Origin of the sequence: Pseudarthrobacter sp. NPDC058119, from assembly GCF_042884655.1 — a bacterium.
Taxonomy (GTDB): Bacteria; Actinomycetota; Actinomycetes; order Actinomycetales; family Micrococcaceae; genus Arthrobacter.
The window spans coordinates 230687-286845 of sequence record NZ_JBHVTN010000007.1 but is presented as its reverse complement, the minus strand read 5'-3'; the positions used below and the strand labels follow the sequence as shown (position 1 = coordinate 286845).

General features: G+C 66.2%; 57 protein-coding genes and 1 tRNA gene (2 of these 58 running past the window's edge). 30 read left to right on the top strand and 28 right to left on the bottom strand.

Features of this window, described 5'->3' with window-relative positions:
* Window positions 1-534, bottom strand: the 5' portion of a protein-coding gene (locus tag ACFVTD_RS16290; RefSeq protein WP_387564870.1) for an undecaprenyl-diphosphate phosphatase. 300 nt of this gene lie to the left of the window's left edge; only the first 534 of its 834 coding nucleotides appear in the window; it begins with the start codon at window positions 532-534; the stop codon falls past the left edge of the window.
* Between the two features lie 51 nt (window positions 535-585).
* Between ACFVTD_RS16290 and ACFVTD_RS16285 the strand changes: the two genes are divergently transcribed.
* Window positions 586-1521: an aldo/keto reductase gene (locus ACFVTD_RS16285; protein ID WP_387564868.1), complete on the top strand. Its 936-nt coding sequence runs from the start codon at window positions 586-588 to the stop codon at window positions 1519-1521.
* 35 nt (window positions 1522-1556) lie between these two features.
* Here ACFVTD_RS16285 and ACFVTD_RS16280 read toward each other — a convergent pair whose 3' ends face one another.
* On the bottom strand, window positions 1557-1823 hold the full coding sequence (locus ACFVTD_RS16280) for a hypothetical protein (RefSeq protein WP_141160435.1): 267 nt from the start codon (window positions 1821-1823) through the stop codon (window positions 1557-1559).
* 40 nt (window positions 1824-1863) lie between these two features.
* Between ACFVTD_RS16280 and ACFVTD_RS16275 the strand changes: the two genes are divergently transcribed.
* Complete coding sequence (locus tag ACFVTD_RS16275) at window positions 1864-2097, top strand: DUF5703 family protein (protein ID WP_018771130.1); 234 nt, start codon at window positions 1864-1866, stop codon at window positions 2095-2097.
* A gap of 50 nt (window positions 2098-2147) precedes the next feature.
* Here ACFVTD_RS16275 and ACFVTD_RS16270 read toward each other — a convergent pair whose 3' ends face one another.
* A complete protein-coding gene (locus ACFVTD_RS16270; RefSeq protein WP_387564865.1) occupies window positions 2148-3308 on the bottom strand; it encodes an acyl-CoA dehydrogenase family protein in 1161 nt (386 codons plus the stop codon).
* 12 nt (window positions 3309-3320) lie between these two features.
* A complete protein-coding gene (locus ACFVTD_RS16265) occupies window positions 3321-4625 on the bottom strand; it encodes a M20/M25/M40 family metallo-hydrolase (protein ID WP_387564863.1) in 1305 nt (434 codons plus the stop codon).
* A 170-nt stretch (window positions 4626-4795) separates the two neighbouring features.
* Here ACFVTD_RS16265 and ACFVTD_RS16260 point away from each other — a divergent pair.
* The 4 genes from ACFVTD_RS16260 (at window position 4796) to ACFVTD_RS16245 (ending at window position 9121) form a co-directional block, all read left to right on the top strand.
* Window positions 4796-4878, top strand: a tRNA-Leu gene (locus ACFVTD_RS16260).
* A 292-nt stretch (window positions 4879-5170) separates the two neighbouring features.
* Window positions 5171-5731 carry a hypothetical protein gene (locus tag ACFVTD_RS16255; RefSeq protein ID WP_387564861.1) on the top strand — a complete coding sequence of 187 codons (561 nt, stop codon included), beginning with the start codon at window positions 5171-5173 and terminating at the stop codon, window positions 5729-5731.
* A 2-nt stretch (window positions 5732-5733) separates the two neighbouring features.
* On the top strand, window positions 5734-6201 hold the full coding sequence (locus ACFVTD_RS16250) for a hypothetical protein (RefSeq protein ID WP_387564860.1): 468 nt from the start codon (window positions 5734-5736) through the stop codon (window positions 6199-6201).
* Window positions 6202-6778: 577 nt separating this feature from the next.
* On the top strand, window positions 6779-9121 hold the full coding sequence (locus tag ACFVTD_RS16245) for a hypothetical protein (RefSeq protein ID WP_387564858.1): 2343 nt from the start codon (window positions 6779-6781) through the stop codon (window positions 9119-9121).
* A gap of 635 nt (window positions 9122-9756) precedes the next feature.
* On the opposite strand, the gene ACFVTD_RS16240 is transcribed toward ACFVTD_RS16245, so the two are convergent.
* Window positions 9757-10218, bottom strand: coding sequence for a GatB/YqeY domain-containing protein (locus ACFVTD_RS16240; protein ID WP_387564856.1), 462 nt, complete (start codon window positions 10216-10218; stop codon window positions 9757-9759).
* Between the two features lie 177 nt (window positions 10219-10395).
* On the opposite strand from ACFVTD_RS16240, the gene ACFVTD_RS16235 reads away from it, so the two are divergent.
* The 3 genes from ACFVTD_RS16235 to ACFVTD_RS16225 all read left to right on the top strand — a co-directional run bounded on the left by ACFVTD_RS16235 (window position 10396) and on the right by ACFVTD_RS16225 (window position 13405).
* Window positions 10396-11991, top strand: a complete 1596-nt coding sequence (locus tag ACFVTD_RS16235; RefSeq protein WP_387564854.1) for a phospholipase D family protein — start codon at window positions 10396-10398, stop codon at window positions 11989-11991.
* A 101-nt stretch (window positions 11992-12092) separates the two neighbouring features.
* Window positions 12093-12266: a CsbD family protein gene (locus tag ACFVTD_RS16230; protein WP_141160443.1), complete on the top strand. Its 174-nt coding sequence runs from the start codon at window positions 12093-12095 to the stop codon at window positions 12264-12266.
* Between the two features lie 113 nt (window positions 12267-12379).
* Entirely contained in the window at window positions 12380-13405 is a 1026-nt protein-coding gene (locus ACFVTD_RS16225; protein WP_387564852.1) for an NADPH:quinone reductase, read from the top strand.
* A gap of 4 nt (window positions 13406-13409) precedes the next feature.
* Here ACFVTD_RS16225 and ACFVTD_RS16220 read toward each other — a convergent pair whose 3' ends face one another.
* The 4 genes from ACFVTD_RS16220 to ACFVTD_RS16205 form a co-directional block, all read right to left on the bottom strand.
* Window positions 13410-13601, bottom strand: a complete 192-nt coding sequence (locus tag ACFVTD_RS16220) for a three-helix bundle dimerization domain-containing protein (RefSeq protein WP_387564850.1) — start codon at window positions 13599-13601, stop codon at window positions 13410-13412.
* A 166-nt stretch (window positions 13602-13767) separates the two neighbouring features.
* On the bottom strand, window positions 13768-13998 hold the full coding sequence (locus tag ACFVTD_RS16215) for a hypothetical protein (protein ID WP_387564848.1): 231 nt from the start codon (window positions 13996-13998) through the stop codon (window positions 13768-13770).
* 76 nt (window positions 13999-14074) lie between these two features.
* Window positions 14075-15046, bottom strand: a complete 972-nt coding sequence (locus ACFVTD_RS16210) for a glycosyltransferase family 9 protein (protein ID WP_387564846.1) — start codon at window positions 15044-15046, stop codon at window positions 14075-14077.
* Complete coding sequence (locus tag ACFVTD_RS16205) at window positions 15043-16182, bottom strand: glycosyltransferase family 9 protein (protein ID WP_387564844.1); 1140 nt, start codon at window positions 16180-16182, stop codon at window positions 15043-15045. Before ACFVTD_RS16205 ends, ACFVTD_RS16210 begins: the two co-directional genes overlap by 4 nt.
* A gap of 206 nt (window positions 16183-16388) precedes the next feature.
* Between ACFVTD_RS16205 and ACFVTD_RS16200 the strand changes: the two genes are divergently transcribed.
* The 5 genes from ACFVTD_RS16200 (at window position 16389) to ACFVTD_RS16180 (ending at window position 21012) form a co-directional block, all read left to right on the top strand.
* Complete coding sequence (locus tag ACFVTD_RS16200) at window positions 16389-16691, top strand: DUF4193 domain-containing protein (protein WP_018761323.1); 303 nt, start codon at window positions 16389-16391, stop codon at window positions 16689-16691.
* Window positions 16692-16860: 169 nt separating this feature from the next.
* On the top strand, window positions 16861-17601 hold the full coding sequence (locus tag ACFVTD_RS16195; protein WP_387564842.1) for a M50 family metallopeptidase: 741 nt from the start codon (window positions 16861-16863) through the stop codon (window positions 17599-17601).
* Between the two features lie 28 nt (window positions 17602-17629).
* Entirely contained in the window at window positions 17630-18712 is a 1083-nt protein-coding gene (locus tag ACFVTD_RS16190) for a glutathione S-transferase family protein (protein ID WP_387564840.1), read from the top strand.
* Window positions 18713-18756: 44 nt separating this feature from the next.
* Window positions 18757-19866, top strand: a complete 1110-nt coding sequence (locus ACFVTD_RS16185; protein WP_387564838.1) for a serine hydrolase domain-containing protein — start codon at window positions 18757-18759, stop codon at window positions 19864-19866.
* Window positions 19867-19959: 93 nt separating this feature from the next.
* Window positions 19960-21012: an aromatic acid exporter family protein gene (locus ACFVTD_RS16180; protein WP_387564836.1), complete on the top strand. Its 1053-nt coding sequence runs from the start codon at window positions 19960-19962 to the stop codon at window positions 21010-21012.
* 33 nt (window positions 21013-21045) lie between these two features.
* Here ACFVTD_RS16180 and ACFVTD_RS16175 read toward each other — a convergent pair whose 3' ends face one another.
* Genes ACFVTD_RS16175 through ACFVTD_RS16165 form a run of 3 tightly spaced genes read right to left on the bottom strand, consistent with a single transcriptional unit; the run spans window position 21046 to window position 24656 of the window.
* The gene (locus ACFVTD_RS16175) at window positions 21046-21957 is read right to left on the bottom strand and encodes a MaoC family dehydratase (protein ID WP_387564834.1); all 912 of its coding nucleotides are present in this window, start codon (window positions 21955-21957) and stop codon (window positions 21046-21048) included.
* Window positions 21954-23294, bottom strand: coding sequence for a 3-oxoacyl-ACP reductase (locus ACFVTD_RS16170; RefSeq protein ID WP_387564832.1), 1341 nt, complete (start codon window positions 23292-23294; stop codon window positions 21954-21956). Before ACFVTD_RS16170 ends, ACFVTD_RS16175 begins: the two co-directional genes overlap by 4 nt.
* Before the next feature lie 9 nt (window positions 23295-23303).
* Window positions 23304-24656 (bottom strand): acetyl-CoA C-acetyltransferase, encoded by a 1353-nt coding sequence (locus ACFVTD_RS16165; RefSeq protein ID WP_387564831.1) that lies wholly within the window; start codon window positions 24654-24656, stop codon window positions 23304-23306.
* Window positions 24657-24717: 61 nt separating this feature from the next.
* On the opposite strand from ACFVTD_RS16165, the gene ACFVTD_RS16160 reads away from it, so the two are divergent.
* Complete coding sequence (locus ACFVTD_RS16160) at window positions 24718-25446, top strand: TetR/AcrR family transcriptional regulator (RefSeq protein ID WP_387564829.1); 729 nt, start codon at window positions 24718-24720, stop codon at window positions 25444-25446.
* Window position 25447: 1 nt separating this feature from the next.
* Window positions 25448-27559: an acyl-CoA dehydrogenase gene (locus ACFVTD_RS16155; RefSeq protein ID WP_387564827.1), complete on the top strand. Its 2112-nt coding sequence runs from the start codon at window positions 25448-25450 to the stop codon at window positions 27557-27559.
* Window positions 27560-27652: 93 nt separating this feature from the next.
* Here ACFVTD_RS16155 and glgA read toward each other — a convergent pair whose 3' ends face one another.
* A complete protein-coding gene (glgA, locus tag ACFVTD_RS16150) occupies window positions 27653-28858 on the bottom strand; it encodes a glycogen synthase (RefSeq protein WP_387564825.1) in 1206 nt (401 codons plus the stop codon).
* A 102-nt stretch (window positions 28859-28960) separates the two neighbouring features.
* Here glgA and glgC point away from each other — a divergent pair, with 102 nt between their 5' ends.
* The 3 genes from glgC to ACFVTD_RS16135 all read left to right on the top strand — a co-directional run bounded on the left by glgC (window position 28961) and on the right by ACFVTD_RS16135 (window position 32398).
* Window positions 28961-30370, top strand: coding sequence for a glucose-1-phosphate adenylyltransferase (gene glgC / locus ACFVTD_RS16145; RefSeq protein ID WP_387564823.1), 1410 nt, complete (start codon window positions 28961-28963; stop codon window positions 30368-30370).
* A gap of 89 nt (window positions 30371-30459) precedes the next feature.
* Complete coding sequence (locus ACFVTD_RS16140; RefSeq protein ID WP_387564821.1) at window positions 30460-31911, top strand: SDR family NAD(P)-dependent oxidoreductase; 1452 nt, start codon at window positions 30460-30462, stop codon at window positions 31909-31911.
* Window positions 31912-31930: 19 nt separating this feature from the next.
* Window positions 31931-32398 carry a pyridoxamine 5'-phosphate oxidase family protein gene (locus ACFVTD_RS16135; protein WP_387564819.1) on the top strand — a complete coding sequence of 156 codons (468 nt, stop codon included), beginning with the start codon at window positions 31931-31933 and terminating at the stop codon, window positions 32396-32398.
* A gap of 46 nt (window positions 32399-32444) precedes the next feature.
* Here ACFVTD_RS16135 and ACFVTD_RS16130 read toward each other — a convergent pair whose 3' ends face one another.
* From ACFVTD_RS16130 to ACFVTD_RS16120, 3 genes are read right to left on the bottom strand one after another with little or no spacing between them, the layout of a single operon-like run.
* On the bottom strand, window positions 32445-33296 hold the full coding sequence (locus ACFVTD_RS16130) for a transglutaminase N-terminal domain-containing protein (protein ID WP_387564817.1): 852 nt from the start codon (window positions 33294-33296) through the stop codon (window positions 32445-32447).
* Entirely contained in the window at window positions 33293-34219 is a 927-nt protein-coding gene (locus tag ACFVTD_RS16125) for an alpha-E domain-containing protein (RefSeq protein ID WP_141160461.1), read from the bottom strand. The genes ACFVTD_RS16130 and ACFVTD_RS16125 overlap by 4 nt, the downstream gene beginning before the upstream one ends.
* Window positions 34220-34279: 60 nt before the next feature.
* Window positions 34280-35836, bottom strand: coding sequence for a circularly permuted type 2 ATP-grasp protein (locus ACFVTD_RS16120; RefSeq protein ID WP_307356585.1), 1557 nt, complete (start codon window positions 35834-35836; stop codon window positions 34280-34282).
* Between the two features lie 113 nt (window positions 35837-35949).
* Here ACFVTD_RS16120 and ACFVTD_RS16115 point away from each other — a divergent pair, with 113 nt between their 5' ends.
* Both ACFVTD_RS16115 and pepN read left to right on the top strand, forming a co-directional pair.
* Window positions 35950-37008 carry a YeiH family protein gene (locus ACFVTD_RS16115; RefSeq protein ID WP_387564814.1) on the top strand — a complete coding sequence of 353 codons (1059 nt, stop codon included), beginning with the start codon at window positions 35950-35952 and terminating at the stop codon, window positions 37006-37008.
* A gap of 33 nt (window positions 37009-37041) precedes the next feature.
* Window positions 37042-39675, top strand: coding sequence for an aminopeptidase N (gene pepN / locus ACFVTD_RS16110; RefSeq protein ID WP_387564812.1), 2634 nt, complete (start codon window positions 37042-37044; stop codon window positions 39673-39675).
* 78 nt (window positions 39676-39753) lie between these two features.
* Here the strand turns inward: pepN and ACFVTD_RS16105 are convergent, their stop codons facing one another.
* The 5 genes from ACFVTD_RS16105 to ACFVTD_RS16085 form a co-directional block, all read right to left on the bottom strand.
* Window positions 39754-40851, bottom strand: a complete 1098-nt coding sequence (locus tag ACFVTD_RS16105) for a biotin/lipoate A/B protein ligase family protein (protein WP_387564810.1) — start codon at window positions 40849-40851, stop codon at window positions 39754-39756.
* A 97-nt stretch (window positions 40852-40948) separates the two neighbouring features.
* The gene (locus tag ACFVTD_RS16100) at window positions 40949-41206 is read right to left on the bottom strand and encodes a type B 50S ribosomal protein L31 (protein ID WP_018761303.1); all 258 of its coding nucleotides are present in this window, start codon (window positions 41204-41206) and stop codon (window positions 40949-40951) included.
* A gap of 176 nt (window positions 41207-41382) precedes the next feature.
* On the bottom strand, window positions 41383-42192 hold the full coding sequence (locus ACFVTD_RS16095) for a TrmH family RNA methyltransferase (RefSeq protein ID WP_387564808.1): 810 nt from the start codon (window positions 42190-42192) through the stop codon (window positions 41383-41385).
* A gap of 7 nt (window positions 42193-42199) precedes the next feature.
* A complete protein-coding gene (locus ACFVTD_RS16090; protein WP_387564806.1) occupies window positions 42200-42985 on the bottom strand; it encodes a sulfite exporter TauE/SafE family protein in 786 nt (261 codons plus the stop codon).
* A 20-nt stretch (window positions 42986-43005) separates the two neighbouring features.
* Window positions 43006-43791 (bottom strand): ABC transporter ATP-binding protein, encoded by a 786-nt coding sequence (locus ACFVTD_RS16085; protein ID WP_141181567.1) that lies wholly within the window; start codon window positions 43789-43791, stop codon window positions 43006-43008.
* A gap of 125 nt (window positions 43792-43916) precedes the next feature.
* On the opposite strand from ACFVTD_RS16085, the gene serB reads away from it, so the two are divergent.
* Entirely contained in the window at window positions 43917-44810 is an 894-nt protein-coding gene (gene serB / locus ACFVTD_RS16080) for a phosphoserine phosphatase SerB (protein WP_387564804.1), read from the top strand.
* Window positions 44811-44882: 72 nt separating this feature from the next.
* On the opposite strand, the gene ACFVTD_RS16075 is transcribed toward serB, so the two are convergent.
* Together ACFVTD_RS16075 and ACFVTD_RS16070 are read right to left on the bottom strand one after the other, a co-directional pair.
* Window positions 44883-45635 carry an SDR family oxidoreductase gene (locus ACFVTD_RS16075; protein ID WP_387564802.1) on the bottom strand — a complete coding sequence of 251 codons (753 nt, stop codon included), beginning with the start codon at window positions 45633-45635 and terminating at the stop codon, window positions 44883-44885.
* A gap of 139 nt (window positions 45636-45774) precedes the next feature.
* Window positions 45775-46500, bottom strand: a complete 726-nt coding sequence (locus ACFVTD_RS16070) for a beta-ketoacyl-ACP reductase (RefSeq protein WP_387564800.1) — start codon at window positions 46498-46500, stop codon at window positions 45775-45777.
* Window positions 46501-46653: 153 nt separating this feature from the next.
* Here ACFVTD_RS16070 and ACFVTD_RS16065 point away from each other — a divergent pair, with 153 nt between their 5' ends.
* From ACFVTD_RS16065 to ACFVTD_RS16050, 4 genes are read left to right on the top strand one after another with little or no spacing between them, the layout of a single operon-like run.
* The gene (locus ACFVTD_RS16065) at window positions 46654-47085 is read left to right on the top strand and encodes a DUF3099 domain-containing protein (protein WP_387564798.1); all 432 of its coding nucleotides are present in this window, start codon (window positions 46654-46656) and stop codon (window positions 47083-47085) included.
* Entirely contained in the window at window positions 47082-47345 is a 264-nt protein-coding gene (locus ACFVTD_RS16060; RefSeq protein ID WP_387564796.1) for a hypothetical protein, read from the top strand. The genes ACFVTD_RS16065 and ACFVTD_RS16060 overlap by 4 nt, the downstream gene beginning before the upstream one ends.
* On the top strand, window positions 47346-48224 hold the full coding sequence (locus tag ACFVTD_RS16055) for an SURF1 family protein (protein ID WP_387564794.1): 879 nt from the start codon (window positions 47346-47348) through the stop codon (window positions 48222-48224).
* Between the two features lie 3 nt (window positions 48225-48227).
* Window positions 48228-48704: a YbaK/EbsC family protein gene (locus ACFVTD_RS16050; protein ID WP_387564792.1), complete on the top strand. Its 477-nt coding sequence runs from the start codon at window positions 48228-48230 to the stop codon at window positions 48702-48704.
* Here ACFVTD_RS16050 and ACFVTD_RS16045 read toward each other — a convergent pair.
* Complete coding sequence (locus ACFVTD_RS16045; protein ID WP_387564790.1) at window positions 48701-50299, bottom strand: ABC-F family ATP-binding cassette domain-containing protein; 1599 nt, start codon at window positions 50297-50299, stop codon at window positions 48701-48703. The genes ACFVTD_RS16050 and ACFVTD_RS16045 overlap by 4 nt on opposite strands.
* 210 nt (window positions 50300-50509) lie before the next feature.
* On the opposite strand from ACFVTD_RS16045, the gene ACFVTD_RS16040 reads away from it, so the two are divergent.
* Window positions 50510-51574, top strand: coding sequence for a spore photoproduct lyase family protein (locus ACFVTD_RS16040; RefSeq protein WP_387564788.1), 1065 nt, complete (start codon window positions 50510-50512; stop codon window positions 51572-51574).
* A 24-nt stretch (window positions 51575-51598) separates the two neighbouring features.
* Here the strand turns inward: ACFVTD_RS16040 and ACFVTD_RS16035 are convergent, their stop codons facing one another.
* From ACFVTD_RS16035 to ACFVTD_RS16025, 3 genes are all read right to left on the bottom strand, one after another.
* Window positions 51599-52606: a DUF808 domain-containing protein gene (locus tag ACFVTD_RS16035; RefSeq protein WP_387564786.1), complete on the bottom strand. Its 1008-nt coding sequence runs from the start codon at window positions 52604-52606 to the stop codon at window positions 51599-51601.
* Window positions 52607-52702: 96 nt separating this feature from the next.
* Entirely contained in the window at window positions 52703-53140 is a 438-nt protein-coding gene (locus tag ACFVTD_RS16030; RefSeq protein WP_387564784.1) for a VOC family protein, read from the bottom strand.
* 48 nt (window positions 53141-53188) lie between these two features.
* Window positions 53189-53752, bottom strand: a complete 564-nt coding sequence (locus ACFVTD_RS16025) for a dihydrofolate reductase family protein (RefSeq protein WP_387564782.1) — start codon at window positions 53750-53752, stop codon at window positions 53189-53191.
* A 187-nt stretch (window positions 53753-53939) separates the two neighbouring features.
* Between ACFVTD_RS16025 and ACFVTD_RS16020 the strand changes: the two genes are divergently transcribed.
* From ACFVTD_RS16020 to ACFVTD_RS16010, 3 genes are read left to right on the top strand one after another with little or no spacing between them, the layout of a single operon-like run.
* Entirely contained in the window at window positions 53940-54581 is a 642-nt protein-coding gene (locus tag ACFVTD_RS16020; protein WP_387564780.1) for a biotin transporter BioY, read from the top strand.
* Window positions 54582-54591: 10 nt separating this feature from the next.
* Window positions 54592-55323 (top strand): energy-coupling factor ABC transporter ATP-binding protein, encoded by a 732-nt coding sequence (locus ACFVTD_RS16015; RefSeq protein ID WP_387564778.1) that lies wholly within the window; start codon window positions 54592-54594, stop codon window positions 55321-55323.
* Window positions 55320-55943, top strand: a complete 624-nt coding sequence (locus ACFVTD_RS16010) for an energy-coupling factor transporter transmembrane component T family protein (RefSeq protein ID WP_387564776.1) — start codon at window positions 55320-55322, stop codon at window positions 55941-55943. The genes ACFVTD_RS16015 and ACFVTD_RS16010 overlap by 4 nt, the downstream gene beginning before the upstream one ends.
* Before the next feature lie 22 nt (window positions 55944-55965).
* On the opposite strand, the gene ACFVTD_RS16005 is transcribed toward ACFVTD_RS16010, so the two are convergent.
* On the bottom strand, window positions 55966-56159 hold the 3' end of the coding sequence (locus ACFVTD_RS16005; RefSeq protein WP_387564774.1) for a thiolase family protein. 1027 nt of this gene lie beyond the right edge of the window; the window shows 194 of its 1221 coding nt (coding positions 1028-1221); its start codon lies off the right edge, out of view — the gene reads right to left on this strand; its stop codon occupies window positions 55966-55968.

Below are 56159 nucleotides of genomic sequence, written 5' to 3'. Positions count from 1 at the left end.
CAGGCCAGCGGTGATGGTACCGCCGGACCGGGAGACACCGGGAATCAGGGCCAGGGCCTGCGCGAGTCCGTAGAGGATGCCGTGCTTGTAGGTCAGGTGGGCCAGGTCCCGCTTCTGGGCGCCGATCGCGTCCGCCACGGCCAGGATGAGGCCGAAGACGATCAGCATGGTGGCCACGATCCACATGCTGCGGAGCACGGATTCGATCTGGTCCTGGAAGAGCAGCCCCAGCACGATGATGGGCAGGCTGCCGAGGATCACCAGCCAGCCCACGCGTGCGTCGGGGTCATTCCGGGGCACCTTGCCGGTAAGCGAGCTGGCCCAGGCCTTGACGATGCGGACAATGTCCCGCCAGAAGAAGATCAGGACGGCGGTCTCCGTGCCGAGCTGGGTGATGGCCGTAAAGGCTGCCCCCGGGTCCTGGGCGTTGGGGAGGAATTCCCCCACGATCCGCAGGTGCGCGCTTGATGAAATCGGTAGAAATTCGGTCAGTCCCTGCACTAGGCCCAGCAGGGCCGCTTCAAACCAGTTCACGCTAAGACCCTACGGCATGGCGGCGGTGCTCCTGCCCGTAAGCTTGCTGCTATGCAGCAGCGTTACGTCGGCAACAGTGGATTGCGAGTTTCAGCCCTCTCCCTTGGCACCCGGTCCTGGGGTGGCGACACTGATGAACAGGACGCCTCGGAGTTGCTGCGCACCTTCCTTGAGGCGGGCGGCCGGCACGTGGATACAGCGGCGTCATATGCGGGCGGTGGATCGGAGGCGATCCTTGGATCGCTGCTGGGCGATGTGGTGTCCCGCACGGAGATTTCCATCTCCACCAAGGCGGGGATGACGACGCCGGATGGCCGGCGCGCGGTGGACACCTCACGCAATGCGATGCTCACCGGACTGGACGCCAGCCTGGCGAGGCTGGGCACGGACTATGTGGACCTGTGGTTTGCCGAAGCGTGGGATGGCAACGTTCCCCTCGACGAAACCCTCGCGGCCTTGGAATTCGCCGTCCGGACCGGGCGGGCCAGGTATGCCGGAATCTCGAACTACAGGGGCTGGCAGGCCGCGAAGGCCGCGGCGACCAGCAGTGTGCCACTGGTGGCGGTCCAGGCGGAGTACTCGTTCCTTGAGCGGACAGCGGAGGCGGAGCTGATACCGGCGGCCGACGATGCCGGGCTGGGCCTGATGGCCTGGGCTCCCCTGGGCCGGGGGGTGCTCACGGGGAAGTACCGTGGCAGCATCCCCGCCGGTTCGCGCGGCGCCTCCGTCAGCGAAGCCGCCTATGTGGAGCCGTACCTGGAGGACAAGCCGTCGCGGATCGTGGATGCCGTGTGCATGGCTGCCAACGGGCTGGGCCGTACTCCGCAGGATGTCTCGCTGTCTTGGCTGCTGGCACAGCAGGGAGTTGCAACGGCGATCGTTGGTGCGCGCACGCCGGTGCAGCTGAAGGAAGTACTTGATGCCCAGCTGGCGCCCTTGCCGCCGCAGATTGCGCGCGCTCTCGAGGATGTTTCCGCGGTGTCTTAGGGCTTGTTCCCGGACCTTCCAGGTTCGGGGGGCTGCTATTCCTCGACTATTTCGAGGTCCTCGTCCTCGTCCACGTCGGCTTCTTCGTCCTCGTCATCCTCGTCGTCAAAGACCTGCAGGGGCGTTACTTCGTTGTAGGCCTCGTAGAGGGCGTCCTCGTAAACTTCGAAAGCATCGGCAACTGCGAAAAACGCTGCCTCAACTGAGGGATCACCGTCCCCGCGGCGGTTCGATGCTGCTATAAGGTGTTCTTCCAAAGCGGTGGTCAGGGACGAAAGCGCGACACGCGGATCGATGCTCATGACTTCACGTTAGCCGGAAAAGGACGAAAATGGAGAGCAAATGAAGGAACAATTTCTCACCAGCTCGGTCCAGCGGGAACGGGATTATTTGCGGCAGTACGAGTACCTCGTACTGACCGTCAGCCCTGATGATTCCTTGCCGGAGGCGCGGCGCCGGCTCGTTGAACACTCCGAATACGGCAAGTGGGAACTGGAACGCAGCAAGCTTTACGTGGGCGGCGGCAGGCGCTTCTGGCTGCGGCGCCGGGTGATGCAGGTCCAGCGGACCGTTTGAGGATGTGCGGTCCGAAGGACCGTTCAGCGGGCCGAAGCCCAGCGGGCCGCTCAGTCTTCGACCGGGCCCAGCCAGGCGTTGGCCACGGTGTTGTGGGCTGACTCGTCGTCGGAGGGGTGGAACATCCCGGCCAGCACGTCCCGGTAGAGCCGCTCCAGTTCGGAGCCCCGGAAATAGCTCGATCCCCCGCTGACGCGGATGGCGAGGTCCACCACGCGGCGGGCTGTTTCGGTGGCGTTCACTTTCAGTCCCACCAGTCTGGGAAACCACTGGCTTCCGTGGTCAGCCAGGGCGTCGACGTCGGCGGTGACGGTCTTCAGCTGGGGGTAGAGATTGTCCATGGCCATGGCAGCCTCTGCCACCTTCCAGCGGATGTCCGGGTCCTGCGCGTAGCTGCGGCCGCCGTTCTTGAAGGAGGTGCGCTTCTTCACGGTCTCCACGCCGACGGTAAGGGCGCGTTCACCCACTCCTGTATAGACGGCGGCAAGGAGGCTCTCGAAGCAGGCGAAGATGGCGAAGATCAGAGGGTCGGCGTTGGGGCCGACGGGCAGCTTGCGGAAGATGCGGCCGGCTGGAGCTTTGACTCCTTCCAGGACCGTGGTGGCGGACTGGCTGGCGCGCATGCCCAGGGTGTCCCAGTCGTCCAGGATCCGGTAGCCGGGAGTTTCCCGGGTGATGAACCCGTGGACCAGTTCCCCAGCACCGTCCCGCGCGTCCGGGTCCTTGCCGAAGATGCCCAGTCGGGTCCACGCCGGTGAGAGGCTGGTGAAGATCTTGGTGCCGCTGAACGTGTAGCCCCCGTCATCTTGCGGCACGGCCGTGGTCCGGGAGTCGAACAGGACCGAGTCGTTGCCGGCCTCCGAGTTGCCGAAGGCGAACACCTCCCCCTGGGCGGCTTCCTCGAGGACGAAGTCCAGCGAGTGGTCGCCCCGGGCCGCCAGGACGTGGGCGACGCCGGTCCAGACCAGGTGCATGTTGACGGCCAGCGCAGTGGCCGGAGCAGCCGTTGCCAGCCTGCGCTGGCACTGCGCCGCCGCTTCAAGCCCGAGCCCCTTGCCGCCGTCGGACACTGGTACGAAAAGTTTCAAGTAGCCGGCCGCTGCCAACTCCTGCAGGTCCTCATGGAAGAAGGCGTTGTCGCGGTCATAGCCGGCAGCGCGGCTGCGGATGCGCTCGAGAAGCTCATCCGGCAGCAGTTCCTCTGGGGTCACGGCCAGCTCCTCTCAGTAGTTGGTGAGCAGGGTATTCAGGACACGGGCGCCGAACTTGAGGGAGTCCGCCGGGACGCGCTCGTCCACACCGTGGAACATGCCGGTGAAGTCCAGCTCATCCGGAAGCATGAGGGGCGCGAAGCCGTAACCGGTGATTCCCAGGCGGCTGAGCGACTTGTTGTCGGTGCCGCCGGAGAGCGTGTAGGGCAGCACCTTGGCGCCGGGATCCTCCTTGTGGAGCGCATCGATCATCGAGTCCACCAGGTTGCCGGCGAAGGGGACCTCGAGCGAGACGTCGTTGTGGACGTAGCTGACGTCCACGCCGTTGCCGGCGAGTTCACGCACGATTTCCAGGACCTGCTGTTCCTGGCCCGGGAGCGTGCGGCAGTCCACCAGGGCTTCGGCGGACTCGGGGATGACATTGTGCTTGTAGCCGCCCTTGAGGAGCGTCGGGTTGGTGGTGTTCTGCAGCGTGGCCCCGACGAACCGTGCCACCGTGCCAAGCTGGTCAAGCAGCAGGTCAGGATTGTCGGCGTCGAACTCCACTCCGGTGAGTTCCGTCACCCCGTCAAGGAACTGGCGCGTGGTGGGCGTGAGCTCGATGGGCCACTTGTACTCGCCGATCCTGGTTACCGCAGCGGCGAGCCGGGTGACCGCGTTGTCAGTATTGATCTGCGAACCATGGCCTGCCCTCCCCTGGGCCACGAGGCGGAGCCATGAGATGCCCTTCTCCGCAGTCTGCAACAGGTAGGTGCGTTGCCCGCCGATGGTGGCGGAGAAGCCGCCCACCTCGGAGATGGCCTCGGTGGCTCCCTCGAACAATTCGGGGCGGTTATCGACCGCGTAGCGGGCGCCGTAAACGCCGCCGGCTTCCTCATCAGCGAAGAACGCGAAGATGATGTCACGCTTGGGCTTCCGGCCTTCCCTGGCGAAGCTTCGCATCACAGACAGGATCATGGCGTCCATGTCCTTCATGTCGACGGCGCCGCGTCCCCAGATGAGGCCGTCCTTGAGTTCCGCGCCGAACGGGTCAACGGACCACTGGTTGCGGAGGGCGGGAACGACGTCAAGGTGTCCGTGCACCACCAGTGCACTGGCCGAGGGGTCCTCCCCCGCCATCCTGGTGACAACGTTCGCCCGGCCGGGGGCAGACTCGAAGATCTCCGCGTCCAGCCCCACTTCCTCGATGAGCTCCGCTGCGTACTCGGCAGCCGCGCGCTCCCCGGGCCCCGACCCGTCGCCGTAATTGGAGGTGTCGATCCGGATGAGTTCCTGGCAGATCCGGACAACTTCATCCTCGGGCAGGACGTCAGGCATTGGTGGCTCCTTGGTAGGGAATGACTGGGTGGCACGGGCTGAATCGCTGCCTTCAGCCTACCTACTTGGCCCGATTCGTTGTTCCCGGAAAGTTCGTGTTAGAGTTTTTCTCGCTGCTTCGGAGAGGCGCGAAACGCTGAAAGGCGGAACCGCTTCCCGAAATACCACCTGCGCGGGTGGCGGAATGGCAGACGCGCTAGCTTGAGGTGCTAGTCCTCGAAAGGGGGTGGGGGTTCAAGTCCCCCTCCGCGCACAAAAGGGAAAGCCCCGGAACATCAGTGATGTTCCGGGGCTTTTTCGTGTTTCCAGCCATGTCGTCACCGATTCCAGCCGCGGTCCCGTTCCCGATCCTCTACACGAGCGGAGCATCGACCCGGACGGCTCCAGCGCCATGGTTTCGCCTTGGTTTTCGTTAGGGTGGGAGCTACGCGTGCTCAGCAAAATGCTTTCTCGCCGGAAGCCAGGGTGAACAGGCCCTATGGGCCGCACGCATCAGAGTTCGCAGCCCGCACTTAACGCGGGACCTCGGGACGGAAGCAGGGGGAATGATGGCCGGCACCCGGAACACCAGGGAGGGTCAGGTCCCCAAGTACTTCTACGCCACAGGTGGGCGGGGCAGGGAAACGGTCATCTACGCCTACACCCAGGAAGAGTGGGGGCTTGGCGGCTCCCTTCCCAGCGGAGGCAACTACCAGGCAAGGACATTCACCGGCCTGGCCATTGTGGCCCTGATCGCGACCGTCCCGGCCATACTCGCCCCGCCGTTCATCCTGGTCAGCGTCTACGCGATCATCATCTCCTTCCCTGACCTTGGCGAGATGGGCATGGGACTGATCTGGTTCGTCGTATCCATCGTCTGCACCGCTCTGTTCAGCGGCGGCTGGCTGCTGAGTCTCCACGCCCTCAGAGGCGAGCTCAAGGCCCGAAAGCGCCGCAAGGACAGGGGCCTGCCCAAGCCAAGGTACGGTGTCACCGACGACCAGGCCCGCCACTGGTTTGAGGACCACCCGGGGGCTCTGGACATCACCCGGGAGAACTTCCCGTTCAGCACCCGCCTGTTTCCGGGCGAATCCGACTACCTGCCCAGCCACGAGAAACGAGCCTGACAATGGTTTACGGCCGGGAACGGTTTGCGCGCGAGGACGCCGTCTACGCCGAACACAAGAGGGCGGTCGCCGCCGGTGAGCGGCGCGTGCTCCGCAAGACCAGCACGGGCGAGCTGCACAGCTACCCGGCCGATGAGATCGGGTTCACGCCCGGGGGCGGACAGGCCCAGGTCAGCACCTGGTGGGGCATGGCCATTGTCTGTTCCGTCCTGGGGATGCTGTTCCTCGGATCGTTGGTCATGCTCATCGTGACCTTACTGCGGGGGCACGGGGAATGGGGCATCCTGTTCCCACTCCTCATGGGCGCCTTCGGAGTCGTTTACACGTTCCGACTTTCCAGGGACGAGTACCGGGCCACCCAGTTGCGCAAGCTCCGAGGTTCCCCGAAGCCAAGCTCGAGCGGCAGCGTTGACATCAACCTCCTTGAGCTGGGCCAGAACCGCGGCGAGCAGCCCGGCGCGTCCCGGTAGATCATATGCCTTGCTGTCTTTACCACGCTCCTGAGCGAAGGAATGCTGGCGGCGGGGATTCCCGTCGTCGGGCATGGCGGCGAACTGCGCACCGCTCTCCTGGGCCTTGGCGTAGGGGCCGGTGGCCTGGTGATGTCTGCCTTTGCGTTCAGAACCGCCTTGAAGCGCCGGCGCTGGCTGGGCGAACGGCAAACCGCCAACGGGCAGGGGAACTAATGGAGTACCTATACGCTTTCCTGGCCTTCATCATCTTCATGGTGGTGCCAGGCACCCGTAGCTACAGGCTTTAACCCCATCCGTGGTCCACACCCGCGGCCATTCCGCGAGCGCCGCAAGCGCCAGGCGGACGGCCCAAGCCGAGCCTGAGTTCCTGCCTCATCAGCACAAGGGTGGACAGCGCGCGCCGACTCGCTCGTGCGCTTGTCCCCACGTGGTGCCGTGAGTTGCGCCACCAGCCCGGTAGCCTAGGGTCAGCCGCGCCAGATCCGGCATCGTCGCACGTCAACGCGGGTTTGGGTCCTGGCATGGACCATTTGTCACCAAGGCGCCATGCTGCGGCTTCCGGGAAGAAGGACCCGTGAAGAGGACCAAGCCACTATCACTCGTTTTGGCGGTGATCGCAGTCGCGGGCAGTGCCTTCCTTGGCACCGGCAGTGCCCAGGCTGGACCCCAGGAGAACAACCCGTGCCAGCGGCTGTCTGCGGGACAGGTGAAGTACAACAGCTTCGGTGCTAACCGGGTAACATTCGCTACCGCCACAGGCCGTGAATCCAACGTCGTCACCATCACCGGGTGCGTTCGTTTCGGCAACTCCTACGTCCAGGAATGGCAGGACTGGGGCTACGCAGGGCTAAAAGGCTTCGCTCCGCCAGGACTGACCTGGGAGGACACATTCAAGTCCCCCACCGGCTCGTACAGCGTCACCGAGGCTTTGGGCCGCTCAAACCCGGGCACAGCCCTTGCCTACCACACGGTCAACGCGAACTCCCGCTGGGGCGGTGAATACGGGCCTACCTACAACCAGTACTTCGAAGGCACCGGCGGTCCCTCTGACGAGAACCTCTTCACCTACATGAACCAGGGGTATTACGAGCAGGCGGCGGTCATCAACTACAACCGCCAGCCGGACATGAACACCGTACAGGGGGCTTCCTACGCAATCTTCCTGCACGCCGGCCGCACCACGTCCGCCGGCTGCCTGTCCACCAGCCTTGAGACGGTCAACAGATTCCTGCGCAGCAACCGCCCCGGAGACCGGATCATCATGGGCGCCGTCGATGACATCTTCACCCCGTATTCAGCGGATCCCTTTGGCGCCATCACACAGAAATACAGCCAGGGCGGAGGGCCCGCCGGCCAGCTTGGCAGCCCGGTCTCCAACGAGGTGGGTGGACTGAGGGACGGTGGCGCCTTCCAGAACTACCAGGGAGGAGCCATTATCTGGTCTCCCCTCTCCGGAGCCCATTTCTCGTGGGGAGCCACCCGCGGCAAGTGGGCCTCCCTCGGTTATGAAAACGGCCCCCTCGGCTACCCGGTCACTGACGAAGTTGGAGGCCTGCGTGGCGGTGGCGTCTACCAGGTGTACCAGGGCGGCGTCATCATGTTTTCCCTCGCCAGCGGCGCGTACCTTTCGTCTTTCGGGCCAATCCGGGACAAGTGGGCAGAAACCGGATTCGAAAACGGCGCCTTTGGATACCCCGTCAGTGACGTCATCACCGGCCTGAAGGACAGCGGCTCCTACCAGGCGTACCAGAATGGCGCGATCTTCTCCTCACCCGCTGCGGGAACTCACGCCGTCACAGCCGGCATCTACGGCAAGTGGCGCTCCCAGGGTGCCGAAGGTGGCCCCTTGGGATACCCAACAACCGATGAGTTCCGCGGGCTCCGCAACGGCGGCTCCTGGCGGGGGTTCCAGGGCGGGGCGATCATGTTTTCCCCAGCGTCCGGAGCGGCAGTCAGCGCCGGCCCGATCCGTGACAAATGGGCCTCCGCGGGTTTCGAGTGGGGCAGCCTGGGCTACCCGGTCACCGATGTGGTCACCGGGCTAAAGGAAGGAGGTGCCTTTCAGAACTACCAGGGAGGTTCCATCCTGTGGACCCCGGCAAACGGCGCCATCATCTCCGTGGGAGCCATCCGCAACGTCTGGGCCGGACAGAACTTCGAGCACGGTGTCCTCGGCTACCCCATCACGGATGAGTACGGCACGTCAGGAGGCGGCGTTGCCCAGAATTACCAGGGCGGGGTCATCTACTTTGTGCCCAACGTCGGTACCTACGCGGTATCCGGTTCCATCTTCACTAAGCATGAGTCAATGGGCCGCTCGCTCGGCGCGGCAGTCAGTTCCCAGGTGGCCATCAAGAACGGCGGCCTGTACCAGAACTTCCAGAACGGCTCCATCCTCTGGTCCCCTGCCACCGGCGCGCACGTCTCCATTGGTGCCACCCGCGGGGCATGGGCCCAGGCCGGCTACGAAAACGGGTTCCTCGGCTACCCAACGAGTGACGAACTCCCAGTCGACGGTGGCGTCAAACAGTCCTACCATGGCGGATCCATCTACTGGACCGTTGCCCTTGGAGCGTTCTCCATGCCGTCAGAGTTCAGCGCCAAATTCGATGCTGTGAATGGTCCAGCCACCTTGGGGTTTCCCGGAACCAATCGGGTGGCCGGGCTCAAGGACGGTGGCTCCTTCATTAACTTCCAGAAAGGCGCCCTGATCTCCAGCCCGGCCACCGGAATTCGCCTTTCCGTCGGCAAGACCCGCGACGCCTGGGCGGGGACAGGTTTCGAGTGGGGAAGGCTTGGTTACCCGACCACGGACAACTACATCACTGCGGACGACACCACCGTTCAGGATTTCCAGGGCGGACGGATCACCGTTACCAAAGACGGCACCGTAAGGATTACTTACGGCACCCCCTGAACCTTGTCACGGGAATTCGATCCCGGTGCTGAAAAGGCGGCTAGGGGATGATTGTCAGCGGCATTGTCCTTGCGGCGCACGAGACCCGGCTGAAACCTTCCGCACGGCGAACACGGTTATTCGTTCCGGTGTCATCACACCAATCCACGCCGAACGGGTAGGCCTCAACGGCGGCGTCTCCCGGCGCCGCGTGCGGCGGGACCTCGAATTTGAAGACGAATCCGCCGGCATCATTCATCGGGGACGTCGTACTGATGAGTTCCTGCCCGGCGGCGTCGGTGACCGAGACGTAAGTCCGGGCGTTCTGTCCGTAACGGGGATTGCAGTCAGCGTCGGCCGCATGGACGGTGACGGAGTCCCCAAGTCCTGCAGCGCGGGGGCTTACTTCATAGCTGGGAGGAAAGCAGGGCGGCTCTCCTTGCCACGACCCGGCGCAGGAGGACAAGCAACATGCGGACAATACGCAGCCGGCGGCCGCCGCGACGGCTCTCTTCCACGGCTGCGCCGCCCCAAAAGACCGAAACCCCATACGGCCAGTATGTTCATCGTCGCTGGCTGGGAACCCCGTTAATCGCCATTTGTCGCCAGATCGTTGCTCCGCTGCACAGCGGCAGCTGACCCGGTCCCAGGGGCACTTAGGCCAGGCGGGCCTTGACGATCTCGCTGACGGCTTTGCCGTCAAAACGGCCGCCGATTTTCGGCGTCACTGATTTCATGACAGCACCCATGGAGCGCATGCTGAGCGCAGCACCGTCCGCCCCCAGTTCCCTGATGACTCCGTCCACGATCGCTTCGGCCTCCGCCCGCGTCAAAGCCTTCGGAAGGTACCCCTCTATGACCTCGGCTTCGGCAATTTCCGCCCGTGCCCGGTCGTCATGACCCGCCGCTGAATAGGTGGCTGCAGTGTCCCGGCGCTTGGCAGCTTCTTTCTGCAGCAGCGCGGTGACCTGAAGATCGTCGAGTTCAACCGGGGTCTTGCCTGATTTCTCCCGGGTTTCGATCTCACCGAGGACATTGCGCACGGTCGTCAGGGCCACCCGGTTGCCCGCCTTCATGTGGACGACGACGTCGCCTTTCAACTGTTCCTTCAATGACATGGCGAGCCTCGTTCTTCTTTGCTGGGAAGCGTTCGGGACAAGCCTATGCCGCGGGTGGCCGGAGTGCTGCCCCGTCACGGTTCGTTCCACCCCCTTGGCAAGCCACGCCGGAGCCGGCCGTAGGCTAGGTTGGAAGCCGCAGCGGCCTGGGTCCCCGGGCCCCGAAAGGAGCACCGAGTGGACAGCACCGTTGGCAAGTGGTTCCTGAGCGGTGCTGAGCGGGGAAACCCCGCCTCCGGGATCCACGCGGGCGGACCCGGCTCGGCGTCCTGGTCGGAAGGCAACCTCGTGGAGCCCCTGGTGCACGGGGAAGCCTACTTTGCCCGGCTCCATGCGGAGCTGTCGGATCTAAAGGCCGGAGACCGGGTGTGGTTTACCGACTGGCGGGGCGACGGCGATGAGCAGTTGGAGTCGGGCGGCATCACGATCGGCGGGCTGCTGGCGGGACTGGCCCGGTCCGGCGTGGAAGTCAGGGGCCTCGTCTGGAGATCCCACGGCGAGCGGGTATCCGCCCCCATCAGCGGCCGCTCCAACGAACTCCTCAGCCGCCAAATCAATGACGCCGGCGGTGAGGCGCTGCTGGACCAGCGGGTCCGCGTCTTCGGGTCCCACCACCAGAAACTGGTGGTCATCCGTCGTCGTAATGACTCTTCCCGGGACGTCGCCTTCGTGGGTGGAATCGATCTCTCACACAGCCGCCGTGACAACACCGCCCACCAGGGAGACCCGCAGGCAGTGAAAATGGATTCCCGGTACGGACCGAGGCCCCCATGGCACGACGCCGCCCTCCAACTTCGTGGGCCGGTGGTTGCCGATGTCCTGGCCATCTTTGCGGAACGCTGGAACGATCCCCACCCGCTGGACCGCCGCACCCCTTACCGGATGCTGCTGCAGCGCCTGGCCCGCATGCCGCGGCACCCCAAACCGCTACCGGAAGCGGCTCCGCCCCCGCCGGCCGCCGGAACGCACGCCGTGCAACTGCTCCGCACCTACGGCGTGAAGCACCCGCCGTTCCCGTTCGCGCCCCACGGTGAGCGGAGCATCGCGCGGGCCTATGCAAAGGCCTTCGCCCAGGCGCGTTCACTCATCTACATCGAAGACCAGTATTTGTGGTCAACCGAGGTCGCCGCGGGCATCGCGGAGGCGCTGGAGCGTAACCAGGCGCTCAGGGTCATCATCGTGGTGCCGCGCTATCCCGACTCTGACGGGTTTCTGGGCGGCCCACCCCGGCGGTTGGGGCAACAGCGTGCCATCAGCATGCTTCGCCGGGCGGCGCCCGACCGCGTAGGGGTGTTCGACCTGGAGAACCCCAACGGGACTCCGATCTACGTCCACGCGAAGATCTGCATCATCGACGACACGTGGTTCACCTGCGGATCTGACAACTTCAACCGCCGGTCCTGGACCACCGACAGCGAGCTCACCTGCGCAGTGATCGACACCTCCGCTACGGCTGGCACCGCTGGCCGTAGATCCCAGCAGCTCCCGCTGAAGCTGCGGCTCCAGCTCTGGGCGGAACACCTGGGCATTGACCAGGACGACCCCCTCCTGACCACCGAGGGCGGGGAGCTTGATCTTTGGAACAGGACGGCCGGCGCCTTGGACCAGTGGCACCGGACCGGACGGTCAGGGCCGCGGCCGGCAGGCCAGGTACGCCACCACTCCCCCAAACCCGTCCGGGCCATCCACCGTATCTGGGCCGACCGGATCTACCGGCTGATCGTGGATCCGGACGGCCGCCCCCGCCCGCTTCGTGGCACTTCCAAGTTCTAGGCGGACAAGCAACAGGCAGGGGACTTGAAAAAATGTTCCTAAGCATGCTTATGATATTGCCAGCCGAATGCGAACGGCTGCCAACCAGAGGAGGAAACACCATGGGACTGGGCGACAAGATTGAGAACGCCGCCGAAAAAGCCGGCGGTAAGGGCAAGGAAGCTGCCGGAGCTGCCACGGGCGATGAAAGCCTGCGGGCCGAGGGCCAGGCGGATCAGGCAAAAGGTGACCTGAAGCAGGCCGGCGAAAAGGTCAAGGACGCCTTCAAGCACTGACAGGCAGTCAAGGAAGAAGCGCACTCAGCGAACGGGGTGCGCTTTTTTCATGCGCCCAACCCGTTCGGTAGGTTGGGGCGTTAGTGGTAACCGCAAACGGGTTGGGAGAAGACGTGAAGGCAATCATTTACGAAGAAACAGGGCCCTCGTCTGTGCTGAAGCTACAGGACAGGCCGTTGCCGGTGCCGGGGCCCGGAGAAGTCCGTGTCCGGATGGTGGTGTCCGGCGTCAACCCCACCGACTGGAAGTCGCGGTCCGGGAGCGGAAGCAAGAAGCTGGACGCCCCCAAAGTTCCAAACCAGGACGGAGCCGGTGTCATCGATGAGCTGGGTCCCGGGGTGACGGGCTTCTCCGTGGGCGGCCGTGTGTGGCTGTGGGACGTCGCCTGGGGCAGCAATGAAGGCACAGCACAGGAATATGTTGTGGTGCCCGGCCATAAAGCAGTGCCCCTTCCCGATACCGAATCCTTCGATACTGGCGCTTCGTTGGGCATTCCGGCGCTGACGGCGCACCGGGCCCTGACCTCGAACGAGGACGGCCCGGCAGGGCTCTCCACCGGTGCCCTGGCCGGACAAACCGTCCTGGTCACGGGAGGTGCCGGAGCCGTAGGCCACGCGGCCATCCAACTCGCCCGCTGGGCCGGGGCCACCGTGATCACCACCGTCAGCGGGGACCAAAAGGCAGAACTTGCCCGCCGTGCCGGCGCCGGCACCATCATCAACTACCGGACCGAGGACGTCGTTGGCGCCGTCCATCAGGTGGCACCAAACGGCGTGGACATGATTGTGGACGTCAACGCACCCGCGAACATCAAAACCGACCTGGACGTCATCAAGCCAGGCGGAACGATCGCCATATACGCGGCGAACCCCGGGGAATCAGTCACCGTTCCAATCCGCGAGAGCATGGCGAGGAACGTCCGCTACCAGTTCATCCTCACCTACACCGTCACCGACGAACAGAAACGTCTTGCCGTTGCCGCCATCTCCGAGGCTTTGGCGGCAGGCGCCCTGCGGGTGGGGGAAGAACACGGGCTGCCTCTGACACGGTTCCCGCTTGGCCAGACCCCCGCAGCCCATGACGCAGTGGAACAGGAGACAGTCGGAAAAGTGCTGATCGACGTCGCACCCGCAACCTGACGCCCTACCGTGCAAGCCTGTCCCTGGCTGCATGCTCTACCAAAACGGGGACGAAGGCGCGGACCCTGCCCGCGTCCAGGAGGCTGTGTTCCTGCTGGACCACATCTTCGATGTACTCCCTGGACAGCGCTGGAAACTTCGCGGAAAGCCTGTCCACGACGTCGCCAAGCGCCCGCAACTCTTCGCTTACTCCCATCGGGAAAGTGTCGGGGATCCGGCCAAGCCCGTCAAGACTTGACGGAGAGAGCGCCCGGGCGTGCGACATTGTCCACTGCCAGGCGCAGACGACGGCGAGCGCCGGGACCCGCGTACTGGCCGGCCCGGGCGCTCCCCGCCCTCGCAGCTCCGGAGCACCGCCGATGTCAGTGCGGATGAAGGCGCCGGGTCCGTGAGTGCCGGTTGTGTCCGAGGCCATGGGCCGCTGCGGCAACCGGGCGGTACTGAATCCGGTGCTTTTCGGCCCGGACGTCCCGGCGTTCCTGCCGCCGCGCCTTCCTTTCCGGCCGGTCGATGGCGGACAGGATGGTCAGCGTCACGGCAATCCAGAGGAGCGCCGTTCCCAACACCAAAGCGATTTCCAGCTCAGTGCTCATACACACAATTTTAGGCTCGTATGGCAGAGTCCACCCCCTGCGGACCCACAAAGTGGACGTTTAAACCCACAGTGTTTCAGAGCACGCCCAAGGCTTTGACAGCAGCCATGACATCGGAGGGCTGGACAGCAAGCAGGGCCGGGTCCGGCCGCGCCGCGAAAGTGTCCCCGCGCCGCAGTTCGGCCCGGGTGAGAACGATATGGGGTCCCGGGGGCGGCCCCCAAATCTCCGGTGGGGCCGGGCCAAAGAGCACCACGGACGGGGTGCCGTAGGCTGAGGCCAGGTGCGCGGCGCCGGTGTCGGCAGAGACCACCAGGCGCGCAGCAGCAATGGTCGCAGCGAACTCCCCCAAGCCCAGCACCCCGGCGAGGACAGCGGTACCCGGTATTCCCGCAAGGCCGCACACTTCCTCCGCCCGGTCCCTTTCGGAGCTGCCGCCGGTGAAGACCACCTGGTGCCCGGCTTCCGACAGTGCCGTGGCCACTGCCGCAAACCGGTCCGCGGGCCAAAGCCTGCTGCCGTACGCTGCCCCCACGTGCAGGACAGTGGCATCGGGGACCGGACTGGGAACCTGGGGCTTATCCAACTGCACGTCCAGCGGATCGGCGTCTATCCCATGCCATTCAAGGAGCCGTACCCAGCGTTCTCGTTCGTGCAGTTCCGGCCGCCACCGCGGCCCGTTCCGGTGCGCACTTTGATGTCCCAGGGTCCGCCGGGCCTTCAGCGCCTCAATCCGCCCCTGGCTTTCCGGGCCGCTGCCGTGGAGGTTGACGGCTACATCCACCACGCCCGGTGGCAGCGCCAAAGGCTCGTCCAGTCCGTGCGTGGGCAGCAGTTCATAGCCGCCTACCAGGCCCAGGGCCTCGGACAGCCACCCCTGCGCGGCGTACCGAAGCCGGTGCCCGGGAAAGGCCCGTCGGAGGCCTTTCAACGCCGGCACGGCCACCAGCAGGTCTCCGAGCTTCAGGGCGCGCAGGACAAGGAGCTCCGGCCTGCCGTCTGCTGGCTCCCGAACAACTGCTCCGTGTTCCGCCGTCATGCCCGTCATGCGTCCTGCTTTACGAACCTGCCGGCGGTGAGGCTCCGGACGTCCCCGTAGACCCCGTTGACGCCAATCCCGGCCACCAGTGAGTCGTCGTGGATGCACCGCGGTGCTGTCCAGCCGACCTGCGTGACATCGACGCCGCACGTCGGACAAGCCGTCACCCATGAAGCGTGGACACGGTGGAGGCTGCGCCCCAGCGCCCCGGCGTTGATCACGTTGCCCACCCAGAAAATACCGACTGTGGGCACGCCCAGTGCCTGTGCAAGGTGTCGTGGCCCGCTGTCATTTGCCACCACGACGTCGGCGTCCCCCAGCAACGCTACGAGCCCTGCCATGTCCAGGGCGCCTGCCAGGGAACGTACCGCTGTTGAAGCGGCACTGTCAGCAATCTCCGCTGCCAGGGCCTGTTCGCTGCCGTCCCCGATCAGGACGACCTGCGAACCGTCAGCCGCGCAGGCGGCAGCGAGCTCAGCGAACTTTGCGGCGGGCCAACGACGGCGGGGATCGGTAGCGCCGGGATGGATCACTACGAGCGGCTGGGCGCGGTCGCCGGGGCCGGGCGGGAGGGAGTCCCGCCCGGCGGGGGCCAGCCGGGCCTCCAGGTCCACGGGGAACGCGCCCGCGAAACCCGCCACTTCCAGGGCCCTGAGGGGTTCGTGCTGGTAGTAAAGGTAGGGAACGCTGCGCTCCAGCCTGGCAGCGTCGGCCGTCCGCGTCCCTACGGTGTGCCGGGCCCCCAGCCGCAGCAGGAAGGGATTCGAGAACCGTCCACCCCCATGGAGCTGGACGGCCAGATCGAAAGTGTGCCCCCGCATGTCGGCAAAGAACCGGTCCAGCTCGCCGGCATCTTCCTCCCCTGGGCGGACTCCTTCAGCGACGGGCAGGACAACAACCTCATCGACAGGGCTTTCCACCGCCCCGAGAACCGCCTCATGGATCGGCGTGCCGAGCAGCGTCAGGTGTGCTGCAGGGTAGGCCGCCTTCAACGCAGCCATCGCGGGAACTGCGAAGATCAGATCCCCCAGGCCGCCTCCCCGCAGGACCGCTATCCGGGACACAGCGTCGAACTTCTCCAGTACCGGGCCTACCCCCACACCGATTTGTTCGGCACCGCCACGCTCTGCAGTGAGTTGTTCCAAGAACTGCCCCTTCCGTCCCGGGGAGGAAACTGTATGGCCCGTCCCTCCCCTGCCGCCGCAGCCGAATGTCGGTTCGAGAACCCGCGGCCGCTCCGTTGAACCTGTACCCAACCGGCAACGGATCTACGCTCCCTGTTGGGGAATACCGGGTTCATGCTGTACGTTTCATACCCGACAGCCCAACTAAGAAAAGAGAAGCACCCAAAGTGGCAACCGATTACGATGAACTGCGTTCCGACGTCAAGGAATCGCAGGACAACTCACTCGAGCAGCTCCAGTCAGCGAATGCTCCGGACGCCCGCAGCGTTGTGCAGGAGTTGGACGAGGCTGACGGGCTGGACGGCGCCGGAGTTCCTGGCGGCGAATTTGTCGCTGAGGAACTCGTAGTCCAGGTCATCCCCCAGGCTGAGGACGAATTCACCTGCTACTCCTGCTTCCTGGTCCGCCACCGGTCCCAGATCGCCCGGCAAAAAGACGGCCACAGCTACTGCACGGAGTGCGAAGGTTAGCCAGAAAGTTGTACCAAGGCAGCAAATGCCCGGCACCGTCCGAAAGGCACGCCGCACCAGGCGTGCCTTTCGGCTTTAAGCAATGACGGGGTTCCTGCCCGCGTCCAGCTTGGGTGCGTAGCGTGGAGTGCAGGATGTACGACGGCGACACGGCAGCCAGGAGGCACCATTGGACAGCCCTGCCAGCTTCTGGAACACCTTCAGCACGGCATTCACCCAAACGAACGTACCCAACATCACATGGGCCGAGTTGCTGCTGTCCCTGGCGGCCGCCGTCGTGCTGTCCATCCCCCGGCGCAGCTGGCGCTATTTCGGCCTCCTGGCCACCGCCACCCACGAACTGGGCCACGCATTCGCTGCCCTTACGTCGGGGCAGCGGCTCTCCGGGATCCGACTTCGCCTTGACCACTCCGGAACCACCACCACGTACAGCAGGAGCAGGTTGGCCGCTGCCTGGTCCTGTTTTTGGGGGTATCCCGTGCCAGCGCTGGCGGGTGCCGCATTTGTCTGGTCCGGGCTCAACGGATGGGGACCGGCAGCCATGGCGGCCAGCGCATTGGTGTTGACTGCCTCGCTCCTCTTCCTTCGCAACCTGGCAGGATTCGTAATCACGGGGGCCGCGATTGCCGGGACCGGTTCCCTCACCTTCCTTGCGCCGCCCTCCGCCGTCGGCCATGCCGCCGTCATCTTCGGCCTGGCGCTCCTCGTGGCCGCCGTCCGGGACCTGGTCAAGCTCACCCACGTGCACCTCCACCGCCGCGACCGCCTCAGCAGCTCGGACGCGTATCTCCTGTACCGGGCCACCTCCGTCCCCTCCGGCATCTGGATTGCCCTGTTTACGCTCCTCGTAGCCGGTTCCTGGCTGGTGGCATGGCAGCCCATCGTGGAAATCCTCCGGCAAGGCGCCTAGGGCTTGAAGTCGCGCATAGGCTGGTGGCATGAGCCAGGAAACGGAAAGCACACCAGCAGACACCGCCGACGCGCACAGCACCCGCGGAGCCTATGTGACCGGCGGGGCGGAATTCACCCGGGACACCAACTACATTGAGGACCGCATCACCAGGAATGCCGCGCCCGGCAGCAACGGTGAGCCGGGCTGGCCGGTGGAAGCCGGGCGCTACCGCCTGATTGCCGCAAGGGCCTGTCCCTGGGCCAACCGCACCGTCATTGTCCGCAGGCTGCTGGGGCTCGAGGAGGCCATTTCCCTTGGCCAGCCTGGGCCCACCCACGATGCACGTTCCTGGACCTTCGACCTGGACCCGGGTGGAGTGGATCCGGTCCTGGGAATCGAGCGCCTGCAGGACGCCTACTTCAAGCGGTTTCCCGGCTACCCCCGCGGAATTACCGTTCCCGCCATCGTCGACGTGCGCAGTGGTGAAGTGGTGACCAACAATTTCCCCCAGATCACCCTTGATTTCTCGACCGAGTGGACCGAGTTCCACCGGACGGGCGCCCCGCAGCTCTACCCCGCGCATCTCCGCGACGAAATCGACCGGGTGAACAAGCGCGTCTTCACCGAGGTCAACAACGGCGTTTACCGGTGCGGCTTCGCCGGATCGCAGGAGGCCCACGACTCGGCGTACGAACGTTTGTGGACCGCGCTGGATTGGCTCGAGGACCGCCTCTCGCGGCAGCGCTACCTGGTGGGTGAAACCATTACCGAGGCTGACGTCAGGCTGTTCACCACACTGGCCAGGTTCGATCCCGTCTACCACGGACATTTCAAATGCAACCGGCAGAAGCTGACCGAAATGCCCAACCTCTGGGGCTATGCGCGGGACTTGTTCCAGACGCCCGGGTTCGGGGACACCATCGACTTCGTGCAGATCAAGCGGCACTACTACATCGTTCATGAAGACATCAATCCCACCGGCATCGTCCCAGCCGGCCCGGATCTTGCCGGTTGGTTGACGGACCACGGCCGGGAGGCACTGGGTGGACGACCGTTCGGCGACGGCACCCCACCGGGACCTGTGCGCCCCGGGGAGGAGGTCACCACCGGACACGGAGCCTCCCGCTGACCGCATCCGCGGAGGGAAATCGCCTTCCTCCTAAACTGGAGGGCATGCAGACTTCTCTGGGTTTCGTGGCGCCGGGGTACGAGGGTGTCCTTTCGCTGTTTGAGTCCTTCCTCGCGGAGGACTCCCGCTACAGCGCGCAGCTGGCGGCCTACCGGAACGGGGAGCCGGTGGTACGCCTGACGGGCGGTCCCGAAATGGCACCGGATACGTTGTCCGGCGCCTACTCCTGTTCCAAAGGCGTCGCCGCACTGGTCATCGCGCTCCTGGTACAGGACGGTCTCCTTGACCTGGATAAGCCCATGGCCCACTACTGGCCCGAGTTTGCGGTCCACGGAAAAGACCGGTTGCTCGTCAGGGAGGCGTTGTCGCACCAGGCGGGGCTGCTGGGGGTCGAGGGCGGTTTTGGACTGGACGAGTTCACCACGTCCGGGGCTGCCGCCCGGCTGGCCGCTGCGGCCCCCGCCTGGGAGCCCGGCCGCCAGTTCGGCTACCACGCCCTCACCATTGGCATCCTGATGGAAGAACTGTGCCGGCGGACCACGGGCGAGACGTTGCAGGGCATCTACGACCAGAGAATCCGGCAGCCGCAGGACATCGATTTCTTCCTGGGCCTTCCGGAGGACCTGGAACCGCGGTATCGGGATGTCCTCTACGACGATGACCCAAACCAGCCATGGGTGGACCCGCTCAGCCTCGACGGCCTGAACAGCAATGCCCCGGCCAGCACCATCATGGAACTGCCCAATATCCGCTCCGTGCGTGCCGCGGGCATGTCCGCCGCGGGTGGCGTGGGCTCCGCGGAGGGGCTGGCCCGCCTGTACGCAGCGGCGACCACCGGCGTCGGTGGCGCGGGTCCGTTCCTCTCCGGCGGCACCATCACGGCCATGACACGGGAACAGGTATGGGGCCTGGATCGGTCCTCCGGCCTGGACAACGCCTTCGCCGTCGTCTTCATGAAACCCCACCCCTCTCGGAATTTCGGGAGCCACCGTGCCTTCGGCCACGAGGGAGCCAACGCTGCCCTGGGCTTCGCCGATCCCTCCTACGGCCTGGGCTTCGGCTACATCCCCCGGCGCGCGGAAGAGGGCCGCACCCCGGGCCGAGCCCACAGGCTGGCCGCCGAGGCAAGGCGCTCAGCAGCACGTTTGTCCTGACGCAACCCCGGCCCTACTGTTGTCCGGATGGGCAATACTCAGGCACGACCGGATGCACGGTGGGCTCGGGGGACCCAATTTCTTAGACAATCGGTGGCGGGACTTTCTGCTGCCTTCGCGGCGCAGCGGCTGCAACTGGCGGGGAAAGCGGCCATAGCGGCGGGGCTGGCCTTCGCCATTGCCCCGCTCATGCCGGGCGCCGCCTCGCACTACGCGTACTACGCACCGCTGGGCGCGCTGGTGGCCATGTATCACAACGTCGCCGGGTCAGTGAAGCAGGGGGCGCAGGCACTGGCGGGGCTGGCGATGGGGATCGGCCTCGCCTTCGTCCTGGTAAGCATCAGCGAACCCTCACCACTGACGGTCGCCCTGTTCATGGGGGTGGGCGTCCTGCTGGGCGGCCTGCCGGGCATCGGGTCGGGCAGTGACTGGATCCCGACGGCGGCGCTCCTGGTCCTGCTGGTGGGCGGCAGGAACGCCGAAGACTTCTCCTACGGCTACCTTGTACAGATGGCGGCGGGCGTGGCGGTCGGGATCGCAGTGAATTTCCTGATCTTTCCTCCGCTGCACCTCAACGCCGCCGCGTCCAGCCTTGCCGACCTGCGGCTCGCCCTTGGCCGGCAGCTGACGGACATGGGTGCCGCCCTGAAGGAAAAATGGCCGCCTGAACACGAGGACTGGTCGCGCAGGTCGGACGAACTGGCGGAAGCGGCACGCTCAGTGCGTCATCTGGTCAAGGAGGCGGACGCCAGCCGGCGCGCCAATCCCCGGCGGAAGCTGCACCCGCGCGACATCGACCGGGACTACCAGGACCTGCGAAACCTGGAGCGGGTCACCTTCCATATCCAGGACATGACGGATGTCCTGTCAGATGTGATCTGGGAGGACGACGTGCCCTACGAGATCCCCCTGCAGGACAGTGAACCGCTGGCGGACGCCATTACCGCCACCGGGGAACTGGTGTCCGCGGACACCAACGGTGACGCCCGGGAGTGGAAGGACCGCTACGACGCTGCCGGGGCGGCGGTGGAAGCCTGCATGGCTGCCACCGCCGCGCGGCCGGCAGAACAGGGAACGGTCCCTGCCTCAGAATCGGTCCTCCTCAGCCTCCACCGGATCCTGCGGGCCGTCCGGCCGCAGGACTAGGCAGGGCAAAAATCCAGGCTGCACCGTCCGGTCCTACAGGGCCGACACCGTCCCGCTGAAGTGGCGCCGCCCCGAGCGTGGACTCCATGCGACGAAACTGGAGTGCTTCCATGCGCCGGAACCAGTCTGATCGGTCCCGATCTCCAGGGCGACCCGGGAGGGCAGGAAGACCGGGGCCTCAAATTCCACATCCCACAGGAACGAATCGCCCCGGGCGGGGCCCACATCTGCGAGCGCACGGGACGCGAGGTACATGCCGTGCGCTATCGATCGCCGCATCCCCAGGGCCTTGGCCGAGAGCACGCTGAGGTGGATGGGGTTGAAGTCCCCCGAGACCGCTGCGTACGCACGGCCGGTATCCACGCCGAGGTGCCACAGCGCCGTCGGGTCCGGTGCCGTGAAATCAGCCTTCGGCGGCACGGCTGAGGGCTTGTCGATCCCCGGCAGGAAGACGCCCTTGGCCAGGTACGTCGAAACTCCGCGCCAATGGATTTCGCCGGAGCCGGCCCGCCGCACTTCCGCCACTACGTCCACCTGTGTCCCCGCACGGTGGCCGCGGAGGTTTTCCACCCGCGCGGTCATGTCAAGGACGTCGGTGAACAACAGCGGTGATCTCTGCTCGACACTGTTGCGCAGGTGGATCATCCCCAGCAGGGGCAACGGGAAATCGTCCCGGTTCATGACACTCATGGCCAAGGGGAATGCGATGGCGTGAATGAACCCGGCGGGCAGGACGTCACTGGCCGTCTCGCCGATCAGGTGCTGGTAAGCCGTAAGGTTTTCCACCCCGACCGTGACGCCCTTGACTTCGTGGCTCTCCGCCGGGAGGACCACGGAGTCGTGCGTGCCGAGGAGCCTGCGCCTCGCGGCCTGCGCGGCGGCGTTGACGTAAAGCTTGGACAACGAGGGCATTTCGGCCAGGACCACCGGTTGCTGGACCGTCATGCCCCCACCAGGTTCTGCCCGCACACCCGCAGCACCTCCCCGTTGATTCCGCCGGCGGCGTCGCTGGCCAGGAAGGCGATGGTTTCCGCGACGTCGGACGGCAGTCCGCCCTGCTGCAGCGAGTTCAACCGGCGTGCCACCTCGCGGACGGCGAAGGGGATGCGCGCCGTCATCTCCGTTTCGATGAAGCCGGGAGCCACGGCATTGATGGTGCCGCCGCGGGATGCGAGCAGCGGGGCTGTGGCACGCACCATTCCCATGACCCCTCCCTTGGACGCGGCGTAATTGGTTTGTCCCCGGTTTCCGGCGATGCCGCTGGTGGAGGCCACTGAAACAATTCGCGGTGACTGCCGGAAGTGTTCAGAGGCGAGCAGGGTTTCATTGATGCGGAGCTGGGCGGAGATGTTGATGTTGATGACTGAGTTCCACCGGACCTGGTCCATGTTGGCCAACAGCTTGTCCCGCGTAACGCCGGCATTGTGCACCACAATGTCCAGCTGCCCGTGCCGCTGAACGGCGTGGTCAATGATCCGCTGGCCGGCGTCGGCACCGGTGATGTCCAGCTGAACCGCGGTGGCCCGCACCTCGTTGGCCACCGAGGCCAGTTGGTCCCCTGCGGCAGGGATGTCCACCACGATCAGGGTGGCGCCATCGCGGTGCAGCGTCCTGGCAATCTGGGCTCCGATGCCGCGGGCCGCACCGGTGACGACGGCCACCTTGCCTGCCAGCGGCCGCTCCGGGTCTGCGGGAAGGCTGCCGTCCTCCGACGAGACGGTCAGGAACTGTCCGTCCACGAAGGCTGACCGCCCGGAGAGGAAGAACCTCAGGGCGCCCAGGGCGCTGGAACTGGTGGCGGTGGTGCCGTCCGCGAGGACCACGCCGTTGCCGGTTGCGCCGGCCCGCAGTTCCTTGGCCAGGGACCGCAGGAAGCCATCCACCCCCTGCCGGGCTGCCGCGGCTTCGGGTGTGGACGCTTCCGACGCCGGGCGGGAGAGCGTGATGATCCGTCCGCCCGCGCGCAGGTCACGCAGGGATCCTGCCGCTGCCAGCACGGGCTTTTCAAGGTCTGCCGGGTGCTCCAGCTCGTCGAGGACCAGGATGATGGCGCCCAGCTTTTCGGCGGGAACAGCATGCCGCCGGACGTCGAGGTCCCAGGACAGCAGTTCCGCGGCGAGCTTGTCCGCCCCCGCGGTGTTGCCCAGGACCACGACGGGTCCGGTTACCAGCGGCTGCCCGGGCTGGTACCGGCGCAGGACCGCAGGTTGCGGAAGCCCGAGCTTCTTTGCCAGGTTGCGGCCCATGCCGCTGTTGACCAGTTGTGTGTAGGTGTCTGCCACGGCCGCCCCCTACAGGGATTCCAGGATGGCGACGACGCCTTGGCCGCCGGCGGCGCATACGGACACCAGGCCCCGGGCCGGCTTCCCGGTGGCAGCAGACTTGGCATGGAGCATCTTGGCCAGCGTGCCGACGATGCGGCCGCCGGTGGCGGCAAAGGGGTGGCCGGCCGCCAGGGAGGACCCGTTGACGTTGAGGCGGGAACGGTCGACGCTACCGAACGCGCCGTCGAGGCCCAGGCGGGTGCGCCCGAATTCGTCGTCCTCCCAGGCTGCGAGCGTGCTGAGGACCGTGGCGGCGAACGCTTCGTGGATCTCGAAGAAGTCGAAGTCGGCCAGTGTCAGGCCTTGCCGGGCCAGGAGGCGGGGCACGGCGAATACGGGAGCCATCAGCAACCCGTCCTTGCCATGGACGAAGTCGACGGCAGCGGCCTCGGCGTCGACCATGGCTGCCAGCTTGGGCAGGTCGCGGGCATCTGCCCATTCGTCGGACGCCAGCAGCACCGTGGACGCGCCGTCCGTCAGTGGGGTGGAATTGCCCGCCGTCATGGTGGCATCCGCTCCAAGGTTGCGTCCGAAGACCGGCTTGAGGGATCCCAGTTTCTCCAACGAGGTGTCCGCCCGCAGGTTCCCGTCACGCGTCAGCCCCCGGTAGGGCGTCATCAGGTCGTCAAAGAACCCGGAGTCGTAGGCGGCGGCCAGGTTGTGGTGGCTGTTCAGTGCCAGCTCGTCCTGCGCTTCCCGGGAGATCTTCCACTGCGCGGTGGTCAGCGCCTGGTGCTCGCCCATGGACAGGCCGGTACGCGGTTCCGCCGTGCCCGGGGCCAATGGGGCCAGGTCCTTGGGGCGGAGACGGCTGAGGATCTGGAGCCGCTGGGGAAGGGTTTTCGCCCGGTGAAGGTCCAGTACGACTTCGCGGAGTCCTTCACTGACCACCACGGGTGCGTCGGAGGCCGAATCCACGCCGCCGGCGATGGCCGAATCGATCTGCCCGAGCTTGATTTTGTTCGCCAGCCCCACCACCGTTTCCAGTCCCGTGGCACATGCCTGCTGAAGGTCGAACACGGGCGTCTCCGCCGATAGCGCCGATCCCAGCACCGCCTCCCTGGTGAGGTTGAAGTCACGGGAGTGCTTCAGGACCGCGCCAGCCGCCACTTGCCCGATGCGCTCGTCCTGTAGGCCGAACCGCGCGATCAGGCCATCGAGGGCCGCCGTCAGCATGTCCTGGTTGGACGACTTTGCGTAGGCTCCGCCGGCGCGGGCAAACGGGATCCTGTTGGCGCCAACGATCACCGCCCTGCGGGTTGCCGGAACGGCAGGCCGGGCTGATCCGACTGCGGGGATGGACTGTCCTTCTGTGGACATGGAGGGCTCCTCTGGTCACAAGTGGTTACCGATACCCAGCGTACCTGATACGCTGGGTATCGTGAACCTTCAGGACACGCACTCCCCCTTGACCATCGAATTGCCGGCGCCCGCCAGCCCGGACGGGCGCTCGTCGCGGTGGCAGAGCCACCGGGAGGAACGGCGCAGGGAACTCATCAAGCAGGCCCGCCGCGCGGTGCATGCGCTCGGCAGCGATGCCTCAATGGAGGACATCGCCACGGCGGCCGGGACATCGAAGTCCGTTTTCTACCGGTACTTCGGGGACAAGGCCGGCCTGCAGCAGGCCGTGGGCGAGGTAGTCCTCAGCCAGATGCAGCACCGCATCCAGGAGGCCGCACAAAGTGCGCTGACACCGCGGGAAGGCCTGCTGGCAATGGTCTCGGCGTATCTCCAGATGGCCGCCACCAGCCCCAACGTCTATACCTTCGTCACCAGTTATGCGCCGGCCGATGCCGCCAACCCGCCGCACCCTGCCGCGGCAGGTGGACCGCTGGGCCCCTTTTTCGACGCCATCGCGGACATGATCGCCACGCCCATGCGGTCACACCTGGCGGGCGTCAAGGAAACCGTCATCGGCTACTGGCCCAAGGCGGCGATCGGCCTGGTCCGGAACGCCGGTGAACAGTGGCTCAGCACCCCGGACTCCCCCACCAAACCAGACCAGGAGGCCATGGCCCGCCAGATCACGGCATGGCTGTGCGTGGGCATCGTCCCCGAACTCACCCCCGCTTCAACGACCACCAAGTTATCCGCCAAAGAAGGACTGTGACATGACTGACGTAGTGGAACGCCCAGCGCGCAAGGGGCTCCGCCCCGCCGCAACCCCTGCAGCCAAGCCCGCGGACGAAAGCCCCGCGCCCGCCGTCGACGTCGAGGCGCTGGGCAGGCAGCTCCTGGGCAAATGGGCCGACGTCCGGCTCCAGGCGAGGGACCTGGCCGGCAGGCCCGAACTGCACAAGATCGAGGGCCTGACGCACACCGAACACCGTGCCCGCGTCTTCGGGCAACTCAAGTACCTTGTGGACAATGAAGCCGTCCACCGCGCCTTTCCCTCGGAGCTGGGGGGATCCGATGACCACGGCGGCAATATCGCCGGCTTCGAAGAGCTGGTGGTGGCGGACCCGTCCCTGCAGATCAAGGCCGGGGTTCAATGGGGACTCTTCGGATCCGCTGTGATGCACCTGGGAACCGCAGAACACCACGCCAAGTGGCTGCCCGGAATCATGAGCCTGGACATCCCCGGCTGCTTCGCCATGACGGAGACCGGCCACGGCTCGGACGTGGCCAGCATTGCCACCACCGCAACCTACGAGCCCGCCACCGAAGAGTTCATCATCAACACCCCGTTCCGCGCCGCCTGGAAGGACTACATCGGCAACGCGGCCAACGACGGCCTCGGCGCCGTGGTGTTCGCCCAGTTGGTCACCCGCGGCGTGAACCACGGCGTCCATGCCTTCTACGTGGACCTCCGGGACCCGGACACCAAGGAGTTCCTGCCCGGAATCGGCGGCGAGGACGACGGCGTCAAGGGCGGCCTGAACGGCATCGACAACGGCCGGCTGCACTTCGACAACGTCCGCGTCCCCCGGACCAACCTCCTGAACCGGTACGGCAACGTCGACGCAGACGGAACCTATACCTCGCCCATCGCCAGCCCCGGCCGGCGCTTCTTCACCATGCTGGGCACCCTGGTCCAGGGCCGCGTGTCACTGGACGGCGCCGCCGTGGCCGCCTCCAAGGTGGCCCTGAAGGCCGCTATCCAGTACGCCACCGAACGCCGCCAGTTCAACGCTTCCTCGCACACGGAAGAAGAAGTCCTGCTCGACTACCAGCGGCACCAGCGGCGCCTGTTCACGCGCCTGGCCACCACCTACGCCGCCAGCTTTGCACACGAGCAGCTCCTGCAGAAGTTCGACGACGTCTTCTCCGGCGCCCACGACACCGACGCGGACCGCCAGGACCTGGAGACCCTGGCTGCAGCCCTGAAGCCCCTCAGTACCTGGCACGCCCTGGACACCCTCCAGGAATGCCGTGAAGCATGCGGCGGTGCCGGCTTCCTGATCGAAAACCGGTTCGCCTCGCTGCGCGCTGACCTGGACGTATATGTCACTTTCGAGGGCGACAACACCGTTCTGCTGCAGTTGGTGGCCAAGCGCCTGCTGGCCGACTACGCCAAGGAGTTTAGGAATGTGGACTTCGGCGTCCTGGCCCGGTACGTGGTGAACCAGGCCGCCGGCGCCGCTGTGCACCGCACCGGCCTGCGCCAGGTGGCCCAGTTCATGGCTGACACGGGGTCGGTCCAGAAGGCCGCCATCGCCCTCCGCGACGAGGAAGGCCAGCGCGCCCTGCTCACCGACCGGGTGCAGACCATGGTGGCTGAGGCCGGTGCTGCCTTGAAGGGCAGCAAGCGCCTGTCCCAGGACAAGGGTGCGGCCCTGTTCAACCGACACCAGAATGAACTCATTGACGCCGCCCAGGCGCACGCTGAACTGCTGCAGTGGGAAGCGTTCACCGAGGCGCTCCGGGAAGTGGCGGATCCGGGAACCAGGACGGTACTCACCTGGCTGCGTGACCTCTTCGGCCTGTCCCTGATTGAGGAGAACCTGTCCTGGTACCTCATGAACGGCCGGCTTTCCATGCAGCGGGCCCGCACGGTGGGCGGCTACATCAACCGGCTGCTCGAGAAGATCCGCCCGCATGCCCTCGACCTGGTGGAAGCCTTCGGGTACGGCGAAGAGCATGTCCGGGCGGCCATCGCCACGGGCGCCGAAAGGAGCCGCCAGGACGAGGCGCGTGCGCACTCCCGCGCCGAGCGGGCCAGCGGGCATGCCCCGGTGGACGAGAAAGTCCTGATCGCCAGGGCCGCGGGCCGCAAGGCCTAACCCCGGCGGACACGAGGACCCGGGCAACCAACGACGGCGCCGCTCCCCTGAGTCAGGGGAGCGGCGCCGTCGTTGGTTGTACTGCCGGGACGTTCAGGCTCCGGCCGGCAACACCGAGCGGTACACCTCAAGGGTGGTTTCCGTGATCGATTCCCACGAGAAGTGCTTTTCGGCGCGCTCGCGGCCCGCCTCGCCCATTGCCCGGGCGCGTGCGGGATCGGACACCACCTCAGTCAGGGCGGCCGCGAACTCCGCCACGAACTTCTCCGGGTCCAGGGGCGTCCCGGTCCCATCGGTGACCTGTTCCAGGTCCACCAGCAGGCCGGTTTCGCCGTGCTGGACCACCTCGGGGATGCCGCCCGTGGCGCTGGCCACCACTGCGGCGCCGCAGGCCATGGCTTCAAGGTTCACGATGCCGAGCGGCTCGTAGATGGAAGGGCAGGCGAAGGCCGTGGCATGGCTGAGGACCTGGATCAGTTCGTGGCGCGGCAGCATCCGTTCAATCAGCACCACACCGGTGCGCTGCTTCTGCAGCTCCTCGATGAGTGCCGCTGTTTCGGCAGCCAGTTCCGCAGTGTCCGCGGCGCCCAGGCACAGGACCAGCTGGACGTCGGCGGGCAGTCTCGCTGCTGCGCGCAGGAGGTAGGGAACGCCCTTCTGGCGTGTGTTTCTTCCCACAAAGACGACGCTCGGCTTGGCGGGGTCAATGCCCAGGGCGCGGACGGCGTCGTCGTTGTCATCACGCTGCCAGAGCGCCACGTCGATCCCGTTGTGGACCACACGGACCTTTTCCGGGTCAACGTTGGGGTAGCTGCGCAGGATGTCCTGGCGCATGCCCTCGGACACGGCGATGATGGCCGCCGCCGCTTCGTAGGCCGTCTTCTCCACCCAGGAGGAGAGGGCGTAGCCGCCGCCGAGCTGTTCGGCCTTCCAGGGACGCAGCGGCTCGAGGCTGTGCGCGCTGAGAACGTGCGGAATCCCGTGCAGCAGGGAGGCCAGGTGGCCTGCCATGTTCGCGTACCAGGTATGCGAATGGACCAGGTCCGCGCCCTGCACGTCCGGCACAATGCGCAGGTCCACGCCCAGGGTCTGGACCGCTGCGTTGGCCCCGTCCAAGTCTCCAGGAACCTGGTACGACGTCACGGTGGCGCCGTGATAGTCAGCGTCGCGGGGCGCGCCGAAAGCACGAACCTGCAGGTCAACGTGCTTACTAAGCACCCTGCTCAACTCGGCTACGTGTACCCCGGCGCCGCCATAGATTTCCGGCGGGAACTCTTTAGTCACAATGTCTATTCGCACAAGACCCAAGGTAGTCGTTCACGGATAACTGTTCTAGTGTGAAGGAGTCCGGGCCTACCGGACTGTCTTGGGGAGTTACGAAGGCGTACAGGAGCGACCATTATGCCGTTGACCAAAAAAGTCCTGGCCATTGTCCTCGCAGGTGGCGAGGGGAACAGATTGATGCCACTGACGGCAGACCGGGCCAAGCCCGCCGTGCCCTTTGCGGGCAGCTACCGCCTGATCGATTTTGCGATTTCAAACCTGGTGAATTCGCGTTACCTGCAGATTGTGGTCCTCACCCAATACAAATCCCATAGCCTCGACCGGCATATTTCCGAAGCATGGCGGATGTCCACCCAGCTCGGCAACTACGTCGCTTCCGTCCCCGCACAGCAGCGCGTCGGCAAGAGCTGGTTCTTGGGCAGCGCCAACGCCATCTACCAGTCCCTGAACCTGATCCATGACGCCAACCCCGACATCGTCGTCGTGGTCGGTGCCGACCACGTGTACCGCATGGACTTCGCCCAGATGGTGGACCAGCACGTCCGCAGCGGCGCCAAGGCCACCGTGGCGGCTGTCCGGCAGCCGCTGCACATGGCCGACCAGTTCGGCGTCATCGAAGTGGACCAGAACGACTCCCAGAAGATTGCCGCCTTCGTGGAGAAGCCCTCCAGCACGCCCGGGCTCGCGGCCGACCCCTCGCAGTTCCTGGCCTCCATGGGCAACTACGTATTCGACGCCGACGCCCTGGTGGCCGCGCTCCACGTGGACGCCGAGCGGCTGGATACCAAGCACGACATGGGCGGCGACATCATCCCCTACTTCGTCAACCGGGGCGAGGCCGGCGTCTACGACTTCACCCTCAACGAGATCCCCGGTTCCACGGAACGCGACCGCACCTACTGGCGCGACGTTGGCACCATCGACTCCTTCTATGACGCCCACATGGACCTCATCTCCCCGCTGCCTGTCTTCAACCTCTACAACTCTGAGTGGCCCATCTACACCCGGCAAAGCATCTCCCCGCCGGCCAAGTTCGTCCGGGGCAAGAACAACACCGTTGGCACGGCACTGGACTCGATCGTCTCCAGCGGCGTGGTGATTTCCGGCGGCGTGGTGGAGGGCTCGGTCCTGTCCAACGACGTCTACGTGGCTACCAGCAGCCGGGTTATCGATTCGGTCCTGATGGACAAGGTCCAGGTGGGTGCAGGAGCCGTCATCAACCGGGCCATCCTGGACAAGAACGTCAAGGTCCCCGCGGGTGCCGCCATCGGCCTGGATCCTGAGCTGGACCGTGCCCGCGGCTTCAAGGTCACGGAGTCGGGCATCACCGTCCTTTCCAAGGGCCAGGAAGTGCCGGAGCCCAGCGAGGAGGAACGCCAGCTCGCCGCCAACCACGTAGCGGTCCTGCCCAACGCCATCAAGGCAGCCGCCGAACAATACTCCGGTGTCCGCGAGGCCGCCGACAAGGTGGCCGGAACGCATGCTGCCGCAGCAGCGGAGGCTGCACCTGCCGCCCGCCTGGGCTGACCTGCAGCTGTCCTCCCGGTAACGGTTCCGCAGGCCGGGGCACCCCTAATGGTGCTCCGGCCTGCGGCGTACGCTGTAAAATTTTCCCAATGAGCTCCCCCGATCTGACCCCTGAGGACATCCAGGCCTGCCTCAAGGTCCTGAACACCATCCACGCGTACGACGAGGAGCACCCGGACTACATCTCGGTGCGCCGCGCCACGGGGAAGATGTTCAAGGCCGTCAAGCGCCACCGCCGGGTCGCCAAGCGTGATTCGATCGCCGAGGCGGACCGGGCAGTCATTGCCCAGACGGCCACCGCCGCCCCGGACCGCATCGACGACGAGACCCGCGGGAACAAGCTGGCACCGTCCGCCACCGGGAAGATCGCCGGACACCTCTTGCGGTCCCGTCCCTGCTACATCTGCAAGCAGCACTACACCCAGGTGGATGCTTTCTACCACCAGCTGTGCCCGGAATGCGCTGCGTTCAGCCACAGCAAGCGCGATGCACGGACCGACCTCACCGGGCGGCGGGCACTGCTGACCGGCGGGCGGGCCAAGATCGGCATGTACATCGCCCTCCGGCTGCTGCGCGACGGAGCGCACACCACCATCACCACCCGGTTCCCCAAGGATGCGGCCCGCCGCTTCGCCGCCATGGAAGACAGTGGCGAGTGGCTGCACCGCCTCCGGATCGTGGGAATCGACCTGCGCGACCCCGCCCAGGTCATGGCCCTGACCGATTCGCTCGACCAGGCCGGTCCGCTGGACATCATCATCAACAACGCGGCCCAGACCGTGCGCCGGTCCGGCAACGCCTACAAGCCACTGGTGGACGCCGAGGACGAACCGCTTCCGGCGGCACTGGAGCAGGCCAACGGCGGACCTGAACTGCTGACGTTCGGCCATGCACATGACAAGCACCCGCTGGCACTGGCCGGCAGCGTCACCGACCACCCGGTCCTCGCCGGCGATGCCGTCACGTCCCTGGCGCTGTCCACCGGCTCCGCGTCACTGGAACGGATCGCCGCCGGGACGGCCATCGACGCCGGCGGCCTGGTCCCTGACCTTGCCACCATCAACAGCTGGACGCAGGTGGTGGACGAGGTGGATCCGCTGGAAATGCTTGAGGTCCAGCTCTGCAACGTCACCGCACCGTTCCTGTTGGTCAGCCGGCTGCGGGGCGCCATGAAGCGGTCCACCGCCCGGCGCAAATACATTGTGAACGTCTCCGCGATGGAAGGGCAGTTCTCCCGCGCCTACAAGGGCCCCGGGCATCCGCATACCAACATGGCCAAGGCAGCGCTGAACATGATGACCCGCACCAGCGCCCAGGAGATGCTGGATACGGACGGCATCCTGATGACTGCCGTGGACACCGGCTGGATCACGGACGAGCGCCCGCACTTCACCAAGGTCCGGCTGATGGAGGAAGGCTTCCACGCACCCCTCGACCTGGTGGATGGCGCTGCCCGGGTCTACGATCCGATCGTCATGGGTGAAAACGGTGAGGACCAGTACGGTGTCTTCCTCAAGGATTACAAGCCCAGCCCCTGGTGATGCGGGGTATGCTCACGGCATGAGCAACGAGTCATCCACCCAAGTGCAGAATCTTGAACACCACGAATGCTGGGCGCTCCTGCGGACTGTGTCCGTGGGAAGGCTGGCGGTCCTCGTTGAGGGCAGGCCGGATATCTTCCCGGTCAACTTCACGGTGGACGGCGGCACGCTGGTCTTCAGGACGGCCCAGGGAACCAAGCTGTCAGCTGCCTCCGGGGATGCCCCCGTGGCGGTGGAGGCCGACGGCGTGGACCCTGACACGGGCCTGGCGTGGAGCGTGGTCATCAAGGGCACGGCTGCCCTGGTCAAGAGCACCGAGGACGTGCTGGAGACGTCCCGCCTGTACCTCTTCCCCTGGCAGGCAGGGCGGAAGGACGCGTTCGTGCGCATCACCCCGGACAGTGTCACGGGCCGCCGCTTCAAGGTGACGGACCCGATGACGTGGTGGACCCAGATCAGCGGCTCCGCCAAAGCGTCCCAGGAATAGGCCGACGGCGGGTTCCCCGTCCACGGAGGCCGGGGAACCCCATATGTCAGGCGAGCTGGGTGATCTCCACGCTGACCTTCAGGGCCGAGCCGCCGCCTCCGGACAGGATCCCCTTCAGTGGGGGCACGTCGCGGTAGTCGCGGCCCCTGGCCACCGTGACATGGAAGTCACCGGCGGGCTTGTGGTTGGTGGGGTCCCAGCTGCGCCAGTCCCCGTCCCACCATTCGAGCCAGGCATGGGACTGCCCGGCCACCGTCTCGCCGATCCCTGCGCTGGAGCGCGGGTGCAGGTAGCCGGAGACATAGCGGGCCGGAATGCCGCAGCTGCGCAGTGCGCCGATAGCCAGGTGCGCCAGGTCCTGGCACACCCCCTGGCGCTGGCCCCAGGCCTCCTCCGCGTTGGTGGTGACGGCGGTGGAGCCGGACATGTAGGTCATCTCCCCGCGCATCCAGGCGAACACAGCCATGGCGGCCTCGTGCGGGTTCTTTCCCGCCACGACGCCCGGGATGATGCCCAGGACTTCCTCGCCAGGCCCGCTGAGCCGGGACTGGGGCAGCCAGTCGCTGAAGGCGTCCAAGGTTTCCGGGGATGCCAGCTGGTCCCAGCCCACAATGTCCGACTCGGCAGGAATCTTCTCCGCCCTGTGCACCTCGACGGTGATGTTGGAGACCACCTCGAGGTTTTCGTGCGGCATCTGCATGTCGAAAGCCGTGACCCGGGTTCCCCAGTAGTCCCGGTAAGTGCTCACTGCCGCCTGCGACGGCGAAACCTTCACCACGGATTCCAGCACCACCTGCTGCGAATCCGTCAGCGGCGTCATGCGGGCCTCGTTGTAGGACAGCGTCACCCGCTTGTTGTACTTGTAGGCCGTCCTGTGGACGATGCTCAACCGGGTCATGACACTTCTCCCACCCAGGCAAGTTCGTCCGCCTGATTGAAGTACTTACGGGAAATGGCGTCCGAGGCCTGGGACACTGCCTTCTGCACCCGTTCCATGTGTTCGGGCAGCTCTGACATGAGGTCGTCAGTGCGGTGGAACTCGAGGAAGGTGCGGGCCTGGCCCACGATGCGCCGCGCATCGTTGATGAAGCCCACGCGCTGGGCGGAGGGGTCCAGCTTGGCCAGGCACTCGTCCGCATCCCGCAGCGCGTAGACGATGGACCGCGGGAACAGCCGGTCCAGGAGCAGGAACTCGGCGGCGTGCTGGTCTCCGAACGCGGCGCGGCGGGTGCGGAGGAACGATTCGTAAGCGCCGGCGCAGCGGAGCATGTTCACCCACGACATGCCGGCGGAGAGGACGTCCCGGGTCGAAAGCATCCGTGCCGTCATGTCCGCGCGCTCCAGGGAACGGCCCAGCACCAGGAAGAGCCAGCTCTCGTCATGGCTCACGGTGGTATCGGCGAGCCCGCTGACCATCGCGGTACGCTCCAGGGTCCAGTTGCAGAACCGGTAAGTGCCCACCACGTCCTTCCGGTGCTGGCTCAGCCCGTAGTACGTGGTGTTCAGGCTTTCCCACAGCCCGGAGGACACGGTCTCGCGTGCACGGCGGGCGTTCTCGCGGGCAGCCCCCAATGAACCGGCGATGGAGGTGGCACTGGTCTTGTCGTACGCCAGGGCGTGGAGGAGCTCCGGCAGGCCGAAATCCTCGCTCTGCGGCTTGGCGCCCATGACGGCCAGGAGTTCCTGTGCCACGCTCTTCCGCTCCTCCATGGGAAGGTGGTTGAGGCGTTCCAGGTGGACATCTAGGATGCGGGCGGTACCGTCGGCCCGCTCCACGTAACGGCCGATCCAAAAAAGGGACTCGGCAATACGGCTAAGCATTCGCGGCTACCTCCTGCGCGCCCGGAATGTTGACAAAGAAAAGCCCGACGGCGGTGCGCCTCACTGCTGCTGCTCCGACTGCCGGTCGCGCCAGTTGCTCTCCACGGGCCATACCGAGACGCGTTCGCGGACCGTGACGGACTGGCGGGGCATGGTTTCCACCGGCATCTGGGGTGAGTCGGCCAGGACCCACGTGTCCTTGGACCCGCCGCCCTGGCTGGAGTTCACGATCAGGGACCCTTCCTTCAGCGCCACCCGGGTCAGGCCGCCCGGGAGCACCCAGACGTCGTCGCCGTCGTTCACTGCAAAGGGCCGCAGGTCCACGTGGCGGGGCCCGAACTTGTCCCCGCCAAGGGTGGGAACGGTGGAGAGCTGCAGCACCGGCTGCGCGATCCAGCCGCGGGGATCGGAGATGATCCGCTGGCGGAGGGCGTCCAGTTCGTCCCGGGAGGCGTCCGGGCCGATGACCAGGCCCTTGCCGCCGGAGCCGTCCACCGGCTTGACCACCAGTTCCGCGAGATTGTCCAGGGTGTACTCCCGGGCCTCCTTCTCCTCGAGGCGGTAGGTGTCCACGTTGGCGATGATGGGCTCCTCGCTGAGGTAGTAGCGGATCAGGTCAGGCACGTAACTGTAAACCAGTTTGTCGTCGGCCACGCCATTGCCCACCGCGTTGGCGATCGTCACGCCTCCGGCACGGGCGGCGTTCACCAGGCCAGGGCAGCCGAGCATCGAGTCGGAACGGAACTGCAGCGGGTCCAGGAAGTCGTCGTCGATGCGCTTGTAGATCACGTCCACGCGCTGTTCGCCGGCCGTGGTGCGCATGTATACGCGGTTTCCACGGCAGATCAGGTCGCGGCCCTCCACCAGTTCCACGCCCATGAGGCCGGCCAGGAGGGTGTGCTCGAAATAGGCGCTGTTGAAGACGCCAGGGGTCAGGACGACGACGGTGGGATCGTCCACGCCGGCGGGAGCGGTTTTGCGCAGGGCCGAGAGCAGCCGGCGCGGGTACTCCTCCACGGGCCGGATGAGCTGCTGGCCGAACGCTTCGGGCAGGCCCTTGGCCATGGCGCGCCGGTTCTCCAGCACGTAGCTGACGCCGGAAGGAACGCGGACGTTGTCCTCCAGGACCCGGAAGGTGCCGGCCGCGTCGCGGACCACGTCGATGCCGGAGATGTGCACCCGGACCCCGCCGGCTGGTTCGAACCCGTGGACCTGCCGGTGGAAGTGGGCGCTGGTGGTCACCAGCTGGCGGGGAATCACACCGTCCGACACCACGGTCATCTTGTCGTAAACGTCGTTCAGGAAGGCTTCCAGGGCGCGGACGCGCTGGGCCACGCCGCGTTCCAGGACATCCCACTCAGCGGCGGGGATCACCCTGGGCACGATGTCGAGGGGGAAGGGCCGCTCCTCCCCCGCGTAGTCAAACGTGACACCGCGGTCCAGGAAGGTGCGGGCCATCGAGTCCGCACGTGCACTGACGTCCGCCAGGGAGAGCTTCCGGAGGGCCTCCGCCACCTGCCCGTACGAGTCCCGGGCCTGTTGCCCCGGGGCGAACATCTCGTCGTACGCTCCGGTGCGCCCTGCGGCCTCGGAGTAATCCTGGAATAGGTCTGACATGTCCAATAGCCAACCATCTTTTTGTTTCGGGATCATTACTGCCATCCATTCTGGCGTGTTGCCGCGGACAGCCCGGTTCGTACTTTACTGGCCTCGTCGGGCACAGTAGGTGAGTGCCAGTCAGCAGAAGCCTCCCCGAGCCGGGCCACGGCCGTTTCCGGCCCCTGGCCACGCGGCTGGCTCCGGGACTGCTGACGGCGGCAGCCGCCATCGCGGTGGCGTTCCTGGTGCACGGGCTCGTTCCGGCGCTGCCGGCGATGACCCTGGCGGTGGTGCTTGGCGTCCTTGCCGCCAACCTGCCCGGCACGGCGGGCTGGACCGGCGGCCGGGCCCGCGCAGGGCTCGACTTCGCCGGCAAGCACCTGATGCGCGGCGGGATCGTGCTGCTGGGGCTGAAAGTCAGCATCATGGACGTCCTTGACCTGGGGTGGCTGGCCCTGGTCCTGATCGTGGCCGTCGTGGCGGCCAGTTACGGCGGCACATATGCCATCTCCCGCCTGTTCCGCCTCCCGCCGGTAACTTCGCTGCTGGTGGCGACCGGATTCTCCATTTGCGGGGCGTCAGCCATCGGGGCCGTGGCCGCCGTCCGCCGCATCCGGCATGCCGAAACGGTCCTGCCCGTGGCGCTGGTGACGCTCTGCGGCACGCTTGCCATCGGTGTCCTGCCCCTCCTCGCCCATCCCCTGGGACTGACCGCCACAGTCTTCGGGGCCTGGGTCGGGGCGTCGGTCCACGACGTGGGCCAGGTGGTGGCCACAGCCCAAACGGCAGGGACCGCCGCCCTGGCGATCGCCGTCGTCGTCAAGCTCACCCGGGTGCTGCTGCTCGCACCTGTCGCCGCCATCGCAGGCCTGCACCACAGGAACGGTGAACGGGCCCTGGGCGCAGCCAACGGCACCACATCCAGGATGCCTCCGGTGGTGCCGCTGTTCGTGCTGGGCTTCGTGGCGATGGTGGCGCTGCGTTCCTCCGACTGGCTGGCACCGGCATTGCTTGACATCGGCGCCACACTGCAGGACGTCCTCCTGGGGGCAGCCCTGTTCGGGCTGGGATCGGCGGTCCGGATCCGCACGCTGCTGCATACGGGAGGCCAGGCGCTCCTGGCTGCGCTGGCGTCCTGGCTCCTGATTGCCGTGCTGGGCCTGGCGGCGGCCTTCCTCATAGCGGGCTGAGCGGACGCACCGGCAGCGTGATTAGATAGCCGGGTGTCACATGAGAATCTGCAGCGCAGCGAAGCCGCCGAACGTTCAGCCCTGATCAGGACCACCAGCTACGACGTCTCGCTCGATGTGCGGCAGGCAGCAGATCCGGCCGTACCCGGCTATACCAGCCGCAGCGTCATTACCTTCACCGCAGAGCCCGGCAGCAGCACCTTCCTGGACTTCATTGGCAGCAGCGTCCACAGCGTGCTCCTCAATGGCAGGAGCCTTCAGGTGGGCAGCGTGGTGGACGGCGCGCGGATCCTGCTGGACAACCTGCTGGCCGAAAACCAGGTGACCGTGACCGGCACGGCGCTCTACAGCCGCTCCGGCGAGGGCATGCACCGGTTCGTGGACCCCGCCGACGGCCAGTGCTACCTCTACACCCAGTACGAGCCGGCTGACGCGCGCAGGGTATTCGCCAACTTCGAACAACCCGACCTCAAGGCAACCTACACCTTCCACGTGGTGGCTCCGGCGGAGTGGAAAGTCGCATCCAACGGTGTCGAAGCGAACCGCACGATGCTGACCAGCGACCCGGCCGCCGCCTGCTGGGATTTCGCCACCACGCTGCCGATGTCCACCTACATCACCAGCATCCTGGCCGGGCCCTACTTCAAGGCGGAGGACCGCTGGCAGGCAACGCTCGACGACGGCACGCACCTGGAGGTCCCGCTGGGCCTCTACTGCCGGGCATCCATGGCGGAATCCTTTGACACCGAAGAGCTCTTTGCGCTCACGAAGAAGGGCCTGGACTTCTTTAACCGACTCTTCGACTTCCCCTACCCGTGGGGCAAGTATGACCAGGCGTTCGTCCCCGAATACAACCTGGGCGCCATGGAAAACCCCGGGCTGGTCACATTCACCGAAAGCTACGTGTTCACCTCCCGCGCCACCGACGCCCAGTACCAGTCACGGGCCAACACCCTGATGCACGAGATGGCGCACATGTGGTTCGGCGACCTGGTAACCATGCAGTGGTGGGACGACCTTTGGCTGAAGGAATCCTTCGCTGACTATATGGGCTCGCTGGCCGTGGACCGGGCGACGGACTGGGACACGGCCTGGGTCAACTTCGCCAACAAGCGCAAGGCCTGGGCCTACCTGCAGGACCAGCTGCCCACCACGCACCCCATCGTGGCCGACATCCCGGACCTCCAGGCGGCGAAACAAAACTTTGACGGCATCACCTATGCCAAGGGCGCCTCGGTCCTGAAGCAGTTGGTGGCATACGTGGGCTTCGAAGCCTTTATCGCCGGTTCCCGGGAGTACTTCCGCAAGCACGCCTACGGGAACACCACGCTGGCGGACCTCCTGGCAGCGCTGGATGCCGCCTCGGGCCGGGAATTGTCCGGCTGGGCGCGGCAGTGGCTGCAGACATCCGGAATACCCACCCTGTCCTTGGAGGCCACCCGGCAGGCGGGCGACGACGGCGTGCTGGGGCAGGTCGCCATCGTCCAGGCAGCGGTGGACCCGGTCACGGGACGGGAAGTACTGCGGCCGCACCGCCTCCGGGTGGGGTCGTTCAACTTCGACGCCGGGGGCTCCCTGGTGCGGACCGGAAGCATCGAAACCGACGTGGCCGGCGCATGGACCGAGCTCCCCCAGCTCGCCGGCCTGCCGCGGCCCGCGCTCCTGCTGGTCAACGATGACGACCTGACCTACGCCAAGGTGAGCCTGGACCCGGCCTCCGAGGCCACCGTTCGCGCCTCCCTGGACCGCATCACCGACCCCATGGCCAGGGCCCTGTGCTGGACAGCGCTGTGGAACTCGGCACGGGACGGCGAAAGCCCCGCAGCCTCCTACGTTGACGCCGTAGCTAACTTCGCTCCGGCGGAAACCGGCATCGGTGTCCTGCTGAACATCCTCGACAACGCCGCCACGGCGATCGAACACTACACGCCCGCTGACACCCGCGGCAGCGTCCGCGCCTCATTCATCGCGGTGGCCGCAGCCCAACTGGAGCAGGCGGCCCCGGGGTCAGACCAGCAGCTCGCCTGGGCCCGCACCGTCGCGGCCCTCAGCAGGCATGACGGCGCCCTGCTCCCCCGTCTCCGCGGCCTTTTGGACGGCACCTCGGCTGTCGAGGGGCTGGTTGTGGACGCCGACCTGCGCTGGCAGCTCTGGCACGCCCTGGCAGCCAACGGCCAGGCATCCACGGCCGAGCTCGACGCCGAGCTGGCCCGCGACACCACTGCCTCCGGCCGGGCAGGGCACACGACAGCCATGGCGTCCCGTCCCGACCGCAACGTCAAGGCTGCAGCCTGGGACGCCGCCGTCCACGGGACCGGGCTGTCCAACCAGCTCCTCACGGCGACCATCAGTGGCTTCACCACGGCCCCGGCGGAGCTGCTGGAACCCTATGTGGAGCCCTACTTCGACTGCCTCCGGACCGTGTGGGACTCTCGGAGCATCGAGATCGCCACCCGGATTGTCCGGGGCCTCTACCCTGCGGCCCAGGACATCGCGGACGGCATGGCGCCCAAGGACCACCTTGTAGTCCGGCGGACGGATGCCTGGCTCGACACCAACCAGGACGCACCGCCGGCCCTGCGCCGGATCATCATCGAGCAGCGCAGCCACCTGCTGCGCGCACTCACGGCACAGGCCGCCGTCGTGAACTCATCGACTGCTCCGTAGATGCCGTTTTGGGGCGCCAGAACGACATCTACGGAGCAATGGATCGACTCGGGGAGCCGGTGGGGTCACCGGACGCGCCTAGGGGACCCGGTGGAGCCACTCGTCCGTGCCGAACTTGGCCGCCACGCGCTCCTCGGCGGCCGCCAGCTCATGTCCGGCGAGTGTTGATGGCGTGGCCGCGTAACGCTCGCTGAAGACCTCGATCATGGCTTCGATGATTGCCGTGCGGGCCAGGCCGGTCTGGCGGCGGAGCGGATCCACCCGCTTCTTGGCGCTGCGGGTGCCCTTGTCGGAGAGCTTCTCCTTGCCGATCCGGAGGACTTCCACCATCTTGTCGGCGTCGATGTCGTAGCTCATGGTCACGTGGTGCAGCATGCCGCCGTTGGCCAGCCGCTTCTGTGCGGCGCCGCCGATCTTTCCCTGGTCCGTGGCGATGTCGTTCAAGGGGATGTAAAAGGCGTTGATGCCGAGTTTTTCCAGCGCGGCCATGACCCAGGCGTCAAGGAACGGGTAGGAATCGGCGAAGCTCAGCCCATCCACCAGGGTCTGGGGCAGGTAGAGCGAGTAGGTGATGCAGTTGCCCGCCTCCATGAACATCGCGCCGCCGCCGCTGATCCGGCGCACCACGTTGATGCCATGCCTGGCCACACCGTCCGGATCCACCTCGTTCTGCACTGACTGGAAGCTGCCGATGACCACCGACGGTTCCTGCCAGTCCCAGAACCGCAGGGTGGGGGTGCGCTCCCCCGCGCCCACGGCCTCGGTGAGCACCTCGTCCAGGGCAACGTTGATTTCCGTGGGAAGCACGGTGGGCGCAATGACGTTCCACTCGTGGTCCCCCCAGGAGGTGGCCTTGGCCAGGGCGCGGCGGACAGTAACGGCCACGGCGTCCGCGGAGAAGCCGAACAGCACGGCTCCGGCCGGCAGGGCGGCTGTGACGGCGCCTGCGAGGTCTGCGGCAGGTGTGGTGTCCGGAAGCCCGGTCAGCGCACGGTTGATGTCCTCCAGGGCCTCGTCCGGCTCCAGGAAGAAGTCGCCGCTGACGGAGACGTCCGCCAGTGCGCCGTCCACCACCGCCAGGTCCACCACCACCAGTTTGCCTCCGGGAACCTTGTACTCCCCGTGCAGGCGCTGGTTGCTGTCGGCATTATTGGCAGGAGATCCGGACTCGCTCATGCTTCCCATCCTGCCCCAGAAAGCCGGTGCGCGGTTAACGCGGAAGGCCCGCACCGTGTCCGGTGCGGGCCTTCCGCAAACAAGCTTGGCGAAGGAATTACTTCTTGCCGCCGAAGCCCTTGAAGCGAGCGTTGAAGCGCTCGACGCGGCCTGCAGAGTCCATGATGCGCTGCTTGCCCGTGTAGAACGGGTGGGACTCGGAAGAGATTTCGACGTCGATGACCGGGTAGGTGTTGCCGTCTTCCCACTCGATGGTCTTCGAGGAAGACACGGTGGAGCGGGTCAGGAACTTGGTGCCGGAGGCCAGGTCGTTGAAGACAACAGCTTCGTACTTCGGGTGGGTATCAGACTTCATAATGGGACCTTTGTTCGCGCAACTGGATTTTGCCAGCTGCCAGGTATGAATGGAATGGCTGTGCTCTGGCCGCATCAGCCGAAGCTGAAAAAGCAGGACAACCAGCTATCAATCATAGCCGATCCGCACAGGGCTGACGAACCAGCTCACCTTCCAGCAGGAGGCGACGCCGCAGGTCAGTCCCGGGCGCGCAATTCCCAGAAGGCGACGGCCGAAGCAGCAGCAACGTTCAGTGAATCCACGCCGTTGCGCATGGGGATCTTGACAGCGAGGTCGACGGCGGCGAGAGTCTCCGGGCTCATGCCGGCACCTTCGGTGCCCACCACCAGGGCGAGCCTGTCCACGTTGCGGGAGGCGACGGCGTCGACGTCCTCTGCGTCCGCTGTCAGTTCCAGTGCCGCGACGGTGAAGCCGTGGTCCTTGAGCACCTGGAGGCCACCGGGCCAGTGCTGCAACCGGGCCCAGGGCACCTGGAACACAGTGCCCATGCTGACCCGGACACTGCGGCGGTACAGCGGGTCGCCACAGCGCGGCGATACCAGCACGGCATCGATGTCCAGGGCTGCCGCGGAACGGAAGATGGCGCCCACGTTGGTGTGGTCCACGATGTCCTCCAGCACGGCGACGCGGCGCGCCCCGGCAAGGAGGTCCGGCAGCGGCACCGGGGCCGGGCGCTGCATGGCCGCCATGGCGCCGCGGTGCAGGTGGAACCCGGTGATTTCCTCCAGCAAGGCGGCCGAACCGATGAACGCCGGAACGTCCGGGTACGCCTGGAAGACGTCCTCGAGGTCCGCCATCCACTTCTCCGCGAGGAAGAACGACCTCGGCTGGTGGCCGGCCGCAAGGGCCCGGCGCAGGACCCGTGAGGATTCGGCAATGTACATGCCCTCGGCCGGTTCCCTGAGCTTGCGCAGGTGCACATCGGTCAGGGTGGTGTAATCGCTGACCCGCGGGTCAGCGGCGGATTCGAGGTAGTGGAAGGTCACCGGGTGATTATTTCAGCAGGTTGGCGATCATGACGGCGAGGGCCACGATGCCAAGGCTGAAGATCACGGCGCGCAGGACCCGCGGCGAAAGCTTCCGGCCCACCTTTGAGCCAACCAGGCCGCCGATGGTGGAGCTGATGGCGATCAGCAGCACTACTGTCCAGTTGATCCGGTCGAAGGCGAACAACAGGTAGGAGATGGCAGCCACCATGTTCACGCCAAGGACCAGGATGTTCTTCATGGCGTTGGCGTTCTGGATGGTGCCGGTGAGGAACACTCCAAGGATCCCGACCAGCAGGATCCCCTGCGCCGCGACAAAGTAGCCCCCGTAGACGCCGGCCAGGTAGACCAGGACCACCAGGAGGACCCCGTGGCGCTTGTCCCGGACTGCGTGTTCGGGGTTGGCCTCGCGGTTGCGGACCCAGTCCTGGAGCCGCGGCTGGAACACCACCATCAGCAGCGCCAGGACCAGCAGGACCGGGGCGACGTAGTGGAACACCTTCTCCGGCAGGTGGAGCAGGAGCCAGGCGCCGGTGACACCGCCCAGGACCGAGGCGGGAAGGAGCCGCAGGACCTGCCGTCCCCGGCCGGCGAGCTCACGGCGGTAGCCGAAGGCCCCGGCGCCCGTTCCGAAGACCAAGCCCATGGCGTTGCTCATGGAGGCGGTCACCGGAGCCACGCCCAGGGCGATGAGCACAGGGAAGGTGACCAGGGTGCCGGATCCCACCACCGCGTTGATGGTGCCTGCCCACAGGCCGGCGATGAACACAATGATGCTGCTGAAGAGTTCCAAGGTAGTAGCGCAGGCCCCGTCTAGCGGCGTGCGGTGGCGGTGTAGCGGCCCGCGTTTTCGGAGACATCCAGCGGAAGCCCGAAGGTGGTGCTCAGATGCTCTTCGGTCAGGACCTCGGTGATGGGGCCGGCAGCCACCACGCCGCCGTCGCGCAGCAGCATGGCATGGGTGAAGCCGGGCGGTACTTCTTCGAGGTGGTGCGTGACCAGGACCATGGCAGGAGCCGACTCGTCCCGGGCCAGTTCGCCCAGCTTGTGGACCAGTTCCTCGCGGCCGCCCAGGTCCAGACCGGCACCGGGCTCATCCAGCAGCAGCAGTTCGGGGTCGGTCATGAGGGCGCGGGCAATCTGGACGCGCTTGCGCTCGCCTTCGGAGAGGGTGGCGAACGTCCTGTTCAGCAGGGGGCCCATGCCCCAGTCGTTCAGGAGCCGGAAGGCGCGCCGTTCGTCGTCGCGCTCGTAGCCTTCCCGCCAGCGGCCGGTGACGCCGTAGGCGGCGGTGACCACGACGTTCAGGACATTTTCGTGTTCGGGGATCTGGGTGGCCAGCGCGGCGGAGGAAAGCCCGATGCGGGGGCGGAGTTCGAAGACGTCGGTGCGGCCCAACGTTTCGTCGAGAATTCCGGCTTTGCCGCTGCTGGGGTGCAGGCGGGCGGCGGCGATCTGGAGGAGGGTTGTCTTCCCGGCGCCGTTGGGTCCCAGGATGACCCAGCGTTCGCCTTCGTTGACCTGCCAGTCGACCTTGTCCAGCAGGGTCTTTTTACCTCGGACAACGCTGACGGAGTCCAGTTCCAGAACATCACTCATAGGAATAGACACTAGGACAAAAAAGAGGACGACTGATAACCGGTGTGAAGGCTCCCAAAGGGCCCCGTTGCGCACGCCCGCAACGAATGCGGGGCACCCCACCGGCGCTGACTAAGATTGCAGGCATGACTTCGAACGTGACTGCGGTCAGCTATGGCCTGAATATGACCCCCGCCGGGCTGGAGCAGCTGCGTTCCATCCTTGCCGCACAAGGTGCGGAAGTGCTCTCCGAATCCTCTGCCGGTGACAGCCGCTACGGGGTCCAGGTCTTTGATTTGGCCCTTCCCGATGACACCGCCGCCGGCCTGGCAGCCCTTCGGCGGGCTGTGGCGGATGCCGCAGCCGATGGTTTTGATACGGCCCTGGTGCCGGCCGGGCTCCGCTCCGCGGCCCGGAAACTGCTGATCATGGATGTGGACTCCACCCTCATCCAGCAGGAGGTCATCGAACTCCTGGCCGCGTACGCCGGCAAGCGCGAGGAAGTGGCGGCAGTCACGGAAGCTGCCATGCGCGGCGAACTCGATTTTGCCCAAAGCCTCCATGCCCGGGTGGCGGTGCTCGCGGGGCTGCCCGCCGACGTCGTCCATTCCGTCCGCAAAGAAGTGAAGCTCAGCGAAGGCGCCGGTCAGCTGGTGGCCGCCTTCAAGGCCGCCGGCCACACGGTGGCTGTGGTGTCCGGCGGCTTCAACCAGATCCTGGAGCCCATCGCCGGGGACCTGGACCTGGACTACTGGCAGGCCAACGAACTGGAGATCGTCGACGGCGCGCTGACCGGCAAGGTGCTCGGTGCGGTCGTGGACAGGGCAGCCAAGGAGAAGTACCTGCGGGAATGGGCCGCGGCCGAGGGGATCGCGCTCGAACACACCATCGCGGTGGGCGATGGGGCCAACGATTTGGATATGCTCGGCGCTGCCGGAATCGGCGTGGCCTTCAACGCCAAACCCGCTGTCCGCGCCGTGGCCGACGCCGCCCTGAACATGCCCTACCTGGACGCCGTCCGCCACATCGCCGGGGTCTGAGGTTTCCCCGGCGGATGCCGACAAAAAAGCCCGGTGCAAACGCACCGGGCATCTTTGTTTGGTGGCTGCGGGCTACTGGCCGCTCTTGCCGAAGTAATCGGCACCGCCGGCATACTCGGTGTGGCCGGATTCGACGTCGGCCGTTGCCATCCCGGCCACAACCTGCGCGAACTCCTCCACTGAGTACAGTTTGCCGGCCTCCGCGCGGCGGGCTTCGATGGCACCCGGAGTGGAGCGATCCAGGAGCGTGGCGGTGACGGTCCCCTCGATCATGTCACCGGAGACCACCACCAGGGAGATGCCCTTCTCCGCCAGGTTGGGGATCAGGTCCCGCAGGGCGTCCTCACCGGCGCGCTTGCTGCGGGCCACCGGCTCGTACGCCGGCATGGTGGGAACGGTGTTGATGAAGTGCGCCTGGTGGCTGGTGACGAAGACCACGCGGGAGCCTTCCTTCATTAGGGGCACGGCGGCGTTGAGCATGTTCACCTGGGCGTCGCGGTTCAGCTTGAGCGCGTAGTCCTCCCCCATTCCGGTTTCCATGCCACCGGACGCGTTCAGGACCAGGAGGTCCAGGGAACCGAAGTTCTCCATGGCGGCGCTGGCCAGGGCCTGCACGCCTTCCTGGGTGGTGAGGTCCGCGCCAACGGCGACGGCGCGGCCACCGGCGGCTTCGATGCCCTGCACCACTTTGTTGGCGCGCGGCGCCTTCTGGCGGTAGTTGACCACGACGGCGGCGCCCTCTGAAGCGAGGATCTTGGCGACGTCAGCGCCAATGCCCCGCGATGATCCGGTAACGATCGCCGTCTTGTTCTCCAGCAGTCCCATACGAGCTTCCTTTTGTTCGAAACATCTAAATTGTTGTGGCCTGCAGTCCATCATGCCAGCGGCCATTGCCAACATCCGTTGTCCGACTTCGACAAATAAGGACGTCGGGGCTAGTTTCCTGCAGCGGCGGGCCGAAAGGTCAGTGGCCCATGCCCAGGCCGCCGTCCACCGGGATAACCGCACCGGAGATGTACGCCGCTTCGTCGCTGGCGATCCACCGCACCACGTTGGCCACCTCGGCAGCTTCGGCGAAACGGCCGGCGGGGATGCTGGCCAGGTAGTCCTTCTGGGTGGCCTCGGGGAGCTCGGCCGTCATGTCCGTGTTGATGAACCCGGGTGCCACCACGTTGGCGGTGATGCCGCGGGACCCGAGTTCGCGGGTGAGGGAGCGGGCGATGCCCACCAGTCCGGCCTTGGAGGCGGAGTAGTTGATCTGTCCCGGGGCACCGTACAGGCCCGAGACCGAGGAGATGAGGACCACGCGGCCCTTGCGCAGCCGGATCATGCCCTTGGACGCCCGCTTGATCACGCGGAAGGCGCCGGTCAGGTTGGTGTCGATGACGGAGGTGAAGTCGTCCTCGCTCATGCGCAGCAGCAGGGTGTCCTTGGTGATGCCGGCGTTGGCCACGAGGACTTCAACCGGACCGTGGGCAGCTTCCACTTCCTTGAAGGCGGCATCCACGGAGGCCTCATCGGTCACGTCTGCCTTGACGCCAAGGATGCCTTCCGGCAGCTGGGTTTCGCTGCGGTAGGTCACAGCCACCTTGTCCCCGTTGGCGAGGAACGCCTTGGCGATGGCCAGGCCGATGCCGCGGTTGCCGCCGGTCACCAGGACGCTGCGGGGTGCGGAAGCTGTTTCAGTCATAAAGGGGCTCCGGAATTCTGCGGCAGGCTGCGCCGCGGTAGCGGGGTGTGGTTTGGGCTGCCTCCGATCTTAGCGGCAGGCTCCCGGCGGGTTTGGGCAGCACTGCCGATGGTGCGAGAATTAAGGGAAGCCTTTGGAGCGTGATCATCCACCGTGACCCTTGAAAACCATGCGGGACACTCCGCGCCCGAAGAACCGGGTCGGTTCTCCGGCGACAGCGAAGTCCATAGCATCACTGACGCCGCCGGCGCGCATTCGGAGGACATGCGCCAGCGGATGATCAAGTACGCCCTGGCCATGGGTATCCGCATGGTGTGCCTGATCCTGATCTTCGTGGTGGACGGGTGGTTCAAGATCATTGCCGTGGCGGGAGCTGTGTTCCTGCCCTGGATCGCTGTGATCATCGCGAACGGCAGCGACAAAGCCGAGACGCCCAGCGACCTGTTGCTGGACTCCGCGCCGCTGGCCGAGCTGGAAAGCCCTCCAGCTCCCGTGGAGGACGACGAACCGGGAAACGCCGTGCTGCAGGGCGAGCTGGTGAAGGACGAGGACCCGGAGCACGGGGAGGAGCGGCAGGCATCATGAGTATTTTCGATTTCGCAGCAGGGTCGGACGTGGCATCGGAGGCCGGCGCCGTCTGCTCACGGAAAGCGTGCAGGGCCCAGGCGTCCTGGCAGCTTCTCTGGAACAACCCGAAAATCCATGCTCCGGAGCGTCGCAAGACCTGGCTGGCCTGTGCCGACCACCGGGACTGGCTGGAGGACTACCTGCAGACGCGCGGTCTCTGGAAGGAAACCCTGCCGCTCGAGGTCCCCGGGGATGCCTCACTGGAGCAGGACATCTGAATGTACCGTTTCCTTTTTTCCAGCAAGTGGCTGGGCTATCTCCTGCTGGCTGCGGTCTTTGCCACCGCGTGCGTTTTCCTTGGCCGCTGGCAAATGGACCGTCGCGCCGAGACTTTGGCCGAGATCAACCGCGTCGTCAGCAACTACTCGGCCACTCCCATTCCGTTTGCCCAGGCACGGGACCAGTTCACCCAGCTTGACCCGGCCAAGGAGTGGACCCAAGTGGAGCTGAAGGGCTCCTACGATGCCGCCGGCCAGCGGATTGTCCGCAACCGGCCGCTGAACGGACAGCCCGGGTACGAGGTGGTGGTCCCGTTCCGCCTCGCCAGTGGGGAGACGGTGGTCATCGACCGTGGCTGGCTCCCGATCGGCAACAAGAACCCGGGCAGTCCCGACTCGGTTCCCGCCCCGCCCACGGGTGACGTGACCGCCGTCGTCCGTTTGAAGCACGGCGAGCCGGAACTGCAGCGCGGGGCACCTGAGGGGCAGCTGGCGTCCATTGACCTTCACGCTTACTCCGCGCAGCTGGGGTATCCCATCCTCACGGGCGCGTACGGCCAGCTGGCCTCGGAAACGCCGGCACCGGCGGATACGCCGGTGGCCTTCCCCAAGCCGTCCACTGACGAGGGGACGCACTTGTCCTACTCGCTGCAATGGTTCGCGTTCGGGGTCCTGATGTTCGTGGGCTTCGGCTACGCGGCGCGGCAGCAGGCACGCAACGCCGCGATCGATGCCGAGGACCAGGACGAGGCCGAACTGGACGGCGCGGTCCACTCCGCCGTTCCAGCCGTCCGGCGGCAGCCAGCACCGCCGCGCAAGCGGAAGAAGGCGACTGCAGAGGAAGAAGAAGACGCCCTCCTGGATGCGCAGGGGTACTAGGACGTGGAAAAATACGACGGCGGTCCGGTCGCCTTGGTGCGCGCCGCGCTGGTCGAGGCCGGAGCCGGCGACACCGTGCGGACATTTCCTGCCGGAGTGCCCACCGCGGCCGCCGCGGCCCAGGCGCTGGAGTGCGATCTTGCCGCCATCACCAACAGCCTCATTTTCGACGTCGGCGGCGAACCCCTGCTGATCCTCGCCAGCGGTGCAGCCCGGGTTGATACTGCACTGGTTGCGGCCCGGCTCGGCACCGGCAGGATCCGCCGGGCCTCCCCCGCTTTCGTCCTGGACCATACAGGGCAGGAGGTGGGCGGGGTGGCACCCGTAGGGCACCCGAAGAGAATCAAGACACTCCTGGACGAAACCCTGCAGGCCCACCACCTGCTGTGGGCTGGAGCAGGTGACCACCACTCGATGTTCAGCATCACCTACCAGGAGCTGCTCCGCATCACCGGGGCCATGGAACTGACGGTGCGCTAGGCCAGGGTGATCAGGTCCAGGTAGTCCTCGTTCCAGAGGTCTTCCACGCCGTCCGGAAGCATGACGACCCGTTCGGGATTCAGGGCCTCGACAGCACCTTCGTCGTGGCTGACCAGGACGACGGCGCCGGTGTAGTTGCGGAGGGCGCCGAGGATTTCCGCGCGGCTGGCGGGGTCCAGGTTGTTGGTGGGCTCGTCGAGGAGGAGGACGTTGGCGCTGGAGGCCACGATGGTGGCCAGGGCCAGGCGCGTCTTCTCACCGCCGGAAAGCACGCCTGCGGGCTTGTCGACGTCGTCGCCGGAGAACAGGAATGAGCCAAGGATGCCGCGGACCTCGGCGTCCTTCATGTCCGGCGCGGATGAACGCATGTTCTCCAGCACCGTGCGGTTATGGTCAAGCGTCTCGTGTTCCTGTGCGTAATAGCCCACCTTGAGGCCGTGGCCGGGAATGACCTCGCCGGTGTCAGGGGCATCCACCCCGGCGAGCATGCGCAGCAGGGTGGTCTTACCGGCACCGTTGAGGCCCAGGATGACCACCTTGGAGCCACGGTCGATGGCCAGGTCCACGTCCGTGAAAATCTCCAGCGACCCGTAGGACTTGCTGAGCCCGTCCGCAGTGAGCGGGGTCTTGCCGCAGGGAGACGGGTCCGGGAACCGCAGGGCTGCCACGCGGTCCTGCTCCCGGACAGCTTCCAGTCCGCTGAGCAGCCGCTCGGCGCGCTTGGCCATGTTCTGCGCGGCGACGGCCTTGGTGGCCTTGGCACGCATCTTGTTGGCCTGGTCCATGAGGACCTGTGCCTTCTTTTCGGCGTTGGCCCGTTCACGCTTCCGGGCCCGCTCGTCAGTTTCGCGCTGGAGGAGGTAGCGCTTCCAGTCCATGTTGTAGAAGTCGATCTGGGCGCGGTTCGCGTCCAGCAGGAACACCTTGTTGACGGTGGCTTCCAGCAGGTCGGTGTCGTGGCTGATCACGATCAGGCCGCCCTGGTGGTTCTTCAGGAAGTCACGCAGCCAGGCGATGGAATCGGCGTCGAGGTGGTTGGTCGGTTCGTCCAGGAGCATGGTCTCGGCATCCGAATACAGGATCCGGGCAAGTTCCACACGGCGGCGCTGACCGCCTGAGAGCGTCTTGAGCGGCTGGTTCAGCAGCCGGTCCGGCAGGGCAAGGTTGGAACAGATCGACGCCGCCTCGGCCTCGGCCGCGTAACCGCCGGCGGCGAGGAACTCGGATTCCAGCCGGTCGTAGCGGTTCATGGCCTTCCGCTGGACGTCGGCGTCATCGCTCGCCATTTCGTCATGCGCCTTGCGCAGTTTGCCGACGACGATGTCCAGGCCGCGGGCGGAGAGGATGCGGTCCCGCGCCAGCTGTTCCATGTCGGGGGTCCGCGGGTCCTGGGGCAGGTAGCCGATTTCACCGCTGCGGGTCACCTTGCCGGCGGCGGGCAGGCCTTCGCCCGCGAGGACACGGGTCAGCGTGGTCTTGCCCGCGCCGTTCCGGCCCACCAGGCCTATCTTGTCCCCTTTATCGATGCGGAAGCTCACCTGGTCCATGAGGAGCCGGGCACCGGCACGCAGTTCAAGATCCTGGACAGTAATCACAGCAGGTAAGGCCTTTCACAACAGGGAACGCCACGGTCCGCGCAGTGGCTGCGAAGGGACGCTGGGGCAGAGTGGCCGGAAAACGGCACACTTCAGTCTACCGTCCGGCGGGCCAGGCCAGTTTCAGCAGCGGAAACTCCCGGCCGTCCGGCGTTGCTGCCGTGGGCTTAACTGGCGGCTGCGCCGCCAGGGTTGCAGCAGAATGGGGTGATGGAATTCGATCGGCTGCTGCAGATCCGGCGTATTTACGCACAGCCGGCAGCCCTGGAGCTGCCCCGTGGCCAGGAGATTCTCGCACGCTGGCCCGGGGCCGACGTCGTGCCGGTGGAAAGCCACTGGAACATCCCGGACCTGCATGGTGACGAAACCAACGTGCCGCGCTGGTCCCGGATCAAAACGGAAGCGCTGGTCCTGGGGATCAAAAAGTCGCTGACCGTCAAACCCAATGGCCTCTCAGCGGACTTCATCGCACCTTCCACGGCGAACGGCTGCGCGATGGCATGCGCATACTGCTACGTTCCGCGGCACAAGGGGTACAGCAATCCAATTACGGTGTTCGCCAACATCGACCAGATCGCTGCGACGCTGGAGCGGCACGCCACCCGCCAGGGGCTGAAACTGGAGCCGAACCAGTGCGACCCGGACCTGTGGGTGTACGACATCGGCGAGAACAGCGATTGTTCGGTGGATGCACTGATCAGCCCCAACGTCGAGGAGCTTGTGGGGCTCTTCCGCGAACTGCCCAACGCCAAGCTGTCCTTCGCGACCAAGTTCGTCAACCCGGGGATGCTGGCGTGGGACCATGGCGGCCACACCCGGATCCGTTTCTCCCTGATGCCGGCGGACCTGGCCAGATCCATTGACGTCCGGACCTCGCCCGTGGCGGAACGGATGGCAGCGATTAACGACTTCGTCGAAGCCGGCTACGAAGTGCACGTGAACTTCTCCCCGGTCATCATCACCGGTACCTGGCTGGCCGACTGGGAGGAACTTCTCCGCCAGCTCGACGAGACGTTGTCGGAGGCAGCCAAGGCCCAACTCGCGGCGGAGGTCATCTTCCTGACCCACAACGAGCAGCTGCACGAAGTCAACCTGGGCTGGCACCCGCAGGCCGAGAATGTCCTGTGGCGTCCCGGCCTCCAGGAATCGAAGACATCGTCCAACGGATTCAACAACGTCCGTTACCGTGCCCGGGCAAAGGCCGGCTATGTGGCGCAGTTGAGCGCGCTCATCGAAAGGATCACGCCGTATTGCCGCATCCGTTACGCGTTCTGAAACGCGCAGCGGATGCGGCAGCGGTCAGGCTTGGTGTTCGTCAGGCCCACGGTTAGTGGCGGGAGTGGCGGACTCGCTGTGCCCGCCTTTTGCCTTGCCGAACGGCAGCACTTTCAGGATCGGGCCGACGGCGGCCATCACGATGAGGCCCCAGGCGAGTCCGACGACGGTTGAGCAGAGGGTGTTGACGAGCCAGGCCAGGAGACCGCCGACGACGGCAACGCCGGCCACCGGGTGCTCAATCGCATGGACCAGGTCATAGGGTGCGTGCCAGCCGAGGTCGTGGGCGCCCTGCAGCATGATGTGGCCGCCGACCCAGAGCATGGCGATGGTTCCCACGAACGTGATGGTAGCGAGCACAGCAGGCATTCCGGTGACCAGCAACCTCCCGAGGCGCTTGGAGCGGGGAGAGTCCTTGGCCGCCAGGTGGACGCCGATGTCGTCCATCTTGACGATGAGCGCGACGGCGCCGTACACGAGCACCGTGATGGCGAACGCCACCAGGACCAGGATGAACGCGCGGACCCAGATGGACTCCGTCGCCACCTCATTCATGGAGATGACCATGATCTCGCAGGACAGGATGAAGTCTGTGGTGATGGCGCCCTTGACGACCCTGGCCTCGGCGTCGTGACCGCGTTCCACCGCGGGGGCTTCCTCTTCCTCGTGGTGGCCGCCACGGAGCTTGTGCCAGACCTTCTCGGCGCCCTCGTAGCAGAGGTAGGTGCCGCCGAGCATGAGAATGAAAGGGATGATCCAGGGGATGAAGGCGCTGATGAGCAGCAGGGCGGGCAGGATGATCAGGAGCTTGTTGCGGATGGAGCCCCAGAAAATCTTCTTGATCATCGGCAGTTCACGGGACGGATCCGCACCTGAGACGTACTGGGGGGTGACCGCGGCGTCGTCGATGACGACGCCGGCGGCCTTTGCCCCGGCCTTGGCGGCACCGGCCGCCACGTCATCCACCGATGCTGCCGCTATCCGGGCAAGGGCTGCCACGTCATCCAGCAGGGCTACGAGGCCGCCGCTCACAGCCGGCCCCCGGAGGTCTTGTGGTCAGGGCGTTGAGCATTGAGGGGTGGGTGCGTGATGGGCATGTTCGGAGTATATTGCAGGCCGCCTGCTGGCTCAGCCCTTCGTCAGGTCCTCGGCGAGCATCACAATGATGCCGCTGGGGCCCCGGACGTAGCTGAGCTTGTAGGCGTCCCCATAGGTTGCCACGCCGCGCAGGGGGTGGCAGCCGTGCTTTGCGGCGACCTCCAGGGCCTCGCCGATGTCGTCAACGGAGAAGGCAACGCGGTGCATTCCGATCTCGTTGGGCCGGGTGGGCCCGGTCTCGATCGCATCGGGGTGGATGTATTCGAACAGTTCGAGGCGGCCGGCGCCGTCCGGTGTTTGGAGCATGGCGATCCTGGCGTGGTTGCCGTCGAGTCCGACGGCGGTGTCGGCCCATTCCCCGCTCACGGTCTGCCGGCCCAGCACAGTGAGACCAAGGTCGGTGAAGAAAGCGATGGCGGCTTCCAGGTCGCGGACGGCGATGCCGACGTTCTCGAGTTTGATGGGCATGCGCCACAGGGTACCAAGCCGGGGATAGTGCAGGACAGCAGCGGAGGGTCAGCGCCTGGTCTGGTACTTCGTCATGACGACGCCGTTGGGAAATGCTCGCGTGTCCACCAAGGCCAAGTTCACCCAGTTGTCCAGGGCCGTGAAAAACGGTTTGCCGCCGCCCACCAGGACCGGATGGGTGACGGTCACGTACTCGTCGATCAGGCCGGCCCGCATCGCCGCTGCGGCGAGTGTGGCCCCGCCGATGTCCATCGGGTCGCCGTCTTCGCCCTTGAGCCGGGTGATCTCCGTGACCGCGTCGCCGGTGACCAGGCGGGTATTCCAGTCGACGGCGCCGAGGGTTGAGGAGAACACCACCTTCGGCATGTCCCGCCAGCGTTGGGCGAACTCGATCTCCGCCGGTGTTGCGCCAGGCTGTTGGTCGGCGGTGGGCCAGTGCGGGCTCATGGTCTCCCAGAGCCTGCGCCCGTACAGGGCCAGACCCGTCGCCGCCACCCGGTCGGACCACCACTGGAACAGCTCGTCGCCCGGCACGCTCCAGCCAAGGTCGTCGCCGGGTGCGGCGATGTAGCCGTCGACGCTCACGTTCATGGCGAAGGTCAGCTTGCGCATGGCGCCAGTCTCCCCCGACTCTCCGGCCGTTGCATAGACCCGCGCAGTTCATGTCCGGGCCCCTTTGTGCCTACCCGAAAGCACCCACACGCGCGCTTAGTAGGACCCCTACAAAATGGTCTACGTTCCGCCCCGGTAGCGTCGGCTGTACATTAGATTCCGCTTGTACAACCCCGACAGGACCGCCATGAGCAGCACCGAAACCACCACTAAGAAGTCCGGCCAAACCGGCCGCCGCCGCTGGAACGGTACCGACCTTGGCCTCATCGCCGTCTTCGCCGCCCTCGTGGCCGGCGCCGCACTGGTGCCCGGGCTGGCCTTGAACGGCTTCGGCGTCCCCATCACCTTCCAGACCCTCGCTGTTATGCTCACCGGCTTGGTGCTGGGCCCCGCCCGCGGCTTCGCCGCCGTCGGCCTTTACACCCTCCTGGGCCTGGCCGGCCTGCCCATCTTCAGCCAGGGCCGCAGCGGCCTGGGCATCCTGGCCGGGCCCTCGGCCGGCTACATCGTCGCCTTCCCCATCGCCGCCGCGGTGGTGGGTTGGCTGGCCACTGTGGTCATCCGGCGCACCACGAAGGCCCGCGCCCTGTGGTTCTTCCTGGCCGCCACGGCCACCAGCATCGTCTTCGTGCACACGCTGGGCGTCCTGGGCATTGCCCTCAACTCCAAGGCCACCCTGGAGCAGGCCTTCGTCAGCGACCTGGTCTTCTACCCGGGAGACATCATCAAGAACCTCCTCGCGGCCGCCGTCGCCGTCGCCCTCCACCGGGCCTTCCCCGACGTCCTGGTCCGCCGCGTCCGCCGCACCCAGCCCGCCCAGAGCGCCTAGGGACCAGGCCATGCCGGCAGTAACGTTCCACCAGGTGGGTGTCACCGTTGAAAGCGAGAACTCACCGCAGCCCAAGGTCCTCCTCGACGCAATCAGCCTGAGGCTGGACGAAGCCCGGGTGGGCGTCATCGGCGCCAATGGATCCGGCAAGTCCACGCTGCTGCGCCTCATCAACGGACTCGTCCAGCCCACCAGCGGAACCGTCACGGTGGACGGCGACGACACCGTGGGTGCCGTCCGGAAGGTCAGGCGCAACGTGGGGTTCGTCTTTACCGATCCCCTGTCACAGCTGGTGATGCCCACCGGACGGGAGGATGTAGAGCTGTCCCTCCGCCGTTCAACTAAGGGCGGAACGGAACGGCGGCACCTGGCCGATAAAGCCCTCGAACGCCTGGGCCTGCTGCACCTGGCGGACCAAAGCGTCTACGAGTTGTCCGGCGGTGAGCGGCAACTGATGGCGCTCGCGGCCGTGCTGGCCGTGAACCCCCGGGTACTGGTGCTGGACGAGCCCTCAACCCTCCTGGACCTGCGCAACCGCGAGCTGCTCCGCAGGACCCTGGCGGACCTGGACCAGCAGATCATCATGTCCACCCACGACCTTGACCTGGCCCTGGACATGGACCGGGTCCTGGTCATCGACCAGGGCCGCGTGGCCTTCGACGGCGACCCGGCGGAGGCCGTGGCAGCCTACCGCGCATGGTGCCTGCGGGGGCTGGACGCAGCAGGCCGGGAATCCACGTGAGGGGTCACGGTTTCCTCCTGGCTAACTACGTGCCCGGCACGTCGCCGGTACACCGGGCACCGCTGGCGCTGAAGTTCCTCCTGGTCATCGGTTGTGGCCTGCTTTCCTTCCTCATCGAGGACTGGCGCATCTCCGGGTTGGTCCTGGCCGTGCTCTGCGGCCTGTTCCTCGCAACAGGCGCGGGGGCGAAGCGGCTGTGGCACGCCGTCCGACCGCTGGCCCCCGTGCTGCTGGTCATCGGACTCTTCCAGTGGTGGCAGCTGGGCGGGCCCACAGCGACCCGGATCGTGCTGAACATCCTGGTCTGCGTCGTGGCAGCATCCCTGCTGACCGCAACCACGCCGATCCAGCGGCTCCTTGACGGCGTAGTCCACCTGGCGCGTCCTTTCAAGAGGTTCGGCGCCGATCCCGAACGCTTCGCGCTGACCATCGGCATCATGCTCCGCAGCGTTCCCTTTATCGCCGGCACCTTCGCCGACGTGCGCGACTCAGCCAAAGCGCGGGGACTGGAGCGCAACCCCCGTGCGCTGGTCCTGCCGGTGTTCATCACGTCCGTGGCCTACGCCCGCCAAACAGGTGAGGCGCTGGCCGCCCGCGGCCTGGGCGAAGCGGACGACTGACCGGCCGGACGCCTTGGCGGCGTTACAGGCGCCGATATTCCAACAGCGCGGCTGTGCCCATTCCACCGGCCATGCTGATCATGGCCAGCGCCAGGGCACCCTGGGTGTCCGCCCGCCGCGCCTGGGCCAGCAGCCGGGTCACCAGCACGGCACCCGACGCGCCGTAGGCGTGCCCCAGTGCCAGCGCCCCGCCGTCGAGGTTTGCCCGGCCGGGAT

Bases quoted from the DNA above. Each gene is read 5' to 3' on its own strand.
- ACFVTD_RS16285 (WP_387564868.1), top strand. From the start codon at position 586: ATGCAGCAGCGTTACGTCGGCAACAGTGGATTGCGAGTTTCAGCCCTC.
- ACFVTD_RS16280 (WP_141160435.1), bottom strand. From the start codon at position 1,823: ATGAGCATCGATCCGCGTGTCGCGCTTTCGTCCCTGACCACCGCTTTG.
- ACFVTD_RS16275 (WP_018771130.1), top strand. From the start codon at position 1,864: ATGAAGGAACAATTTCTCACCAGCTCGGTCCAGCGGGAACGGGATTAT.
- ACFVTD_RS16265 (WP_387564863.1), bottom strand. From the start codon at position 4,625: ATGCCTGACGTCCTGCCCGAGGATGAAGTTGTCCGGATCTGCCAGGAA.
- ACFVTD_RS16255 (WP_387564861.1), top strand. From the start codon at position 5,171: ATGATGGCCGGCACCCGGAACACCAGGGAGGGTCAGGTCCCCAAGTAC.
- ACFVTD_RS16250 (WP_387564860.1), top strand. From the start codon at position 5,734: ATGGTTTACGGCCGGGAACGGTTTGCGCGCGAGGACGCCGTCTACGCC.
- ACFVTD_RS16240 (WP_387564856.1), bottom strand. From the start codon at position 10,218: ATGTCATTGAAGGAACAGTTGAAAGGCGACGTCGTCGTCCACATGAAG.
- ACFVTD_RS16230 (WP_141160443.1), top strand. From the start codon at position 12,093: ATGGGACTGGGCGACAAGATTGAGAACGCCGCCGAAAAAGCCGGCGGT.
- ACFVTD_RS16220 (WP_387564850.1), bottom strand. From the start codon at position 13,601: ATGGGAGTAAGCGAAGAGTTGCGGGCGCTTGGCGACGTCGTGGACAGG.
- ACFVTD_RS16215 (WP_387564848.1), bottom strand. From the start codon at position 13,998: ATGAGCACTGAGCTGGAAATCGCTTTGGTGTTGGGAACGGCGCTCCTC.
- ACFVTD_RS16210 (WP_387564846.1), bottom strand. From the start codon at position 15,046: ATGACGGGCATGACGGCGGAACACGGAGCAGTTGTTCGGGAGCCAGCA.
- ACFVTD_RS16190 (WP_387564840.1), top strand. From the start codon at position 17,630: ATGAGCCAGGAAACGGAAAGCACACCAGCAGACACCGCCGACGCGCAC.
- ACFVTD_RS16185 (WP_387564838.1), top strand. From the start codon at position 18,757: ATGCAGACTTCTCTGGGTTTCGTGGCGCCGGGGTACGAGGGTGTCCTT.
- ACFVTD_RS16175 (WP_387564834.1), bottom strand. From the start codon at position 21,957: ATGACGGTCCAGCAACCGGTGGTCCTGGCCGAAATGCCCTCGTTGTCC.
- ACFVTD_RS16165 (WP_387564831.1), bottom strand. From the start codon at position 24,656: ATGTCCACAGAAGGACAGTCCATCCCCGCAGTCGGATCAGCCCGGCCT.
- ACFVTD_RS16155 (WP_387564827.1), top strand. From the start codon at position 25,448: ATGACTGACGTAGTGGAACGCCCAGCGCGCAAGGGGCTCCGCCCCGCC.
- glgC (WP_387564823.1), top strand. From the start codon at position 28,961: ATGCCGTTGACCAAAAAAGTCCTGGCCATTGTCCTCGCAGGTGGCGAG.
- ACFVTD_RS16140 (WP_387564821.1), top strand. From the start codon at position 30,460: ATGAGCTCCCCCGATCTGACCCCTGAGGACATCCAGGCCTGCCTCAAG.
- ACFVTD_RS16135 (WP_387564819.1), top strand. From the start codon at position 31,931: ATGAGCAACGAGTCATCCACCCAAGTGCAGAATCTTGAACACCACGAA.
- ACFVTD_RS16130 (WP_387564817.1), bottom strand. From the start codon at position 33,296: ATGACCCGGTTGAGCATCGTCCACAGGACGGCCTACAAGTACAACAAG.
- ACFVTD_RS16125 (WP_141160461.1), bottom strand. From the start codon at position 34,219: ATGCTTAGCCGTATTGCCGAGTCCCTTTTTTGGATCGGCCGTTACGTG.
- ACFVTD_RS16120 (WP_307356585.1), bottom strand. From the start codon at position 35,836: ATGTCAGACCTATTCCAGGATTACTCCGAGGCCGCAGGGCGCACCGGA.
- ACFVTD_RS16105 (WP_387564810.1), bottom strand. From the start codon at position 40,851: ATGAGCGAGTCCGGATCTCCTGCCAATAATGCCGACAGCAACCAGCGC.
- ACFVTD_RS16100 (WP_018761303.1), bottom strand. From the start codon at position 41,206: ATGAAGTCTGATACCCACCCGAAGTACGAAGCTGTTGTCTTCAACGAC.
- ACFVTD_RS16085 (WP_141181567.1), bottom strand. From the start codon at position 43,791: ATGAGTGATGTTCTGGAACTGGACTCCGTCAGCGTTGTCCGAGGTAAA.
- serB (WP_387564804.1), top strand. From the start codon at position 43,917: ATGACTTCGAACGTGACTGCGGTCAGCTATGGCCTGAATATGACCCCC.
- ACFVTD_RS16075 (WP_387564802.1), bottom strand. From the start codon at position 45,635: ATGGGACTGCTGGAGAACAAGACGGCGATCGTTACCGGATCATCGCGG.
- ACFVTD_RS16070 (WP_387564800.1), bottom strand. From the start codon at position 46,500: ATGACTGAAACAGCTTCCGCACCCCGCAGCGTCCTGGTGACCGGCGGC.
- ACFVTD_RS16060 (WP_387564796.1), top strand. From the start codon at position 47,082: ATGAGTATTTTCGATTTCGCAGCAGGGTCGGACGTGGCATCGGAGGCC.
- ACFVTD_RS16055 (WP_387564794.1), top strand. From the start codon at position 47,346: ATGTACCGTTTCCTTTTTTCCAGCAAGTGGCTGGGCTATCTCCTGCTG.
- ACFVTD_RS16040 (WP_387564788.1), top strand. From the start codon at position 50,510: ATGGAATTCGATCGGCTGCTGCAGATCCGGCGTATTTACGCACAGCCG.
- ACFVTD_RS16030 (WP_387564784.1), bottom strand. From the start codon at position 53,140: ATGCCCATCAAACTCGAGAACGTCGGCATCGCCGTCCGCGACCTGGAA.
- ACFVTD_RS16025 (WP_387564782.1), bottom strand. From the start codon at position 53,752: ATGCGCAAGCTGACCTTCGCCATGAACGTGAGCGTCGACGGCTACATC.
- ACFVTD_RS16020 (WP_387564780.1), top strand. From the start codon at position 53,940: ATGAGCAGCACCGAAACCACCACTAAGAAGTCCGGCCAAACCGGCCGC.
- ACFVTD_RS16015 (WP_387564778.1), top strand. From the start codon at position 54,592: ATGCCGGCAGTAACGTTCCACCAGGTGGGTGTCACCGTTGAAAGCGAG.